The sequence below is a fragment of the Paludibacter jiangxiensis genome (assembly GCF_001618385.1).
In the GTDB taxonomy this organism is placed as follows: domain Bacteria; phylum Bacteroidota; class Bacteroidia; order Bacteroidales; family Paludibacteraceae; genus Microbacter; species Microbacter jiangxiensis.
Map to the genome: position 1 here is coordinate 57,672 of NZ_BDCR01000001.1, position 57,671 is coordinate 115,342.

42 protein-coding genes and 1 pseudogene (2 of these 43 cut by a window edge) are annotated in these 57,671 nt (G+C 43.6%); 24 read left to right on the plus strand and 19 right to left on the minus strand.

Features of this window, described 5'->3' with window-relative positions; all coding sequences use genetic code 11:
- The 3 genes from glgP to PJIAN_RS00185 form a co-directional block, all read left to right on the plus strand.
- A protein-coding gene (gene glgP, locus PJIAN_RS00175; protein ID WP_068701018.1) for an alpha-glucan family phosphorylase crosses the window boundary here: on the plus strand, positions 1–1,575 show its 3' portion. The gene continues 990 nt to the left of window position 1, outside the view; 1,575 of the gene's 2,565 nt are visible here — the last part of the coding sequence; its start codon lies off the left edge, out of view; the stop codon is at positions 1,573–1,575.
- 183 nt (positions 1,576–1,758) lie between these two features.
- Entirely contained in the window at positions 1,759–2,526 is a 768-nt protein-coding gene (locus PJIAN_RS00180) for an HNH endonuclease (RefSeq protein WP_068701019.1), read from the plus strand.
- A 309-nt stretch (positions 2,527–2,835) separates the two neighbouring features.
- Positions 2,836–3,228 carry a putative quinol monooxygenase gene (locus PJIAN_RS00185; protein WP_068701020.1) on the plus strand — a complete coding sequence of 131 codons (393 nt, stop codon included), beginning with the start codon at positions 2,836–2,838 and terminating at the stop codon, positions 3,226–3,228.
- 125 nt (positions 3,229–3,353) lie between these two features.
- Here PJIAN_RS00185 and asnS read toward each other — a convergent pair whose 3' ends face one another.
- A complete protein-coding gene (gene asnS / locus PJIAN_RS00190) occupies positions 3,354–4,763 on the minus strand; it encodes an asparagine--tRNA ligase (protein ID WP_068701021.1) in 1,410 nt (469 codons plus the stop codon).
- Positions 4,764–4,882: 119 nt separating this feature from the next.
- Positions 4,883–6,421 (minus strand): SUMF1/EgtB/PvdO family nonheme iron enzyme, encoded by a 1,539-nt coding sequence (locus PJIAN_RS00195; RefSeq protein ID WP_084252188.1) that lies wholly within the window; start codon positions 6,419–6,421, stop codon positions 4,883–4,885.
- A gap of 307 nt (positions 6,422–6,728) precedes the next feature.
- Here PJIAN_RS00195 and folP point away from each other — a divergent pair, with 307 nt between their 5' ends.
- The 8 genes from folP (at position 6,729) to PJIAN_RS00235 (ending at position 14,465) form a co-directional block, all read left to right on the plus strand.
- Positions 6,729–7,514, plus strand: a complete 786-nt coding sequence (folP, locus tag PJIAN_RS00200; RefSeq protein WP_439951386.1) for a dihydropteroate synthase — start codon at positions 6,729–6,731, stop codon at positions 7,512–7,514.
- A gap of 24 nt (positions 7,515–7,538) precedes the next feature.
- Positions 7,539–8,315 (plus strand): diadenylate cyclase CdaA, encoded by a 777-nt coding sequence (cdaA, locus tag PJIAN_RS00205; protein WP_068701024.1) that lies wholly within the window; start codon positions 7,539–7,541, stop codon positions 8,313–8,315.
- Positions 8,316–8,345: 30 nt separating this feature from the next.
- The gene (locus tag PJIAN_RS00210; protein ID WP_236714349.1) at positions 8,346–9,422 is read left to right on the plus strand and encodes a DUF2027 domain-containing protein; all 1,077 of its coding nucleotides are present in this window, start codon (positions 8,346–8,348) and stop codon (positions 9,420–9,422) included.
- The gene (gene lipA / locus PJIAN_RS00215) at positions 9,423–10,268 is read left to right on the plus strand and encodes a lipoyl synthase (RefSeq protein WP_068701026.1); all 846 of its coding nucleotides are present in this window, start codon (positions 9,423–9,425) and stop codon (positions 10,266–10,268) included.
- 117 nt (positions 10,269–10,385) lie between these two features.
- Complete coding sequence (locus tag PJIAN_RS00220) at positions 10,386–11,423, plus strand: asparaginase (RefSeq protein ID WP_068701027.1); 1,038 nt, start codon at positions 10,386–10,388, stop codon at positions 11,421–11,423.
- 54 nt (positions 11,424–11,477) lie between these two features.
- On the plus strand, positions 11,478–12,395 hold the full coding sequence (locus tag PJIAN_RS00225; RefSeq protein ID WP_068701028.1) for a ComEA family DNA-binding protein: 918 nt from the start codon (positions 11,478–11,480) through the stop codon (positions 12,393–12,395).
- Positions 12,396–12,971: 576 nt separating this feature from the next.
- Positions 12,972–13,739 carry a helix-turn-helix domain-containing protein gene (locus PJIAN_RS00230; protein ID WP_068701029.1) on the plus strand — a complete coding sequence of 256 codons (768 nt, stop codon included), beginning with the start codon at positions 12,972–12,974 and terminating at the stop codon, positions 13,737–13,739.
- A gap of 3 nt (positions 13,740–13,742) precedes the next feature.
- Complete coding sequence (locus PJIAN_RS00235) at positions 13,743–14,465, plus strand: response regulator transcription factor (RefSeq protein ID WP_084252189.1); 723 nt, start codon at positions 13,743–13,745, stop codon at positions 14,463–14,465.
- A gap of 449 nt (positions 14,466–14,914) precedes the next feature.
- Here the strand turns inward: PJIAN_RS00235 and PJIAN_RS00240 are convergent, their stop codons facing one another.
- The 3 genes from PJIAN_RS00240 to PJIAN_RS00250 all read right to left on the minus strand — a co-directional run bounded on the left by PJIAN_RS00240 (position 14,915) and on the right by PJIAN_RS00250 (position 18,845).
- Entirely contained in the window at positions 14,915–16,393 is a 1,479-nt protein-coding gene (locus PJIAN_RS00240; RefSeq protein WP_068701031.1) for a rhamnulokinase, read from the minus strand.
- A gap of 39 nt (positions 16,394–16,432) precedes the next feature.
- Positions 16,433–17,461: an L-rhamnose/proton symporter RhaT gene (rhaT, locus tag PJIAN_RS00245; RefSeq protein ID WP_068701032.1), complete on the minus strand. Its 1,029-nt coding sequence runs from the start codon at positions 17,459–17,461 to the stop codon at positions 16,433–16,435.
- A gap of 127 nt (positions 17,462–17,588) precedes the next feature.
- On the minus strand, positions 17,589–18,845 hold the full coding sequence (locus PJIAN_RS00250; RefSeq protein ID WP_068701033.1) for an L-rhamnose isomerase: 1,257 nt from the start codon (positions 18,843–18,845) through the stop codon (positions 17,589–17,591).
- A gap of 344 nt (positions 18,846–19,189) precedes the next feature.
- Between PJIAN_RS00250 and PJIAN_RS00255 the strand changes: the two genes are divergently transcribed.
- On the plus strand, positions 19,190–20,086 hold the full coding sequence (locus PJIAN_RS00255; protein WP_236714350.1) for an AraC family transcriptional regulator: 897 nt from the start codon (positions 19,190–19,192) through the stop codon (positions 20,084–20,086).
- Here the strand turns inward: PJIAN_RS00255 and PJIAN_RS00260 are convergent.
- The 11 genes and pseudogenes from PJIAN_RS00260 to PJIAN_RS00310 form a co-directional block, all read right to left on the minus strand.
- Positions 20,081–21,031: pseudogene (locus PJIAN_RS00260) on the minus strand (glycoside hydrolase family 43 protein); the annotation flags it as partial. The gene PJIAN_RS00255 and the pseudogene PJIAN_RS00260 sit on opposite strands and share 6 nt — an antisense overlap.
- Before the next feature lie 56 nt (positions 21,032–21,087).
- Complete coding sequence (locus tag PJIAN_RS00265; RefSeq protein ID WP_084252190.1) at positions 21,088–22,740, minus strand: rhamnogalacturonan acetylesterase; 1,653 nt, start codon at positions 22,738–22,740, stop codon at positions 21,088–21,090.
- Positions 22,741–22,796: 56 nt separating this feature from the next.
- A complete protein-coding gene (locus PJIAN_RS00270) occupies positions 22,797–24,206 on the minus strand; it encodes a glycoside hydrolase family 88/105 protein (protein WP_068701036.1) in 1,410 nt (469 codons plus the stop codon).
- A 29-nt stretch (positions 24,207–24,235) separates the two neighbouring features.
- Positions 24,236–25,387, minus strand: a complete 1,152-nt coding sequence (locus tag PJIAN_RS00275) for a glycoside hydrolase family 88/105 protein (protein WP_068701037.1) — start codon at positions 25,385–25,387, stop codon at positions 24,236–24,238.
- Positions 25,388–25,410: 23 nt separating this feature from the next.
- Positions 25,411–26,934, minus strand: coding sequence for a rhamnogalacturonidase (locus tag PJIAN_RS00280; RefSeq protein ID WP_084252191.1), 1,524 nt, complete (start codon positions 26,932–26,934; stop codon positions 25,411–25,413).
- 79 nt (positions 26,935–27,013) lie between these two features.
- Positions 27,014–30,664: a DUF4450 domain-containing protein gene (locus PJIAN_RS00285; RefSeq protein ID WP_439951392.1), complete on the minus strand. Its 3,651-nt coding sequence runs from the start codon at positions 30,662–30,664 to the stop codon at positions 27,014–27,016.
- 99 nt (positions 30,665–30,763) lie between these two features.
- Positions 30,764–33,493 carry an alpha-L-rhamnosidase gene (locus tag PJIAN_RS00290; RefSeq protein WP_236714365.1) on the minus strand — a complete coding sequence of 910 codons (2,730 nt, stop codon included), beginning with the start codon at positions 33,491–33,493 and terminating at the stop codon, positions 30,764–30,766.
- Between the two features lie 137 nt (positions 33,494–33,630).
- Complete coding sequence (locus tag PJIAN_RS00295; RefSeq protein ID WP_172795541.1) at positions 33,631–34,398, minus strand: DUF4450 domain-containing protein; 768 nt, start codon at positions 34,396–34,398, stop codon at positions 33,631–33,633.
- Between the two features lie 2 nt (positions 34,399–34,400).
- Entirely contained in the window at positions 34,401–35,819 is a 1,419-nt protein-coding gene (locus tag PJIAN_RS00300) for a glycoside hydrolase family 28 protein (protein WP_068702630.1), read from the minus strand.
- A gap of 107 nt (positions 35,820–35,926) precedes the next feature.
- Positions 35,927–37,243, minus strand: a complete 1,317-nt coding sequence (locus PJIAN_RS00305; protein WP_068701041.1) for a rhamnogalacturonan acetylesterase — start codon at positions 37,241–37,243, stop codon at positions 35,927–35,929.
- A gap of 117 nt (positions 37,244–37,360) precedes the next feature.
- Positions 37,361–39,490, minus strand: coding sequence for a hypothetical protein (locus tag PJIAN_RS00310; RefSeq protein ID WP_068701042.1), 2,130 nt, complete (start codon positions 39,488–39,490; stop codon positions 37,361–37,363).
- 726 nt (positions 39,491–40,216) lie between these two features.
- Here PJIAN_RS00310 and era point away from each other — a divergent pair.
- From era to PJIAN_RS00360, 10 genes are all read left to right on the plus strand, one after another.
- Positions 40,217–41,107 carry a GTPase Era gene (gene era / locus PJIAN_RS00315; protein WP_068702632.1) on the plus strand — a complete coding sequence of 297 codons (891 nt, stop codon included), beginning with the start codon at positions 40,217–40,219 and terminating at the stop codon, positions 41,105–41,107.
- Positions 41,108–41,360: 253 nt separating this feature from the next.
- Positions 41,361–43,637 carry a PKD domain-containing protein gene (locus tag PJIAN_RS00320; RefSeq protein ID WP_068701043.1) on the plus strand — a complete coding sequence of 759 codons (2,277 nt, stop codon included), beginning with the start codon at positions 41,361–41,363 and terminating at the stop codon, positions 43,635–43,637.
- A gap of 159 nt (positions 43,638–43,796) precedes the next feature.
- The gene (locus PJIAN_RS00325; RefSeq protein ID WP_172795543.1) at positions 43,797–45,893 is read left to right on the plus strand and encodes a PKD domain-containing protein; all 2,097 of its coding nucleotides are present in this window, start codon (positions 43,797–43,799) and stop codon (positions 45,891–45,893) included.
- A 218-nt stretch (positions 45,894–46,111) separates the two neighbouring features.
- A complete protein-coding gene (locus PJIAN_RS00330; protein ID WP_068701045.1) occupies positions 46,112–48,343 on the plus strand; it encodes a T9SS type B sorting domain-containing protein in 2,232 nt (743 codons plus the stop codon).
- 6 nt (positions 48,344–48,349) lie between these two features.
- Positions 48,350–49,315, plus strand: coding sequence for a PorP/SprF family type IX secretion system membrane protein (locus tag PJIAN_RS00335; protein ID WP_084252192.1), 966 nt, complete (start codon positions 48,350–48,352; stop codon positions 49,313–49,315).
- A gap of 121 nt (positions 49,316–49,436) precedes the next feature.
- Positions 49,437–49,892, plus strand: coding sequence for a thioredoxin-dependent thiol peroxidase (bcp, locus tag PJIAN_RS00340; protein ID WP_068701047.1), 456 nt, complete (start codon positions 49,437–49,439; stop codon positions 49,890–49,892).
- Between the two features lie 46 nt (positions 49,893–49,938).
- A complete protein-coding gene (locus PJIAN_RS00345; protein WP_068701048.1) occupies positions 49,939–50,760 on the plus strand; it encodes a helix-turn-helix domain-containing protein in 822 nt (273 codons plus the stop codon).
- 93 nt (positions 50,761–50,853) lie between these two features.
- On the plus strand, positions 50,854–51,444 hold the full coding sequence (locus tag PJIAN_RS00350) for a DUF6249 domain-containing protein (RefSeq protein ID WP_068701049.1): 591 nt from the start codon (positions 50,854–50,856) through the stop codon (positions 51,442–51,444).
- Positions 51,437–51,961: a sigma-70 family RNA polymerase sigma factor gene (locus PJIAN_RS00355; protein WP_068701050.1), complete on the plus strand. Its 525-nt coding sequence runs from the start codon at positions 51,437–51,439 to the stop codon at positions 51,959–51,961. The genes PJIAN_RS00350 and PJIAN_RS00355 overlap by 8 nt, the downstream gene beginning before the upstream one ends.
- A 23-nt stretch (positions 51,962–51,984) precedes the next feature.
- Complete coding sequence (locus PJIAN_RS00360) at positions 51,985–52,293, plus strand: DUF5056 domain-containing protein (RefSeq protein WP_172795544.1); 309 nt, start codon at positions 51,985–51,987, stop codon at positions 52,291–52,293.
- Between the two features lie 108 nt (positions 52,294–52,401).
- Here the strand turns inward: PJIAN_RS00360 and sufD are convergent, their stop codons facing one another.
- Both sufD and sufC read right to left on the minus strand, forming a co-directional pair.
- Entirely contained in the window at positions 52,402–53,730 is a 1,329-nt protein-coding gene (gene sufD / locus PJIAN_RS00365; RefSeq protein WP_068701052.1) for a Fe-S cluster assembly protein SufD, read from the minus strand.
- Positions 53,731–53,829: 99 nt separating this feature from the next.
- Positions 53,830–54,585 carry a Fe-S cluster assembly ATPase SufC gene (sufC, locus tag PJIAN_RS00370; RefSeq protein ID WP_068701053.1) on the minus strand — a complete coding sequence of 252 codons (756 nt, stop codon included), beginning with the start codon at positions 54,583–54,585 and terminating at the stop codon, positions 53,830–53,832.
- 270 nt (positions 54,586–54,855) lie between these two features.
- Between sufC and PJIAN_RS00375 the strand changes: the two genes are divergently transcribed.
- The gene (locus PJIAN_RS00375; protein ID WP_068701054.1) at positions 54,856–55,734 is read left to right on the plus strand and encodes a 4-hydroxy-3-methylbut-2-enyl diphosphate reductase; all 879 of its coding nucleotides are present in this window, start codon (positions 54,856–54,858) and stop codon (positions 55,732–55,734) included.
- Between the two features lie 12 nt (positions 55,735–55,746).
- The gene (gene pfkA / locus PJIAN_RS00380; RefSeq protein ID WP_068701055.1) at positions 55,747–56,730 is read left to right on the plus strand and encodes a 6-phosphofructokinase; all 984 of its coding nucleotides are present in this window, start codon (positions 55,747–55,749) and stop codon (positions 56,728–56,730) included.
- Positions 56,731–57,245: 515 nt separating this feature from the next.
- Here pfkA and PJIAN_RS00385 read toward each other — a convergent pair.
- Positions 57,246–57,671, minus strand: partial view of a helix-turn-helix domain-containing protein gene (locus PJIAN_RS00385; protein ID WP_068701056.1) — the end only. Its footprint extends 678 nt past the window's final position; 426 of the gene's 1,104 nt are visible here — the last part of the coding sequence; its start codon lies off the right edge, out of view — the gene reads right to left on this strand; the stop codon is at positions 57,246–57,248.

Below are 57,671 nucleotides of genomic sequence, written 5' to 3' on the forward strand. Positions count from 1 at the left end.
TTCGGCAAATACATGGGCGAATTCCCCGGACGCTTAGGCATCAGCTGGGATGAATTTATCGACCTCGGCCGTGAAAACCCCGGCGACAGGAACGAAAAGTTCAGCATGAGTACTTTTGCCTGCAACACCTGTCAGGAAGTTAACGGTGTAAGCTGGCTACACGGAAAAGTTTCGCAGGATATGTTCCAGAACATCTGGAAAGGCTACCTGCCGGAAGAACTCCATGTAAGTTATGTCACTAACGGAGTCCATTTTGAGACATGGACAGCTTCCGAATGGCAACGCCTTTACGACAAGACATTCGGCCCTGAGTTCCGCGAGGACGAGTCGAACCTGCAAATATGGGATAAGATTCACACCGTCAGCGACGAAGAGATCTGGAAAACCCGTACCGCGCTTAAAAACAAGCTTATCAATTATATCAAAGGACAGTTTACCGAAACATGGCTAAAAAACCAGGGCGATCCCTCTTTGATTGTTTCTATTCTGGAAAAAATCAATCCGAACGCGCTCATCATCGGTTTCGGACGTCGTTTCGCGACATACAAACGTGCGCAGCTACTGTTTACCGACCTCGACCGTCTGGCCAAGATCGTAAACAACCCGCACTATCCCGTACAGTTCCTTTACACCGGTAAGGCTCACCCTGCCGACGGAGCAGGCCAGGGATTGATCAAGCGTATCGTTGAAATTTCACGTATGCCCGAATTTCAGGGTAAGATTATCTTCCTCGAAAATTATGACATGCGCCTTGCCAAACGCCTGATTGCAGGTGTGGATATCTGGTTGAACACCCCTACCCGCCCGCTGGAAGCTTCCGGTACTTCGGGACAGAAAGCCGAAATGAACGGGGTTCTGAACTTCTCGGTTCTCGACGGATGGTGGCTCGAAGGTTACGTGAAAGGTGCCGGTTGGGCGCTGACCGAAAAACGCACTTACGAAAACCAGGATTACCAAAATCAGCTGGATGCCGCAACGATCTACACCATACTCGAAAACGAGATTATCCCGTTGTATTTTGCAAAAAACAGCAAGGGTTACTCTCCCGAGTGGATTCAATACATCAAAAACTCGATTGCGAAAATTGCACCGCGATTCACCACCAAGCGCATGTTGGACGACTATATCGAACGCTTCTACAACAAACTGAGCGCTCGCCACGAAAAGCTGATTGCCAACCATTTCGAAAAAGCGAAGAGCATTGTGGCCTGGAAAGAAAAGATGGCTGCCGGATGGGATCGCATCGAACTGATAGAGCTTTCGGTACCGGAGCAACTCCGTATGTCGCCAACCGTCAACTCCGAATACGACCTGAAAGCCGTAGTGGATGTAAAGACACCCGACTGCAAAAACATCGGTCTGGAACTGGTGATGACTTACAGAGACGCCAAAAACACGGAACACATTCTGGATACCGAGGAATTCAATCTGGTAAAAACAGAAGATACCCGACTGACATTCGTATTGAACTACCGCTTAACCAAAGCGGGAACCTTCAAAATCGGATTCCGTCTCTTCCCCAAAAACGAAGAACTGCCACACCGTCAGGATCTCAACTTCGTGAAGTGGCTGTAAACCTCTGACGTAAAAGCAAAAAGGCTGATTCGACCCTGCGTTGAATCAGCCTTTTTTGGTTTTGCCAGGAAGTTTATCCATTTGAAAAATAATTTATTCTCGTTTTAATTTTCATATTTATAAATGTTGTAAATTTACGAGGAGAATTATACGTTAGCTGTAACATAAAAGACGATAGACACAATGGCGATAAAAGTAAAGACGAGAAAAATATTATGGTCTAAATCAGGGAATAGATGTGCGATCTGTAAAAGACAATTAGTTCAAAGATTAACTAATCTAAAAAGTAATTTTATTATTGGAGAAGAATGTCATATTATTTCGTCTAAATCAGATGGACCACGAGGGAAATATAAATTATTAAGCGATTATGACACTTATGATAATCTTGTTCTTTTATGTGCGAATGACCATAAACTTATTGATGAGTTTCCAGAAACATTTACTGTTGAAATTGTTGAAAACCTTAAATCAAATCATGAAAATTGGATTGAAACCGCAATTGAAAAAGACTTAGAAGAATATCTCAAAACAACGAATAATATTGAACTTCTTGATGAAATAAAAATCACAAGCAATATTGATAATGTTGTACAAGGTTCTCATTTTTATTTCTACGACTTAACATCAATTTCTGATGATGATGTATCAATTGAGGTAAGTGAACTATTTGATAACTTAAGAGATTATGGAGATATTTATTCTGACATAGAAATTTCGTCAAGAACTAGATGCTTAATTGACTATTTAAGTACTATAAAACAACTCAATAATAAAGGGATTAGATTTTTCGGAAAGAGTATCGTTCGCGAGTATTCTATTCTAAATATTCCAAAATCTGAATATAAAATAGCAATGATTATTGCTTTCGAGGTGAATTCAAATCCGAAGTCGATTCAAAATGGAAAACTAATGATACAATTACCACAAAACTTTACACCGACAATATGAAATGGCTACAGAGAACAAAAACTATTGCCAATTGTCGTTTCCCCCGTTCATCATAGCGTATAAAGCAGATTGGCGTTCGGCGTATGGCTCCGACCTACGTCGGATAAAAAGCAAGGCTCCAGCCTTGCAGCTTCAAAAGCAGGAGCCTTTTTTCTAAACAGGACGTAGTCGCAGACTACGCCCAACAATCTGCACTGATAGACGGATTTCCCTAAGCAGAAGCGCGTATTTACAATCAATGCCAGCGGCGGAAAAACTTTTGGCCTTATAAGAGACCAATAATGCTTAATCCTGAAACAGAACAATCGTATGAAAAATATTCTTTGTGCTTTATTATTTCTAACATCGATCACTATGTCAGCACAGACAAACAAAATGATGATCCGCATCGCGGAAATTGAAATTGAATCAGGTTATCTTCAAGAATATAAGCATATTCTACAAATTGAATCGAGAGCATCAGTAAGCAAAGAGCCCGGAGTTATTGCCATTTTTCCAATGTATCAACAAGAAAATCCTAATCAGATTCGCATATTAGAAATATACGCGAATAAAGAGGCGTATGAAAATCATATTAAATCTCCCCAGTTTCTAAAATACAAGACCGAAACAAGCAACATGGTGAAATCATTAAAACTCATTGACATGAAAAGTATTGATCCAGAAACCATGAATGAAATATTTCGAAAGTTACACCAATAAAACTCCGCTGCCGCGCGAACCTAAAATCGTTCAGTGCAGAGGTTATCACATTCTTCAACAACAAACGAGGCTGACTCAATTTTACTATTGAATCAGCCTCGTTTTTATTATCTATCGCTTTCGGATTAGAACTCTGCGTTTTTAGGAGTACGCGGGAAAGGAATCACGTCGCGGATATTGGTCATGCCGGTAACGAAGAGCAACAAGCGCTCAAAGCCCAGACCGAAGCCGGAGTGCGGTGCTGTACCGAAACGGCGGGTATCGAGGTACCACCAGATATCTTTTTCGGGAACGCCCATTTCCTGCGCTCTGCGCGTAAGTTTTTCGTACGACTCTTCTCGCTGCGATCCACCGATAATCTCTCCGATTTTCGGAAAAAGAACGTCCATAGCGCGCACTGTTTTGCCGTCATCGTTCTGTTTCATGTAGAACGATTTGATCTCTTTCGGATAGTCGGTCAGAATTACCGGTTTTTTGAAGTGTTCTTCCACCAGGTAACGTTCGTGTTCGGAAGCAAGGTCGGCACCCCAGAAGATCGGGAATTCGAATTTACGACCCTTGGCTACTGCCGCTTCAAGGATTTCGATACCCTGAGTATAAGGCAGACGCACAAATTCATTACCTATCACAAAGTTCAGGCGTTCCAACAGCTCCTTGTCGTACATGGAAGCGAGGAAGTTCAAATCGTCCTGGCAATTGTCAAGCGCCCACTGAATACAGTATTTGATAAAGTCTTCGGCAAGTTGCATGTTCTCTTCAATTTCGTTGAAGGCAACTTCCGGCTCAATCATCCAGAATTCGGCCAGGTGACGCGGTGTATTTGAGTTTTCTGCTCTGAAAGTAGGACCGAAAGTATAAATAGAACCCAATGCCATAGCAGCCAATTCGCCTTCCAACTGACCGGAAACGGTCAGGCTTGCCTGTTTGCCGAAAAAGTCGTTAGAATAGTCGATAGAACCGCTTTCGTCCTTTTTCAGGTCGTAAAGGTTCATGGTAGTCACCTGAAACATCTGTCCTGCACCTTCGCAGTCAGAAGCGGTAACAATCGGCGTATGGAAATAGAAGAAGCCACGTTCGTGGAAGAACTGGTGAATAGCGATCGCCATGTTGTGACGAATACGGAATACAGCGCCAAACGTATTGGTACGGGGACGCAGGTGAGCAATCTCGCGCAAATACTCCAGCGAGTGACCTTTCTTTTGAAGAGGATATACATCCGGATCGGCAGTGCCGTACACTTCCACTTCTTTGGCAATCAGTTCAACCGTCTGACCTTTTCCCTGCGATTCCACCAACTGACCGATCACGCTGATGCAGGCGCCGGTAGTTACCGGTTTCAGAGTCTCTTCTGAGAAAACAGACAAATCAACCACGATTTGCAGGTTATTAATAGTCGAACCGTCATTTAATGCTATAAAGCTAACATTTTTATTACCTCTGCGGCTTCTTACCCAGCCTTTTACGTTAATCTCCTGCGACACCAGAGACGGTGTTGCCATAACATCCACTACTTTGATTCTTTGTAACTTTGCCATGTTATATTCTTAATAAAAAAGCACTTATCTCGTGTAAGTGCTTTTCTTATTTATAAAATTATTTCTTTGCGTGAAAGTAATTCCAATGATCTTCTCATGACTTTCACCCTGCAATCCATTTATCTTCCTTTAAGAGGTGTTCCCAAACGTGTCATTGCACAACGGAAACCGATGTCGTTGGCCGATTTGCCCTGATCGAGGTAACGGCGTGTGGAAGGATTCAGCCAGTAAGGTCGGTCTTTCCATGATCCGCCTTTGTAAACTCTTGAGTAATCCGAAACTTTTGATGCCAGAATATCCAGCTGATCGCTTTCGGGATTATACATTTGCTTGGTGGACATGTTCCGTTTTGCAGCTGTAGAATCTTTCCAGAGATCAGGATTATTGGAAGCCTGCAACGAACCATCCTTAAAGTTCTTCACATCATTCACGTAGTTTTCAATATCTTTTCCTTCGCGAACAATTTTATGACGCAAGCGGCCAAGACTGTCGACACGGTATTGTACTACTGTTTTATCAGGAGCGTCTTCTGTTTGGCGATAGAAATGAATCGGCTCATAAGCATTTCCACGGAACGGGTTGTATTCTTCCACATCCAGGTCGTTCAACGGACGATAAACATCAAGCACCCATTCGTTGACGTTTCCGGCCATGTTGTACAAGCCATAATCATTCGGATAAAACGAATTAACCGGACCAGGAATAATGTTCTTGTCTGAGTTACCTCTTACACCCATCAGGTCACCACGACCACGGGCGAAGTTGGCCATCATAGCACCCTGATGCTTTTTGGAACTGCTACGCATCTGGGTAGATTCCCAAGGATACATGTGTCCGTTTTCAGCTTCACCGAATTTCTGATCGGCAATTACGCCATAAGCTGCATATTCCCACTCAGCTTCGGTCGGGAGACGGAAATACGGGAACAAAATACCATCAGCCATCTCTACTTTCGTCGTATCCTTCATTTTCGGATTACGGTTATTGTAACCGGTGTAGTAGTATTTCTTTGTGCTAAACACATATTTCGCAGCAACTTCAGTCGGGTCGGTCGATTTCTTAATAGCAGCCAAATCAGGAGCCTGAATTTTTCTGTTATCCATCAAAATCTTTTCATTGACACGGTCGGTACGCCATTCGCAATAATCCATTGCCTGTTCCCAGGTAACACCTACCACAGGATAATGACGATAAGCAACGTGTTCAAAGTAATTTTCCACGTAAGGCTCGTTGTAAGCCAGTTTTTCGCGCCAAACAGCCACATTGGGTTTCGCTTTTTCAATGATTGCCGGAGAGTTATGCAGCACCTGTTTGGTCCATTCGAGGTATTCACGCCAGTTTTCATTTGTGATTTCATACTGGTCCATGAAGAATGAATTGACAGTAACGCGGCGTTGGAAGCTGTTAGCGGTCTGAGCACCCTGTTCTGCATTTCTACCCATTGTAAAGGTTCCACCTTCAATCAACACCATATTCGGCGGAATACGTTCGTGATATCTGTTATTTATCTTCAGCCCACCTTTCTTACCATTTAAGGCCCAGCCTGTTGTGTTAGAAAAAGCAGTCGAAATTTTATTACTACTACCACCGCCACACGATACCAGAACAGCCACTGAAGCCATTATGATTCCGATAGTTGACATGCTACGAATGTTCATGCGAAAGAAGTTTGAGTTATATTATTATTTTGAAATCAGACGAAATAAGTATGCTATCATTCTGACAGCCTGACATCTCTAGAAACGGTTAAAATTGCAAAATTTCACGTTTTCAGGGTGCAAATATAGCTTTTTTTATCCAAGCTATGATTCATTTTATTTAATTTTTTCTCAACCGCCAAAAATTAGAACTACAAATATATTTTCCTATTTTTGTACTAACAAACAGTATAACGTAATCATGGTTCAAAATAGTATCTCGATCCGACTAAAAAATCAATTATATCCACTCTCAAATCCTGTAGTAATGGGAATACTAAATGTAACTCCCGATTCGTTTTACAGCAAGAGCAGGATTCAGTCGGAAGAAGAAATTCTGGCCAGATGCGAAGCCATACTGTCGGAAGGCGGCGCAATAATTGACCTTGGAGGTTATTCGACGCGGCCTACCGCCGTCGCAGTAAGCGAAAGCGAAGAGCAGGAACGTCTGTTTTGGGCGCTTGAAATCATCAAAAAACAGTTTCCGGAGGCAATTCTGTCGGTCGACACCTTCAGAGCTGCGATTGCCGAGGCTGTTATTAAAGATTTCGGGGTCGACATCATCAACGACGTATCAGGGGGCACACTGGATGCCAATATGTTTAATGTCATTGCAAAATACAATGTCCCTTACATCCTGATGCACATGCGCGGAACTCCTCAAACCATGCAGTCGTTAACCGAATACGACAATTTCATGGAGGATATTATGCGTTTTTTTGCTGAAAAAATCCGTACTCTTACCGCAATGGGAGTCAGCGATATTATTTTAGACCCCGGTTTTGGATTTGCCAAAACAATAGAACAAAATTTTGAACTGCTCAGAGATTTGTCGAACTTCCGGATTTTCGACCGTCCGGTTTTGGCTGGACTATCCAGAAAATCGATGCTATATAAAAGTCTGAATACAGATGCTGAACATTCGCTGACGGCCACTATTGCCGCAAACACGTTGGCGCTTGCAGGCGGAGCTTCTATATTAAGAGTTCACGATGTAAAGGAAGCCGTGGAAACAATCGACATTTTCATGCATACTTATCCGAGAACAGAATAACAAAAATACTCATTCACTATAACAATGGGATTAGAATTCGGAATTAAAGATATTATTGACATCCTTTTGGTGGCAATCCTCTTCCATCAACTTTATAAGTTGTTCAGAGGCACCGGAGTGAACAATATTTTCATAGGGATTCTCTCCTTGATTGTTGTGTGGTTCTTTGTTGTGTACATTTTTCAGCTGGAGCTTTTGGGCTCGATTTTGAACCAGCTGATGAATGTCGGGATTGTTGCACTTATCGTTATATTCCAAAATGAAATTCGCCGCTTTTTCTTTATGGTCGGTTCGCGAAACAAATGGAGGTTTATCAACAAGGTTGCACAGATTTTTGGAAACAAAAAGGAAGAAGAAACCGACAACATGAGCGTCACCCAGCTGGTAATTGCATGCAGCCACATGGCTAAAAGCAAAACCGGTGCCCTCATCGTGCTGGTTCACAAAAGCGAACTCGAGGAATTTCTTCACATTGGCGAACGAATAGATGCAAATATCAATGCCTCGCTTATCGAAAACATCTTTTTCAAAAACAGTCCGCTACACGATGGTGCAATGGTCATTTCCAATAAAAAAATCGTATCGGTAGCCTCAATCTTACCCATTTCGGAAAACCAGCATATTCCTAAACACTTAGGACTACGTCACAGAGCTGCATTGGGAATCACCGAGCGATCTGATGCTTCCGCCATTGTTGTTTCGGAAGAGAAAGGAACTATTTCGTATGCCGTGGATGGCAAGATTTCAATTAACATTTCTCCCGAAGAACTACAAAAGACATTGTCCGCAGGGGCGATTTAGAATTTTTACTTAGCAAGCAAGATTATAATTATGATAAAAACAGGAGATCGTGTTCGTTTCCTCAATGCCGTTGGCGGTGGAGTTGTGACACGCTTTATAAAGAAAGATTTAGTCGGCGTTTTGGATGATGACGGTTTTGAGATTCCGGTATTGACCAAAGAATGCGTGGTGGTTGCCGAAGTAAATAAGATGAACTTTCCGGTTCAAAAACCCACCGTACAGACCGAAACAAAAACAGAACCAGTAACCATCAAGGCACCCGTCGCTCCCGAACCGGAAGAATGGGATGAATCTGAAGAGACCGACTATGGCAATGAAATCAACCTGTACCTTGCATTTGTTCCCACTCAAATCAAAAGCCTTTTTAATTCCGCTATCGACGTGTTTTTAATCAACGACAGTAACTATACCCTCGGGTACTGCTATGCTACCGTCAACCATAAAAGCGAGCATTCGTGCAGAGATAACGGCACGATGCATCCTAACACCAAACTTTTTCTGGAAACGCTGGAAAAAGAAGAGCTGAATAAAATCAGACAAGTGACGGTACAGGCAATTGCATTCAAAAAAAGCGGTACCTATACTCCAAAACCTACTCTTGATTTTGCTGTTAAGCTCCCGATATCCGATTTCAACAAGCTGCATTGCTTTTCCGAAAATGATTTCTTTGACGAACAAGCCATGATCATTCCCCTGATGGAAAAGGATCTGCCTGCCGCGTTTATCAAACCTGATCCCGAAGAGATAAAGAAGGCCATGCTTCAGAAAGAGACGCCTGCAGTCCCGAAAAAAGCAGCTCCCGAAAAGAAAAGAGAACGCATCTCTCCCATTGTAGAAGTGGATCTCCATATCCACAAATTACTTGACTCTACAGCCGGAATGGACAACGCAGCCATTCTCAGCTATCAAATGGATAAGTTCAGGGAAACGTTGGAACAACACAAGAACAAAAAGGGTCAGAAAATTGTATTTATACACGGCAAAGGAGAAGGCGTTCTGCGCAAGGAAATACTGAAAGAGCTCAAACTTAAATATCCGACTTACTACTTTCAGGACGCATCATTCCGTGAATATGGTTTTGGAGCCACAATGATAACTATCCGATAAATGACAAACAGAGTAAAGAAACCAGATTGGCTGAAAGTATCATTGGCTTCGACCGGAAATTTTGCCGAAGTAAAAAAGATCGTACAGCAGCATCATCTGCACACTATATGTACTTCCGGTAAGTGCCCCAATATTTGTGATTGCTGGGCACGGGGAACTGCCACCTTTATGATACTTGGTGAAATCTGCACCCGCAGTTGTAAATTTTGCAACACATTAACAGGGAAACCCTTACCCGTAGACCCGAACGAGCCGGCTAACGTGGCCGAATCAATCCGGCTAATGAAGCTGAAACACGCCGTTATCACCTCGGTCGACAGGGATGATCTCGATGATTTGGGAGCTTCACACTGGGCTGCAACCATCACGGAAATTAAGAAAGTAAATCCGGGCACTACACTCGAAACTCTGATCCCCGATTTTCAGGGAAAGGACGAGCTCATTGATCTGGTCATCAACGCACGCCCCGAAATTATTTCCCACAACATTGAAACTGTGAAACGGTTAACACCACTGGTGCGCAGCGCTGCCAGATACGATGTCAGCCTGCATGTTTTGGCACGTATTGCCCAAAGCGGCATTACTGCAAAATCCGGATTAATGGTGGGGCTTGGTGAAACAGAAGCCGAAGTTCTTGAAACCATGGATGATCTTCTGAAAGCCGGATGTACCGTACTGACTATCGGGCAATACCTGCAACCATCGCGAAAGAATATTCCGGTAACAGAATATGTTATACCGGAACAATTCGCCCGTTACAAAACCATTGGCTTAGAAAAAGGATTCAGACAGGTAGAAAGCGCACCGCTGGTTCGCTCGTCCTATCACGCAGAAAACCATCTATAGAAATAAAATATATCAGAGGAAAGATTATCTTTGCACTGTTCTTCGGAGAAATTAAATTCAAATCCGGCACATTAACGTAATTTTCAATCACATTGATCTTTACGCCATATTTTCATCATGAACATAGAGACATCCGTTTTACTTATTTTCACAGGGGGGACCATTAGCATGGCGGAAAATCCGCAAACAGGAGCATTGCGTCCACTCGATTTTAACCGAATGAAAGAGTATATTCCTGAACTCAAACAGCTGAATATCACTCTGGATTCCGTCGCCTTCGACCCTTTGATTGACTCTTCGGATGTCCAGCCCTTCCACTGGGCTAAAATAGCAGCTCTGATTCAGGAAAACTACGACAATTACAATGGATTTGTCATTCTTCACGGCACCGACACTATGGCTTATTCGGCATCAGCTCTGAGCTTTATGCTGGAAAACCTCAGTAAACCGGTTATTTTCACGGGAGCCCAGCTTCCTATTGGCATGTTGCGTACCGATGCAAAAGAAAACTTACTCTCGGCCATAGAAATTGCCGCAAACGTTGACAGTACCGGCGAATCAACGGTACATGAGGTATGTATCTACTTTGAGAACTCGCTTTTCAGAGGCAACAGAACCACCAAAAAGAACGCTGAATTATTCAATGCGTTCGGATCGTACAACTACCCTGCATTAGTAAAGGTAGGTGTACACTTCAACTTTTCAAGCTCGTTTATTCACAAGAACGAAACAAACAAACCACTGAAGGTTTCTACCGCATTTAATCCGAACATTACCATAATAAAATTGTTTCCCGGTTTAACACCCGAAATTCTGACGGCCATTTTACATTCCGAAGGACTGAAAGGAGTTGTTTTGGAAACTTATGGAGCCGGTAATGCTCCCCGTCACGATTGGTTTTACGAAAGCTTGCACGAAGCGGTTCAACGAGGAATTATCATTGTCAATGTATCGCAATGCGATGCCGGTTCGGTACAAATGGGACGATACGAAACCAGCCTGAACCTGCTCAAAGCCGGAGTTATCAGCGGTTACGACCTGACCACCGAAGCGGCGGTTACAAAGCTAATGTTCCTGCTTGGACAAAATTTGAGCCATGCAGAGATCAAAGAACTGATGCAAACTCCTCTTTGCGGTGAGCTTACATTGGGATAAATCGAGCATCTCAGGATAAAAACGCCAACTTTCAACGTCAAACACTCATTGCCTATGTGGAAAGATTGGTTCTTCTTTTCAAGAAGCCAACAAATTGGACTTATCGTTTTAATCGTTATCATTTTAGCGCTTTTAGCGGCCAGAATGATACTCCCGTCATTGACCACCCACACAGTCAAAAAAGACAATTTTGAGACAGAGGCCAACATATTCCTCGACTCTCTCAAAAGCACCCCTCATGGCAATTATCCACAAAGTTACCGCTATAATAATTATGCCGAAAACAAGCATGAGTGGAGCTCCGAGAAATTACCCAAACCGATCTTATCCCGCTTCAATCCCAACACCGCAGATTCATTACAATTTGTACGATTAGGCATCAAGCCCAAAATCGCATCCAACATCTTAAAGTACAGAAAAAAGGGAGGTAAATTCAGAAAAGCAGAAGATTTTCAGAAAATATGGGGGATCAAGGAAGAACAAATGCAAACGTTATTGCGCTACATTGATATTCCGGCAGAAACACCACCCCCTATCGCGACTACAACCTACAATAAAACGACAAAGACTGAGGCTATCGTTGAACTCAATAGCGCTGACACCACCCAACTGAAACAAGTCAAAGGCATAGGATCGGGATTTGCGCGACGCATAGCCGGCTACAGAAAACGATTGGGAGGATTCGTGAGAATTGATCAATTACGGGAAGTATGGGGAATTACCCCTGAAATGTATGCAACGGTGGCTCCACATTTCTCTATAGACAAAAAATACGTACAAACGATCAACGTAAACAAGGCCAGTCTTGAAAGGCTAAAATACCATCCTTATCTTAATTTTTATACCGCAAAAGCGATTTATGAATTAAGACTCACCAAAGGGACTCTTAAATCAATTAACGATCTGAAATCCGTTGATATATTAGACAAAGATCTTATCAATAAAATAGAACCATACCTTTCATTTCAGTAGTGATTCTTTTTTTTGAACCCACCGATCAAGCCCACCAATTTAAAATAAAAAATGGAGCGATCTCCATCGCCCCATTTTTTCAATAATCTAAAGAGAAAAATAAAGAGTCTGTTTTACTTTCACAAGTTACGCATCTCTGTTTATTGAATAACTAAAATTTAATTCATTAGTAAGACTGTTAAGGAAACTCCAAAAAATGAACAATTCCCTACAGATTTCAGGTACAAAAATAATATGAAGATTTCAATCTCACAAATCCAGAAATGGCCAAATCATCCGTAATTACTCATTTTTCTACATATTTATATTACGAAGAGCGCCCCCATTTGTCAATGACAAAAAACACATATCTATAATATTAACATTTAGGGTGATTCTATTAGTATTTATTTTGTCATTAATTAATTTTAATATAATGTAGCAAAGAATCCAAAGTATTCAACGCCTCAGTCGAAGCTCCTCAACCTTCATTTTTTTTCTTTATAAACTACATAAAAATTCGAAACAATAGCTGATTTTCACTCATAATACTGTATTTTTGCAACGCGTCAACACCACAAAAACCTTATCGACAATATGACAAACACGCCCTTGCTATTTGATAATTTAATCAAGTTTACGAACACTCCTTCTTACGAACACTTTGACCATCGGGCAGAAAATCTGCGTTCAGTGTCATATTATTTGCAAAAGACTTTCGTATTAGCCGACCATTACAAAAAGCAACTTCGGATCTTCAACAACAATCCCATCTTAAAAAGTGTCTTTGAGGGAACTGATAACGACAAGAACATCGATGAGCACACACTAATAGAAAAGATACCTACTTCAGATCAAGGATTGCTCACACACATATTCCTAATCATTAACGACTACATCTTATCACACAAAGACGATGAATCTGATGTTTTTTATTTCTCCTTTAACATTCCGATGATCGACAACAGCTTAAACCGTCGAATCATGGTAGAATTTAAAGTTTTGCCTTATATCTATACAGATCAAACAACCTCAAAATTACCCTGGATTACCTATTATCAGTGCTCAGAAAGCAACAACTCCAATCCCGGACGGCTAACACTGCATAATCTCAAAGACAAATCCGAAACATTTTATTTATTGAATAACGAATCTTCCCATTTGCCTGATTTTATAACTCTAAAACAAAGTGATCTCGCAATTTTCGAACTTGCTTGCCAGGGGTTTTCCGAAACAGAAACAGCAAACAACTTATCTATCAGCACCGGCACCCTCAAACGAATTAAGTCATCCATCATGATGTATCTCAATACGCAGTCAACTGCCCAAACCATTACTCTTCTCTATCAACAAGGACTAATTTAAGTTATGACACCATTAAATATAGAGACCTCCTCCCTAAACGAGTACAAAAGACTTTGCGATCTATTTTCCGAAATATGGTCAACAAACATCGCTCTATTAAGTCTTTCGACACTGAATACGTTGTACATACCGAACAACTTGTCTAAGCTGATTGGAGTATCCAACGAAGACCTCACGAACAATCAAGCGGAGATATACTCCAGGGTATTACATCCCAAAGAGCTGGCCATAATCAAACAAGTACATACTAAAACATTGGAATTCTACACAAAACTATACAAAAGCAACGCACAAATTCCATACGTAGATGCCAAATATTACATAAAACTCAAAACCAAAGAAGGAAAATTCAAAAATTTTTCCGCCTTGATACACCCGATCTTTCATTCAGGATCAACGTTTCCTATTGCGTGCTTCGCTTTATTAGCTCCAAGTACCAAACTTGGATTCGAAAGATTTTCAATCTCATTTCACAATAAAGACAAGAATCTCTACTACTCATCAATTTCCAACAAATATGTCCAAAAAGAAAATCTGGAATTAAAAGAGATTGAAAATGAAATATTAAAGCTGACTGCAAAGGGATTCGGAGAAACAAAGATTGCGAAAGAGCTTGACATCAAGCTGGATTTAGTCCGCTATTACAAAAAGAGTATCTACAAGAAGTTTCATGTATCAAACATGTCGGAAGCGGTATACACAGCGCTAAACAACCACCTGATCTAAACACTGCTTTTCCGTTTAAAATAATAAAGGCGCGATTCAACATCGCGCCTTTACCCAAAATCTAAAGAGAAAATTAGTTAAGGATCGTACACTTTCACAAGCTGACAATCCAAAAAGATATATTTTGTTTTTCTTATATTCCAACACGAATATAATATATTGATTTTCAAAAATCAAGACTCCACTCCTACCAGATAGCTGCTCAGCACACCAACTCCGCCCCCAATAGCACCTAAAAACACACATAAACAACTGTACACATGAGACTTAAACAATAAAACCCCAAGAAACAATCATGTTCAGATTAATTGTATTAATAATATGTAATTTTTGTTATCCCAATAAACCATTTTTCTCCCCTACATATTGTCACTTTTAACATTCCCTCAAAAAAATAGCGGTGACAAATCTCTGATTTGTCACCGCTATTCATATAAGAAGAATACAATTTATAAACCTTTTGAGTAAGTCAAAAATTTAACATAAGCTGCGTTCCACACTTCACCATCCTGCGGAGTAAAGCTCTTCAAATCAACCGAATCACAGACAAAGTCTCTTATTTGTTGAATATCCGCAAACAAACCTGCTGCTTTTGCCTGCAACATCATATTACCGATTGCTGTTGCTTCAGCAGGGCCTGCCACAACTGTTACTCCCGTTGCATTGGCTGTCAACTGGTTGAGGAATGAATTACGAGAACCGCCACCAATCACATGTAATGTTGCAATATCATACGGAGCAAACGATTTGAGCGCTTCAAAAACCTGTTTGTAACGCAAAGCCAAACTATCGAAGATCGCACGCACAAATTGACCTACAGTTTCGGGAGCTCCCTGACCACTGGCCTTGCACACTTCTACAATCGCTTTTGTCATGCTGGCCGGATTTCCAAAAGCCTCATTATCCGGATTGAACAAAAATGCAAATGGTTTAGCTTCGAGAGCCATCGCAATCAGTTCTTCGTACGAATAGGCTTTTTCGATATCCCACTCTTTTTTGCATTGTTCCAAAATCCACATTCCGGTAATATTTTTCAGAAAACGGATGGTTCCATCCACCCCACCTTCGTTGGTTATATTCGCAATGCGTGAAGTTTCGTTGATAACAGGCTCCGGAAGTTCAAGTCCCATGAGTGACCATGTACCGGAACTTAGATAAGCAAAATGTTTGTTTGACGCAGGAACTGCCACCACAGCCGATCCTGTATCGTGACCGGCAACCGCTACCACAGGAATCTCTCCGAGCCCGGTTTCCTGAGCCAGTTCTTTCGTTAAAGTGCCAATAATCTGACCCGGCATAATAACTTTGCCCGGGAATTTTTCCCGCTCCACGCCTAGAAACTCAAGAATTTTCGGATCAAATTCTTTGGTATTGGGATCGAGCATTTCTGACGTGGATGCAATAGTGTATTCTGTCACCTTTTTACCTGTCAGCAAATAAGAGATTGCATCCGGCATAAACAAAATATCTTTTGCGGCCTTCAACTGCGAAGAATTACGTTTTTTCAGTGCATAAAGCTGAAACACTGTATTGAAATCAAGCGTCTGAATACCTGTTTTCCCATAAAGTTCCTCCAGTGGAAATTCACTAAGAAATTGTTCTGTATTTTCTTTTGTGGTATAATTTCTGTAAGCATAAGGCATCCCCATGAACGAACCATCTTCACCTAAAAACGCAATATCGACACCCCAGGTGTCAACACCGATAGAAACCGGCTTGATGCCTTTACGGGCTGCAACAGTCAAACCCTCTTTAATATGACTGTAGAGTTCAAAAAGATTCCAGTGATAGTTCCCATGAATGCTAATAATACCATTGGGAAACTTATGTAGATCATCCATTGTGAGCTTGCCATTCTCAATGGTGCCGCAAATAACGCGACCGCTTGTTGCACCGAGATCAACAGCAAGGAACGATTTATTTTCCATTTCAAAAAATTGATTTTATAGTAGATAGAAGTCCGAGATTTATAAAGAAGGATAGATACAAGAAAAAATCAAAATAAGAAGGCCAATACCTAACCATATAAAAGTCGCTTTAGCACAGCCCACCCATTCTTTCAGAATAATTCCCCAAAAGTTACTGAAAAGGATATTGAGAGACATTAGTATACTCCAGGAAAAAGCCATCATAATGCTTCCATCGGTAAAAAAGCTCTTACCCAAAGCTAGTCCGAAAAATTGTGAATACCAAAGCACGCCAGCCAGTCCGCAAAACAGGAGATTATTCACCAGCACGGAACCCGGCACAGAAAAATAATCTTTGGCTGTTTTATTTTTTACATTTTGGAACAAACAATAAACTGCGTTGGTAAAGAAACCACCCAGAGTCACCATCAGAACTGCAGGCAACCCTGCATACAGAGCTTTTGTGCCCATACCAAGAGCAGCAGCTTTGATCGGCTCAGCAGCTTCTAGCCCCAGACTAAAGCAGGCGCTCATCACACCGGCCAACAGAGCGACCAACAAGCCCTTACCAAGCGCAAAATCTTTTACAGCAGCTCTTTTTTGCTCTTCTGTCATATTTTTAGCACGAAGGCTCCCCGCATAACCGATTATGGCAATACCGGCAATTGCAATACAAACTCCCACCAGCAAAACAAACCCCTTGCCGGTAAACAAGTCAGCGCCAGCTATGATAGCCGGAATTAATGTACCAAAAGCAGAGCAGGTTCCCAATGCAATTGACTGCCCGAGAGCAACGCCGAGATAGCGCATACTGAGGCCAAACGTCAAACCGCCAACACCCCACAACATACCAAAGCCCATTGCTTTGAGCGCAGCTCCATTGCCACTGGCAAGTAACGCACCCAACGTTGAACCTTCGGGCACAGCAAGCAAAGCACCGAGATAAGGAAACAGTAGCCAGGCAAAAATACCCTGAACCAGCCAAAAACTCTCCCATGACCAGCTTTTCACCTTATTGATAGGCACATACGAGCTCGATTGACCCAAGCTGCCGATGGCGATAATGATAAGTCCGATAATCGTATTCATAAATTATGCGTGTTGATGTATTAAAATTAGGTTTATTAAAGTACTGATTTCCAAAACACAGATAAAGTTTCACCCCCAAAAATAGAAGATGAAACTTATCTCAGTTCAAGTGTTTATAAAATTAGTTTTAACGTTTGCCGGTAACTTCTTTTTCATAAGCTTCAATTTCGCTAATGAAATCAACACCAACAGCAACGTTATTTTTCAGACAGAAATAATCGAACACATCGGCCCATGGCAATGCTTTGCACTCTTCGAGCAAGGCAAGACGTTGGAAGTATTGTTCGTTTGCTTCGTATTCTCTCAACTTGGCAATCGGTTCGAGCATAGCCATCAGGAATGCTTTTTGAGTAGCACGGGCACCAACAACGTAAGCACCAATACGGTTGATGGATGCATCGAAATAGTCAAGACCGATATTAACACGGCCAAGAGCATTTGCACGAATGATTTCCTGCGCCAGCATAGTAACACTTTCGTTGAGAATTACAACGTGATCGCTATCCCAACGTACCGGACGGCTGACATGCAACAACAATTCGTCAGTATAAAGCAACAGTGAAGATATTTTGTCGTAAATTTCTTCTGTCGGGTGGAAATGTCCAAGATCAAGAGTAGCCATCAAACCATTTTGAACGGCATAGCCCATGTAGAACTCGTGAGAACCTACAGTAAAGCTTTCGAGGCCGGTACCAAACAGCTTACATTCTACTGCATCTTTTACGTTTTCAAATTTATTGGCAAAGATCTTATCCAGAGAATCTTTCAGGTTTTGACGATAAAGCAAACGATCAACAGCAACGTCTTTCATTCCGTCGTGAACCCAAAGGTTGTGGCAGGCTTTGTCGCCTTGTTGTTTACCCATCTCGTCGGCAATGCGACGACTACGGATAGTATGTTCGATCCAGAAATCGCGGATACCTTTGTCGCGGTGCGACAGTGACTGATCTCCACTTTTCGGGTGAGAGAAACTTGAACTATTGAAGTCAAGTTTCATACTATTTGCTTTCGCCCAATCGATCCAGCTCTGGAAATGTTTGGGTTCTATCTGATCGCGATCCACTTTCTGTCCACCAAAATCGCCATAAATAGCATGCAAGCTCAGACGATGATCGCCTCCCAGTAACGATTTCACTTTTTCTATATCCTGACGCACTTCTGCAATTGTACGCGCCTTACCTGGATAGTTCCCCGTAGCCTGAATACCACCGGTAAGAGATCCTCCTGCATTTTCAAAACCGGTAACGTCGTCCGTTTGCCAGCAATGAAGTGAAAGAGAGATATTTTGTAACTGGTTCAATGCTTTATCTGTGTCGACACCTACAGATGCATATTTTTCCTTGGCAACCTGATAGTTAGCTTCTATCTGAGCATCCTTTTTCATAAGTTCAATGGTTTATAGTATGGTTATTAAATAGCTTGACGTAAAACTTGATGTAAAAATAGACAATCCTGATTTTGTAGTAGCTGAAAAAAATGACACTTTAGCTTTGCTTTTTGACAAAAAGAAAAGAAAGCAAAAATAATAAAAAACCAAACATACTATCTGTTGTAATGATTTTGACTTTGCCAATAAGCATTAATGACTGGTTAAGGAATAACAAGTACATGCGCAAACCATTCAATTTCAGAAATAATACATTCATGCTAATTGTTCTGTAATTTCTTTCTAAATTTGCAGCATCAACCTATTTCTATTTCATGAACACACTAGCTAACAATTCCATAATGCTTAAATATCTTGTGACAAACGCACAAGACTTATTGTGGGGCATTACTGTGACAACGGTAGGAATGCATCAGATCAAAAAAGATTATGACGTATATCCGCCAAGAGCTGGGCATCCGGACAAATATTACTTTCAACCAACTGAAGGTCGTATACTAGATGAATTTCAGTTAGTTTACATCACCAAAGGAGAAGGAAAGTTTTATACCAGCAAAAACACATGTGTTGATGTAAAAGAAGGAGACATCATGCTCTTAATGCCTGGTCTGTGGCATTGCTATTATCCCAGTAAAAAAACAGGCTGGAACGAATATTGGATAGGATTTAAAGGTGAAGTAATGGATCTTCGGGCCCGAAACGGATTTCTAAATAACGAAAACTGCATTTACAAGGTTGGAATGCGGGACGAAATGGTAAACCTCTACCAATTTGCGATAAACGTCGCAACAACTGAAAGCACTGCATACCAACAGGTTTTAGCCGGCATTGCCAATCTACTTTTAGGGCTTTCTATGGCGTACGACAAAGAACAACAGTTCGAGAATTATACCGTTTTGCAGATGACCAAGGCAAAAATGATTATCCGCGAAAACATCTACTCAAAAATCACACCTGAAGAGATCGCCAATTTACTCAACATGAGCTATTCCTGGTTTCGAAAGACTTTCAAGGAATTTACAGGCTTATCCCCTGCTTCTTATATGCAAAAGTTAAAACTTCAAGCTGCCAAAGATTCTCTTGTGTCTACTAACCAGTCAATCAAGGAGATTGCATACAACCTGCATTACGATAATTCGGAGCACTTTTCCACCCAGTTCAAAAAACATGTTGGAGTTTCGCCCAAGGACTTTCGTAGTCAACATGGCAAATTTACCTCAAGTAAATTATCTGACTAATAACAGTGTATCCAACACAGCTGAACTTACCTGAAAAGCTGTTCCATGACGCATTCCTTTAGGAAACGAAACTTTACCGGAAACATCCTCCCATGTTGCGCCGTCTTTCGAACGTACGGCTCCATATTTGTGATCGCGGTATTTATCGAAATAGACGTATATATAACTACCCACGAACAACGGTGAAGGTCCTTCGGCCCAATATTTTCCGGTAATCGGGGGCGATACCTGAGTTACAAATCCTTTTTGCAAGTCGAATGTTGCCGTCACCCGTATGTTTTTCTGCACCGGTCGTAAGGTCTCGTTTTTCAAAAACAACATATATTCACGCCCTTTTTGCAAAATAGCTCCGTCAATCACACTAAAATCAGGATCAAAGAATAGTTTGGCAGGTGTAAACGAATGAAAGTCTTTAGTCGTAACACAATACAAACGATGGTTTAGACCCTTTTCGGTTGCCGAATCGGGAGCATCGGGATGCAGTGACGGCACTGTAGACGCCCAGAAAATATAGTAGTCTTTCGATTTCTTATCGTAAAACAGCTCGGGAGCCCAGGCATTTTTGGCAGTCGGTTCATACTCCATCACCGGCACATTCTGCTGTTCCGACCAATGCACTAAGTCTTTTGACGAAGCATATCCGATACCCCGATCCCACCACCCGGAGGTCCACACCATACGAAACACGCCATCTGGTCCCTGCACAATACTCGGATCGCGCATCAGGCGATCCTTGCCTACCGTCGGGGTGAGAAACGACTTTCCACCTTTCAACGCTTTCCACTCCAGACCATCATAACTGTAGGCCAGATGCAACCCATCTTCACCATTACCCACAAAGTAGGCAAACAAATAGGCGTTCTTTACAGGCTGTTTTGCCGAAGCCGTAAAGCTTGCAAACAACAAAGAAACAGTCACTAAAATCGAGAAACAAGATATTTTCATCCTTTATAAAGAAAAAAGCAACCAGCGAAACATTACATTTCTCAGGCACTTACAGGTTATTTCAAATAGTTATTCAACTTCAATTCTACAAGAGTTTTTACTCCCTCTATTATCGTCTTGGCATTGAGCAATGCCCCTTGAAATTTTGTATGGGTATGATCTGTCATAAAGAGTTTGGTCACCTCATCATGCCCCAGCGCATCATATTTATCGGCAACCAGTTTATTTACATCGATAAAGAACGCACCTTCCATTTCGGCTGCTTCTTTTGCCCATTTTCCATAAGAAAGTTCGTTACGTTCCACTTTTCCATCTTTCCATCGATCACGGGGCACAGGACTGATAACGATAGGCACAGCTCCTTTGAGGCGGGCATCACGGATATATTTGCGAATGTACCATCCATAGGAATACACAACCTGATTCCGCTTGGTTGTTTCCATCTTGTACACTTTCGATTCGTCACCGTTTCCGGGAATGGTTCCACGTGCTTTTTCTGTATTGATAGCAGCTCCGTCGTTATGCCCAAACTGAATAAACAGAAAATCGCCCGGTTTCAGAGCGGCACAAACAGCGTCCCAGCGTCCTTCGTCGATAAACGTGCGACTACTGCGGCCGGCCATGGCATCGTTCTCTACGTTGATTTTTTTGTCGTCGAGAAAATTTGCCAACAAAGAGCCCCATCCCCAGGAATCTTCGCTGCTTTTCTCATCCTTGTTATGCACCGTAGAATCTCCAATCACAAATACCAACGGTTTATTCCCTTTTCGTGCAGTCCCCCGAATATCCTTCGGTTTGTTTTTCAAATATTTTGCCAAAGGTAATTGTTGTGCCTGAATAGCTTCCGCTACCGAAGCGGCATTTAGCTTTGCACCTGTTTCGGAAGTATGAATACGGTCGGCATAAAACATTTCGTTCACTTTTGCCGGTCCGAAAGCATCGAACTTAGCAGCTGTGATGCTATTCAGATCCACAAAAGGAATCTTCTCTGCTTCGGCAACCTGCTTTGCCCATTTGCCGTAAGTGGTATTGGCCCGAACGATATGCCCGTTGCCATCCCATGCGTTTCGCGGTGTAAACGACAACATGATCGGGAATGCTCCTTTTGCCCTGATTTCAGCCACAAACTTACGGAGATATTCACCGTAGGAATAAACCGTTTCGTGCGCACCGGTTTCCTTGATGGTTACCTGCAACGAATCGTGACCAATGCCGGGAATAGAAGCACGGGCCCGCCCCGAATCGTAGGGCCCGCCGTCGTTATGCCCGAATTGAATCAAAACAAAATCGCCGGGTTGAATACCCCCTTTTACCGCAGCCCATTGGTTGTTATAAAAGGTTCGGCTGCTGGTGCCTCCAAGCGCGTGATTTTCAATCGTAATCTTCGTAGAATCGAACAAAGCGCCAAAGAACTCACCCCAGCCCCATTGGCCGTTACTCCCGTCAGCATCCCAACCGTTTCGCACGGTAGAATCACCGATGAGCAGAGCCACCGGATTGTTGCCTCTGCGGGTCGACCCCGACTTCAAAAGCGGCTTCCGGGTTTTGGGAGAAATCCGGTCGTTGATATTGACCTTGTTGGTATCGACAATTGCCTCGTTTTTGACAATTTTCCCTTCAGATACTGTGACCGAATCTTTGACGGTAGTTTGTGCCATTGCCAACACAACCGAACAGACACAGCCAATTGAGAAAAGTAAACGTTTCATAGTTAACTGCTAATAACCTACGCTTTATTGCGGAGATTATAATTTTGAATTTGAAATTAATAATGCACCGAGCCCTTTACATCGAAAATCGGACGATCGGTTTGGATATCCTGATCGTAATATTGAACGGCACTGTCGTTCATCTTGGGGAACCACATTTTTTGCATGCGATAAATCTCTGCTCCGGCAAGCAAAACAGGACCGTAACCATGGGCAGCAAATACGCTTACCGGACGGTAGTAATAGTATGCAGGATCAAAGCCCATGCCCGTTCCCACACAGGTACCTTCTACCTGACCCTCTGCATTTACCTTTTCGGTAACGGCATTCCATGCCAGCTGAACCACAGGGCCGTACGCAATGGCATCGATCCATTTGCTATTGATCGCCTTTGCAAAACAGTAGGCATAAATGGCGGTTGCCGAAGTTTCCAGATACGAATCGTTGCGATTGAGCAGCTGATGCCACATCCCTTGTCCGGACTGGCAAGCCGACAATCCGCGCACATGAGCCCGAAAACGTTCCAGTACAAAATCGCGGCCAGGATAATCGGATGGAAGTACATCGAGCAAAATGGTTGCCGTAAGCAAAGCCCATCCATTGGCTCTTCCCCAATAAAATGCGGGATGATCGGTACTCGATTCGATCCAGGCATGACGGTACAGACCGGTTTCGGGCACAAACATCCGCGAGGAGAACTGACGGAATTGTTTCACCGCTTCATCGTAATATTTTTTGTCGCCAGTCAGTTTCCCCATGTAAACAATGGCCGGAATGCTCATAAACATATCGTCGAGCCACATCGAGTTGTATTGCGGACGCACCCGTGCAAAAGTACCGTCGGAAAGGCGATACTCTTTGTTCATGATAAAATCGATGTAGTTATCTATGATCGGTTTCAGTTTGGTCGCCGAACCATCCAATTGCGCTTTAATCATGGAGGCACAAATGGAACCGGCATCGTCGAGTGCTTTCGGATCGAGCATCCGACGCATCAAGTCGTCGTTTACCTGTCCGTTCTTTTGCTTCAATTTTGAAAATGCCGGTGCTATCTCGGCCAGAAACCCGAATCGATCACTCACATACTTCTTATAGCGCTGGTCGCCGGTGGTTTCGGCGGCCAACAGCATACCCAGATAGGCCACACCCCACTCGTAGCTCGTCAATCGGAAAGCTCCTCTCTGCAAACGGGTCTGTTCATCTATTTTCGAAAAATCCTTGACAGGCTTCTGTGTAGCGGCATTAATCAATCCGACGGGAGTCTCTTTTTCCACGTAGCGAAACACCCGGTCGAGCACCGCCTTCACGCTGTCGGGCTTACTAACCCCGTATCTAACCGGATAGTCGGGAGCCAGCAGATGAAGCGGTGTATTTGCATCGGTTTGGGCAGGCTTCGCATTCTGAGCATTCATCATCACAAAAGCCCCCGAGACAAACGCAAGAGCAACGATAATTGATCTGAGCATGGATTGGTTATTTAGCGGATTATAGGAAACTATCTCTTTTTCGTTTTTGCAGCAGGAGCCAGTTTGTAAACTTCGCTACCGGCCAGCAGGTAACAACCCAATCCGTAATCTTCAAAATCGGGAATTTTAGTGTAACTCAACGGCTGTCCGTCTTTAGGTTCCTTGCCTGTTCCCTGCACAAAACCCAGTAAGCCATCGGCATGAACTGCCTCTTTCGCCATCGCATTCCAGGCTTTCACAATGACCGGCATATATGTTTTTTTATCGAGCCAACCGTGACGAACTCCCCATGCCATTCCATATACAAAAAGCGATGTACCGCTGGTTTCTTTTCCGCCGAAATGGGTTGCATCGTGCAGACTCACATTCCAGAAGCCATCGGGGCGTTGCAACGGGAGCAAAGCCTTCATCATGGCCATGTATGTTTTCCGATACTCCGAATAACCTACAGCATCCTTAGGCATGATGTCCATCACGCGAACCAGAGCTGCCACTACCCATCCGTTACCACGCGACCAGTAGCAATCTTCGCCATTCGGTTCTTTGTAAGGCGCCACAAAATCTTTATCTCGCCACCACAGGTTGTCTTTGGCATTAAACAAGCCACCGCCCTGTTTGAGCTTGGTATCCATGTACATGTCGTACATGCGCTGAAAATAGCGATCATCTTTATAGATCACGCCCAGTTCCGCATAAACCGGCATTGCCATCTGCAACGCATCGATCCACGACCAGTCATCCACTTTGTCGGTAGCCAGCATCTTATCGATCGAAGCCTTGATGTTCACAATCCGTTCGGCCTTCGACTTATCCAGCTTGTACAAATCGATATAGGTCTGTCCGCAACAATGATTGTCGGCATTACGAGTTTCGATACCACCGCGGAGGTTCCACTTGTGAAACTCACTCCAGTCGATAGCATATTTCAAATATTCGACCTTCGGATTCAACGCATAAAGAGCCATCAATCCTTCGTAATAGACACCGCGTGTCCAGATATTGCTGGGACGAACTCTATCTGTCACCAAAGGTTTCGACGGATCGGCATACTTGGTCATAAAGTAATGATTGGCAAGTTCCATTTTTTGCAATACCTCCTTTTTTGAAGGCAACGATTGGGCAAAGCTCAAGCTTACAAAAAAGCTTGCCAACAAAAGAGAAGCAATACATTTTTTTTTCATACAAAATAGTTATGTGAGGTTAGTTATTTTTCAACGATTTGTTTATCCGTTTTTTCAATCAAAAGATCTCTGATATTTCGACAATTGAACGTTCGAAAATCGGAAACGTTCGTCAATGAAAACGCAGCCGGCGCCTTTGGTTGATTGAAAATAACATTGTTAAACGAGATATTATGCACATCATCGAGGCACACCGAAGGGCGTTCATCCGGACGCATAATCGTTGCCTCTACGTTGTTAATCTGAATATTATTCGCGTGACGAATATAGAACACGGCTGCCGGAAGCGGGCCAAACATGGTCTGTTCGGGATACTTTTTTTCATTTTCCGGAATCACTCGGGTAGCCAGCTCTTTGGCTCCTCCACCTTGTTGGTAGAGATAAATATTGCTCAGTTTCACATCCTCGATTGAGTGACCGGGGATACCGGTAATCAGGCAAACATACATCGAATCGGAGTTGTAGACCCGAACATTGTCGATACTTACCCTGCGCAGATGGCCTACCGGAGTACCCTGAGGACTGCGTTGGCGCGCTCCGAGACGCAGAAAAATGGGAGCCGCGTTAATATCTCGCAGCACCAGATTGGAAACGGTAATATCTTCCAAATCGCCGCCATCGACCGTTTCGAGAGCCAGTCCGCGACTACGTTCGAACACGCAGTTGCTGATGGTGATATTTTTAAATCCTCCGCTCGACTCGGTTCCCAGCTTGATACGTCCACACGGGAAACACTGGTCGGGAGCCTGCGGAATCAACCGTTGAAAAGTACCGTCGAGCACCGTTCCCATATCATACCCACTCACAAAACAGTTGGTAATGGTATTGTTTTCTGTGTTCCGGAAAAACCCAAGTCCGTAGCTGGCTTTCAGCACAATGGCATCGTCATTCGGCGAATTGACCGTACAATTGGAGACCCGCACGTTGCGGCAGCAGTCGATGTCGAGTCCGTCGCGATTGGTATCGATCAGCAGGTTATCGATCGTCAGATTATCCACGCCGGTAGCCAGCAGGGCAAAGTGTCCACAGCGGTACATGCGGATATCTTTCAGGTTGACATTGCGGCACAACTTCAGGGCAATGGCTTTGTTCCCAACACCTCTGATCCGACTCTCTTCGCGGGTCAGCCCCATGCCATCGATCATTCCATTACCACATATCGTCACATTATCGAGACCGATTCCCCAAATCAGACTGTTTTGCCAGTGGCTGTGTCCGAAATCCTGAAACATATTGAACGCGTTCGGTTCGGCTATGTCAAAGCCCTCCGTTTCGGTAGGATATGCGGCTATCAGCGTTGCACCGTTATCAAGAAAGAGAGTAATATTGCTTTGCAACCGGATAGAATAAGACGCATACTTCCCGGCAGGAAACCAAACCGTGCCCCCACCCTCTTTGGCCGCAGCCTCAATCGCTTTATTAATGGCGGGCGAATCGATGGTTTTTCCATCCCCTTTTGCCCCAAAATCCCTCACATTAAAAAACGTTGCTGCCTGCATTGCTGTTGCCAATAGCGACATTACAACAAAAAAGAAGTATTTCTTCATGACATTCTATAGAATTTCAAATTATTATTACCGCAAAGTGCACAAAGATGGCGTAAGATCCGCAAAGGCTGAGTATTTTTCATCGCATCAGTGTCACGCCCATCAAACCGATTACCACCTCGTTGGCACGGGTTTCGAGCGTCAGTTGTTTCAACTGCTTCGACCTGTTCAACGGCAGGTCAAGAATCACCGCTGCTCCACCATCAATTTCGCGTCCCGAGGCCGGTGATACCGGCGTTTCGGTATAGTCGCCACCATTCCGTTTGGTTGCATCGGTTGCCTGTTTCTCTTTCGTTGCCATCATTTCGCGACTGACGGCTCCGGTTTTCAGGAATACCCGGTAGGGACGCGGAGCTTGCATATTAAACGCAAATCCGTCTTCGTAGTAATCCTGCTCGATGGGGCACCACGTTTGCGGATTGACCAGCAACAGAGAATCGGAAGTACCATCTGTGTACCAAACCTTCACCACTCCGTTCGTAAAACGGCTTTGCATGTGGTTGGTCGATCCTGCCATCAGCAGATAAGCATGAGACGCTTTCCCCGTTAACGGAAAAGTGACCGAAGCCGGATAGTTGTTCCAAAGCGAGGTAAACGCAATATTTTTTGTTTCGGGCAATGATGCCGTGCGGAACGGAACGCCCATCGGCGTGTTGAAAACGCCGTTTTGCGAGGCTTTCCGCAACCCACTATCGTCGATGGAGGCCGTTGTGAGCGGATGCGTCCACTCGCCGATACCCTGCGTAGGCGTTTGCAGCGTGGTATAGGGTGAACGCGGAGCAAGGTATTCGTTTTTGAAAATCTGAGTCACTTTATCGTTCAGTTGATTGTCAATATTGACCACTTCTTTTCTCTCTTTGGTATTGACGGGTAACGTCCAATCAACCAATGTGAGCTCATCCTGCTGACCATTGTCTTGCACAAACGAGATGCAGTTGGTTCCGAAAACCGCAATATCATCAGAAATTTCGATCTGTTCCGAAACCGAGGCGGCAGCGATAGTCTGTTTGGCTTTGATTTGCTCGCCATTCACCAACAGCTTACCAGTTACAGCGACAACGCGATTGTTGCGCAAAAAGAAAGAGAGATGACCGGAACCCGGATTTACCGGCTGCACCTCCAACGGTTCTTTCACCCAAAGTCCGACCGGCATCCACCACGTCAGATCGCCCTGTGTCGCACGAACAAAAAAAGTGCGGTGACCAACTTCACCCTTAATTGTTCCGGAGATTATATCTTCTTCAATATTCTTATTCTTCAATACCAATTGTGGATCATAGATTTTATCAACAAGAACACCAATAGTCTGCATGTATGACTCGCCACGTGCTACTGTAATCTCTTCCGGCGTTTTAACAGTCTTTCCTCCCCACTCAATTTCAATACTATTTTCCTGATTTTTATCACACATTACCCAAATGGCCGGAGTTCCTACAGCAGTCGTATCGACACGCCAGGCAGCCGGTTTTCCATTGACCGAAACGCTTGTAATTTTATCAGAATACGCCTTCAAGTGCAATTCCAGATTGAGCAACTTCGGCAGATGCTGACCTATATTATAACGTTCTACATTGCCATTGCGCTTGTAGTCGATCGAAATATCGGGCGTGGAGAACGAAGCGAACTGCCAGTCGGCAGGCATTCCCGGACGAATCACCAACCGGTCGTTCAACGCATCGGGCAAAATACCGAACAATCCCTGTACCAATGCCCGTGAGAACATCCCGATCGGATCGCCGAAATCGCGGTAACACTCGCCACGCGCGGCATCGTAAAAGCTGATCTGTCCCAAATTGCCGGGACTTGCCCCCAGATACATTCCGTCGAGTACCGAACTTTTGAACAACTTAAAAGCGGCGTCACTGCGACCGCTTTGCCAGTAAGAGAGTGCGGTATGCCACACTTCGGCAAAGGCCACGTTGTTCGTCGACCAGCAATAGGGCATCCAGTTGGAGGTAGAAATCGTCTCCCAGCCCTCATCCTTCAATCCTTTTGCCCGGACCGGAATATGAGGAATCTGCGTATCGACATAGCGCGTTGCCTGATAAAACTGAAACGGGTCACCGGCTTCCGAATCGACGGTATGATACACCGACCAAACTGCCGCGCTCCCATGAACCTGTTTATTGCCCATAAAATCTTTGTACTCGGCCCACACACCCTTGCCGGACATCCACAGCTGCTTATTCAGAGCATTCCATATTTTTGCGGACTCTTGTTCATATGGAGTCGGATCTTCGCCTATTTTACGGGCAATGTCGGCCGCCATTTTATTGGCGCGGTAATTATAGGCAGTGGAGTGAGTTGCCGCTCCGCTGTTGTATTGCAAGCCGTCGCTGGCCCAAATGGCAGCATAACCGTCGTAAAGTCCGTCATCGTTAGGATCGAAATTGCGTTTTTCCCACGCAAGGCTCAGTTTCAGCACCGGCCACATCTTTTTTACATAGTCGAGATCACCCGTCCAATTGAAATGCCACAACAACTCGTCAATGTAGCAAAGATTCATATCATAATGATGCATCTCGTTATTTTTTTGCGGATTGCGACAAATATAACCGTTACTGTACATGGGCGTTCCCCACTGCTTCAACGCACGTGCCAAATGCAGCGCGCTGTCCTGCGCCGGATGCGGAATCGTATTCGGCACATCCGTCACCTGCGAAGCCGCATAATCGTTAAAATGAAGTCGAGCCCGGTCGTGCCAGCCCAGCACATCGCCGGTGTAAGCGCCCCGCCAACCGGCCAAGCGCATCCGCCAACCTATAGCACCGTGCAGATAGGAGTTCGGTTCCCAAATGGCATCGGCTGCCATAGACAATGTGCCTCCCAGGGTATTGATAAACGGATCAGGAGTGATTATTTTGACGCGTGAAGCCAATTGCTGACGCGCAGCTTCCGCCTGCACAAATTTTGCTTCAAGCTTTTTATACGATAAGAAGCTATCCTTGTTATCCTTAACAACAGACACATAAAAAGGCAGTTGCCGCATCACGTCAAAACGCGCCATCACCACCGGCTGGTCGTTAGCCACCGAGCTGTTCCATTGGGCAAACGGAGACGAAACAACTGTCGAATTACCTGCTTTGATGACAGACGCCTCCGGAAAGATTCCGGTCAGCGTTATCGCCGCACTCTTTTTCGTCGGAGGAAGCGTCAGTTGAAAATCATTCTTACCGAACAGGTATTTATTGCCGGTACAATATTCCGGCTTCAGATCAAAACAGTCGGCCGCATCGACACCCAGATCGCCTTCGCGCGAAAACCGTTTACCGGTAGCTCCACCAAAAATGGCCAATAGTTCGACCTTTTTATAGCAATTCTTCAGCTCTCCTTTCAAGACAAACCCTTCGACATCGGCCATTGCCAAAGCCACAAGGTGCAGTTCCCCGCTCCCCAGCAACGGATCTTTGATGGTGTAGAGGCGGGAACCGGCCCGGTAGCGTGCTTCAACAAACTGTGCGTCGTTCAGCCATTTGGTCTCTCCATCCACCACCAGTCCGAAATGGAGATTGCCTCCCATTCCCGGCAGGTAAAAGGCAAATTCGGGAACATCTCCCGTTTCTGCACGAAACGCAGTATTCGTCCCGTACAATGCCCGGTTGTACTTCACCTTGCCGTTGACAATCACAAAATCGTCACCATCGGGCGTGTAACGCAATGTCCGTTCTTTGCCGTGCCAAAGACCGTTGTCGGCATTCGCAGATACCGCCAGGCAAAGCAACAGCGTGATATATATTATTCGTTTTAGCACCTTAAACTATTTACAATTGAAAATTTACGATGTACAATTGCAATCTGCTTCTACCAATTACATTTTCAAATCTTCCGATCAGAATTTCTTGTCTTTCAACGGCGTCAACGTTACCGGACCGAGCAAACCGGAAGGAACAGTGCCCCAGTCGGCATAGGTTCCGGGTTTGTAAAAGAGGTTCACCATGTTGATTTCGTTAAATATGCGCCAGTTCACACCCCGACGATCATAATCGGCAATGCGGTTGGCCGGAAGATTGGTTACCTCCACTTCGAGCCTGTTTTTACCCGGATGAACCAGTTTGCCGACATTTGCAACAAAAGGCACAGCCCAAAGCGTTCCGGCATCCTGCCCATTGATGCGAACACGCGCACTCTCGCGCACGTCGCCCAAATTCAATTGCCAATCGGCAGCCGCTGCTGCAGGCAATTCAAATTCCACGCTGTAACAGGCGGTTCCCTTATTGATTTTCGCATTCGGTTCATTCAACATTGTCCACGAACTAAGCGTATCGATGGCGAAGGTGCCGGAAATGGCAGGATCGCTTTCGGTAAATTGCATTGACCAACCTTTGGAAATGGCCAAAGAACTCTTTTCCGGTTCGGTATAGTGCCATGCGGCAGCTTGCACATCTGTTGTTTCAAAGGTTTTCAGAATCACCGATCCTCCAGATTTCAGTTGCAAATAAACCTCTGTCTTTCCATTGTTGCGGCGAATTTTCGCTTTGCCCGAATTGCCATTCATCGGATCGAACAGCACGGCCGATTGGGCATTCACAGCCAGAGGCACCCAACCGTCAACACCTTTATCCTGCAAGGAGGAGATGAAATAGTGGTGACCGGTTTCGTTTGACCGGCGAATACAGGAGAGACCAAGATCGGTGCGCATGTTCTCTTTTTGTACTTTACAGGCTGCAAGTGCCGACGCGTAATCGGGAGCAATCACAATATTACCTTTTCCGAAAGGCATTACTTCGGTTTTAGTTTCAGAAGTAATTTTTGGCAATGCTAATAATAACTTATCCAGCAACGTTTTCCGTTGATTCAAATTACCTAATCCAGGAACATCCTGCGGGTATCCTCCCACAAAAACGACTGTCGCACCCTCTTTGGCAAGCGACAAGAGATGAGCCATCACATCGTCGGGAATGGTTTTGACATCCGGCAGAAGAATTGCCTTGTAATCCGCACCGCCAATCGTTTGTAGTTTTCCCTGATTCACCGTTGTACTGCGCACAAATTGATCGGAAATATAGTCTACATCGTATCCGTTTTTGATTATGGCATGGATAGCCTCGATAAACTTTGGCGCCTTTTCGGCCATTTCATGAATAGTGAAGGCCTGATATGGTTTTTTCAGATCGGCTTTCCGCATGTCGTAAATGGGCAGGTAGACCAAAAAGTCGATATCGGGTTTTCCCTCCTGCAAAAACGATTGACAACGGGCGATATAGCTGAATAAAGGAGCCGCATCGCGCCAGATGGTATTGGTCGGCGACATATCCACCGTTGCATAGAATTTCCACCCCGGCCAGGCAGCCTCTTTGGGTGAATAGGTGGTGCCATGAAAATAGACATGGTTGACGCCCGAAATAAAGAACAGGTCGAGATCGGGTTTGCATTGCGAAAGCGAAGTACGAAAATGGTCGGTCAACCAGGTAAACGTTTCGGACGAAGTCAACGGTTTGCCCGAAATATGTGCCGCCGAAGAAGCATACTTGAGCATGGAGATATCCGAATCATTCGTTTTACGGATGGAATCAACACGCAATCCCTTGATGTGAAAATCGGAGATACCGAACGATTCGCATTCAGGAATATCGACCGTTGCGTAGAGATCGATCAGGTTCCCCGGCGAACCGTGAGCCTGATTACGGGTAGTGCTGCCATGCGAATGCGCCCAATCGGTCCACGTTTTGGTAAAATTTTCCTGCAACAGATCGGATAGCGTTTCGCGGTAATCGGACACGACACGCGCTACAACATCCGCATTGCCCTGCCCTCTGAACTCAGGCAGATACTCTTCGAGCTTATACCCGCGACGAAGCTGAAACTGTTCAAACAGATCGGGAGTCCAATCGGCGTTGAACACCTCATAAGAGTCGTTGAAAAAAGAGTGCGGATAGGCTGTTTTATTTTGAGCGAACGCCCGATCGAAGCGCCCGAGATAGTTCGTGACCGCCTGTTTGGAAAAATGGTTCATTACCCAACCTTCGCCTCCGGGAGCGGCACGTTTTACTTTCTGCAACGTTTTACCCACAAAAACAGCCGTTAAATGCCATTCTCCCCGAGGAGCTTTCCATTGAAGCCTGCCCGTTTTATCAAGCCTTGTTGTCAGATCGAGTTTCTTTCCGTCAGCAGAAAAAGCCATCAAGCGCGACAGTTTTGCCACTCCCTGCTGTTTGGTATCGCTTATTGTCACTGGTTCCTTCAGTGTCTCGCCTGCTTTGAGTATATAATCCTGAAAAACAACCTTGCAGGCCGCATCTTCAATGGTAACTTCGGGACTACCGAACGGCCAGCCGGTGCCTGTATTCATATCGATCTTCATCCCCAAACGGGCAGCCTCATTTTCGGTGTGGGTGAGCATCTCCATCCACTTGGGCGAGAGGTAGCTGATATTGTTGGCATCGTTGCCCTGCACTCCGTAAATCGGGGTAATCTCCAATCCGCCCATCCCCTTGGCGGCATATTCCGACATGTTGTAGGTAAGATTTGCCTTATCGACAGCGCTGCCCAGCCACCACCAACGCGCCCACGGTTTGGCTTCGGCTTTCACTGCTGGCCACGAGGTTGTTTGAGCCGACATATTCAATGTTATTGCAAGCAAACAGATTGCAACAGACCCGAGTTTATTGAGTTTATTCATTGTTTAGGTGAAGATTTACGATAAAAAACAGTTTGCTATTCAAATGCAGATGACTCATTTTCAAATTTTCAAATCAATCAATGGTCTTGCGGTTTTCCCGCTTTGGTCTCCTCGAACACAGACGACAGACGATAGTAATTCACGTCGTAGTTGGAGGCTGGCTTGTAAAAACTGCAATAGTAATTTTGCCCGTTTTTGATGGGAAACATCCCGCTCAAAGCCTGCGCATCGGTTTTATGTCCGGAATTAAACAGCTCCAATGGCGAATTTTGTTTGTGAGCATCCGACAAAACGGCCGAGGTCTCTATGGGGAACATGGTGTAAAAGACCGAAAAATCGTGCAGTCCGCCTTTGGGATAATAGAGAATCACGCCATTTCGCTCCACCACAAATACATTGTTTTTGCAATCGGAAGGGTTCAATCCGCTCTGCACCTCCTTCTGTGTTTTGCCACACGCAGCACCAAAAGCCCAGAATAACGAAAGGCTGTCGGGCATATTTTCTCCGTTGACACGAATAATTACGCCGTCGGTCTGATAAAGCGGCAATACCTCGAATGTCAGTTTTCCTTTCTCCAAAAACTTACCTGTGAGAGTATATTTCAATCCTTTGCCTTCGGGTTTGCACACTGCTTTCAATGCACTGAACCAGATACTTTGGTTTCCTTTTACCAAACCAAATCGGGCAGCAGAGGCTTTATCGGGCACATAAAAGGTAAATTCGGGGACTTCGCCGGCGGTAATCACCGAGCCCTGGTTTTTGGGAGTAATCGTTCGCGATTGCACCTGAGCCCCGGCGGCAAGCCACAACAGCGAGAGCCCCAAAACCGATATTATTTTCAACATTCTCATTGAACTATTTTTACATTCACATCGTTTGTTATCGTCAATCCTTTGCCATCTTTCGTGTTAAATCGAACGTTTTTCAACGTCCAGTTTTTACCGAAATCGATGTCACCGGCTTTTTCCACATTAAAAGTACAATTTTCCAAGGTGAAATTATCGAGCGTCGACTTTGCAATTCCCACGGCAGTAATACCTATCGGGGTGTCATTTACAGTAACGTCCGAAATATGCACATCGCGGAAAGTCGGAATGCCTTTTTCCTCAGGCACCACTTCCAACATCTTCTTCCAATGCTCGGGCAGCTCCTTGCCTTCGTATGCTTCGGGCAACTTTGAATAACTGTATGACGGATTCCAGTTGAGCGAAATTGCCAGAGCCGCTTTCGCATTGCGGGCATCGACATTGTAGACTGCCACATCCTCTACTACGCCGCCCCGGTTGTAGGCCGATTTCAGCCGAACTGCCGCCGAAGTACCGTTGGTTTTCAGGTTGTAGGCCACCACATGGCGGATACTACCGGCCGTCTCGCTGCCGAATACCACCAAACCGCCGCCCCGTGCCGACACGCAATCGTGAATAGAAACATATTCGGTCGGACGGTTCACCCGTTGTCCATCGGCATCACGACCGGCTTTCAAACAAATGTTGTCGTCGTTGCAATCGATGTCGCAATGAGCCACCTCAATCCGTTTGGAAGAGTCAATATCGATGCCGTCGGTGCTCGGTCCATGACCGCCAATATTGTTACGTACCAACACATTTTTTACCGTACAATTTTCGGAATAAAGCACTTGAACCGTCCAAAAACCAGCACGTTGAAACTGTATTCCGTCAATGGTAACGTTTTTTGAGTTGTCAACCACCAACGTGCGTGGCCGCTGACAATCGTAATCGACAATCCAACGCAATCCTCGGACATCGTAGTCCTTTCGCATCGTCCAGTACAAATCCCAGAAGTACTTGCCCTGTCCGTCAATAATTCCTTTGCCGGTAATGGCCACATTTTCCTGATCTTTCACGTTGACCAACGCTGCCGGCCAGTTCATTTCAATGCCCGCCACCCGGGTACGGATAACCGGATAATCTTTTATATTTTGGGAACCTAACAAAGTTACACCTTTATCGACCCGCAAGCAAACCCCTTTTTTTACGAAAATCGAACCCGACAAATATCTTCCCGGCTTGAAAGCCACGATTCCACCACCTTTTGCAGCGCAAGCATCAATCGCCTTCTGAATGGCTTTGGTATTGAGGGTAACGCTGTCTCCGATTGCACCGTAATTATTCACCCAATAGAGTTTTGTGCCAGTTGGAACCACTTTTGCGCCCACCTCTTTCAGCCACGCCGGATTTTTTTCAATCGCAAATCCAACTGCGATAGTGCACAAGAAAACTGATAAAATTAATATTCGTCTGTTCATGTTTCTATTTTTAGATGCATCAGGCATCAATTTGAATAGCAGCGTTGCAACATCTTTGTTCCCAGATTTAATTCCCAAATTTCCACATCTTCAAATTTGCAAATCGGTTAGTTTCCGTCCGGTTTTTCCACCGTAGTAAACGGGCTCAGCGGGAACGAAACCGACTCGAAAGCATCGGGATGCGCCGGATCAAAGCGGCTGTACTCCGGTCGCAGGTACTTTATAAAATCGAGTTTATTGGCAATGCAACCCTCTACGATACATTTGGAGAGTTCGTAGCCGCCATACGCATTGAAGTGGGTGTTATCCGCAAGGTCGCTGGCCTGACCAGCAAAAGTTCCGGCTTTGTAGTGCACAAAAGCCTTAACCGATTGTTCGGCCCCCCAAGCTTCATACAAAATTTTACTCATCGCGTTCAGATCGATTAACGGCACCTGGTTCTTCTGTGCCAACTGACGAGCAGCCTCCGGATATTCACCCAAGGTATTGATTACCTTGCCGGCGGCATCAAAATTGCGACGGTGCATCGAAGTAACGATCACCGGATAAGCACCTCGCTTGCGCGCCTCATCGATATATTTCTGCAACGACTGCTGATAAGAACTCCAGGGACCGATACCATCGCCTTTCTGTTTCTGGTCGTTATGACCAAATTCCATAAAGAGGAAATCGCCCTTTTTCATTTGTGTCAACAACTTTTCGAGGCGACGAGCCGAGATAAAGGTGTTGGCAGCTTCGCCCGATTCGGCATAGTTGGCAATGGCTACTCCTTTTTTGAAGAACGAAGGGAACATCTGCCCCCAACCGCACCACGGATCGTTATCCTGATCGACTACCGTTGAGTTTCCACAAAGAAAAATGGTCGGTGCTGTCGTGTTCGGCGTAATTTCGATGGCAGTGACCGCCGCATTTTTGTCACCAAACTCCAGAGTCAGCTTATTATCCCAGTTAAGTTTTGCCTTTTCGCGGGGTTTAATCTTCACCGAAACCGAGTCATTGATTCGTGTATTCCGAATATTGACGGTAAACGATTGTGTCGTTGTTTTCCCCTCTGCGGTAGCGATATGGGCCAGCATCAACCGGCGCGACTCGGCTCGAACAGTTGTCATTGATGGTTCCGACGTTCCGCCCAAAATCAGTTTCACATCGTAATTTCCCTCCGGCAATTTCACCGAAAAATAGAACGGTTTATCGCTACGACAACCCGTAAGCATCTTTTTTCCATTCGTTGCGGTAAATTCCTGCGGATGCGTTCCAAAGTCGAAGCCATACCCCAATGCGTAAGAATACACAGTCGTTACCGGAACAACTTTCGTGCCTTTTTCCGCTTTCGAGCTTCCGAAACTAAATTTCCATCCCCCATTTTGGGCAAAAGTAAAGAGTGAAAAACCGGCAAAGAGAATACACAGGGAAAAACGCTTCATCTGAGATATGATTTAATATTTACGATTAACAATTGAAAGAAGAAATATGGATAATAAAAATGTGTCGTTTCAAATTCCATTTTCAAATTTCCACATTCTCAAATTTTCAAATTCTGGTTACGGCATTTTTTTCAACCCTTCCCACACCACGTTCCAGTTGCCGTCTTTCGGGAAGCCCGGATTATTGCCTTTGCTTCCATCCCAACCGGCACACATCATGGCAACGGCAGTCAACAAACCACCGTTTCCGGGAAGATAGATACGCAAGCGTTCGTCCTGATAATTATGCCCATTCACCAGATAGGTATTGGTGCGTTTGTTCATCAACAGCGCACCCACGGCCTTTTCACCATCGCCCAAACGAGCGGCATCCATGGCCGTCATCGGGTAATCCCATCCCCAGGTCTTGTCCCAATTCCAGTTTTTCCACACCCAATTCAAGGTATTTTTCATTGTAGCCGGATTCACCAGGCGGCTCTGTGGGAAAATGCCCAACGCACCCAATACCGCCATATGGTCGGAAGTAAACCGAACATCGTGATAGGTCTCGGGTGCCGTTTCTGCTGCCAGATACAGTCCATCCTTCTGTGCCAAAGGAGACAACAGTTTCAATATTTTATTCCATTCTTTATTTTCGGGCAAACCGGCACGCACTCTCCACTGCTGAGCCACGCTCAGAGCATAATGCCAGTAGGCTAGTTCAAAAGGCGGATTGGTAGTTTCGGCTGCACGCAGGGTCTCCTGAGCCGGAATGGCACCTTTCAGCACATAACGGTTTTTTGCCTTGTCGTACGTTGCAAACGAAGCCATAAAATCGGCCGTTTCAAACACCAGTTTTTTGTATTTTTCAATCACCACTTTCGAAGGATGATCGCGGTAAATCAGTTCGGCCATGTAGATAAAATGAGGTTGCTGCCAGATTAGGAAAGAACCCACTTTGGAGGGCGCCTCAATAGAAGAAGGATCCGTCATTTTCATCCAGCGAACGCCTTTAAACCCTTGACGTTCGGCAATTTTTTTAGCATTATTGTATGCCACATTATACCAGTCCATGCTCTTTTCAAGCAGATCGATACGATTCCACAATGCAAAATGGACAGCATGCCACCAGTGCATTTCGAGGTGAAATTTTCCAAACCAACTGTTGTAGGTAAGCCCAGTTTCCTGCGGAGGCACATTGCCGGCACACTGTATGGCCATCAGGTATTGCGACAGCACCACGCGGCGTTCCATCTCCTTGGCACGGGCATCTTTACATTGCGAAAAATCGGCAGCAGCTCCTTTTATCCAAAAATTATTCCAATACGATACAGATGCCTCTTGTGTTTCAGCAAAGTCTTTCAAACTCAATTGGGGTCTTTCTTTCGTGAACGCACACGAGAATGAAAATTTATCAGTGCCTTCGGGAGCAAGCACATAGTAGTGACTCTTCGTTTCGGACAAGGATGCAGCTCCTTGCCATTGAAGCTTTACGTAGTAGGTTGTTGCGTCCAACCGACAGCAAATGATCGCATAACCGGCTCCGGATTCCACAATAGAGGTCGCAAAAGCCTCCGGTTTCGACCAATTGCAGGCATCGTCGGTATGTTTACCCGAGGGGTAAGGAAATCGCAAATTAAACTTCAGATTGCCCGAACGAATCAGGGCAGAGTTGACGGATACCGCAATCATATCTTCTGCCGGATGACAAACAGTCTGAACTGCGACCGGCTTACCAAACAACAAATAGGAGCTGTTTAGTTTTCCGTTCCACAAATCGAGGGTTTGATTGATATTCGTAAAATCAGAAACAGTTGCTTTCTGTCCTTGAATATTTTGCAACTCCAACCCTACGACACCCAAATGCAGGCGATGCGGGTTTTCACGAAACCATTCGGAAGCCTCTTTCTGACGCCCTTCCTTAAATTCGGTCGAATACGGTTCGTTCCAACCGTGAAAGTCATAGTCTTTCAGTGTCTCTTCAAAGCGGTAGTTGTTCGGATTGGCAAAACTATGCCAGCCCCATTGCGACTGAGTGCCCAGAGGAACTCCATTTTTATACAACTCAGGGAAGGTTTGAAGTCCTGAAGCATCGGCCGTGAAGGCAAAATTACCATTACCTACCGACAACGAAGAGAGAGAATCGAAGGAATGAACAACCGGATTATTCCGTTCAACAAGAGCTTGCCTGTTCATAGCCGCCCATAGACAACTCGGAACTATCCACAGGGTGAATAATAAACATTTGGAATTCAGTAATAATTTCATGAGTATTTGCATAAGTTTCAGGGAATACAAAAGTAAAGATTAAGCCTGTGGCTGAAATGATTTTTTTGATATTTTGACTTTGCATTTTGACACAAAACAGCCCTACTATCAAGCTTTTCAATCTGAGCATGCGAAAGACCTTCTGCTTGCAATATTTTGAATTGACGAAAGAATCATCGAATACAGAGCCAAAAGGCATAGTCAACCTGACGGTCAAATAAACGTTGGAAAAAACTTAAAGTTCCACGACAAAATCACCTCCCAAAGCCATACGCAATGTTCATTTGAGGTCAAATTCCACATTATTTAGACCAAACCAAAATGTTTAATTATTGTTTATTTTCCCGCCTTTTTTATTAATTTTTATTTTTGTTTATGTAGCCATTTTTGACTATTACTTATTTCGTATTGCTTCGAACAGAGGTTTATGTAATTTTTAAAATATAGACAAATCATAGTCAAAATCAAAAAATAGGCATTTTTTTAATATTATATGTGAATAATAAATCGAATATAGCAAATAAAAACAACATTTTGTATATTATAATTAATTACGCCCTATACCCAAACGCTCACTTAAATTAAAAATCAGCCTGTTATGTTTTATTTGCTAATTTAACATTTAGTTGTACTACATTTTTATTTCCTCAAAAAGGTACTATATTTGCAACCCATTTCCTTTTTTTAAAGGAGGTGTTTGAAACACGTCATTTGATCCAAAAAATTATGCATAAAGCAGGCTTTGTAAATATTGTAGGGAACCCCAATGTAGGCAAATCAACATTAATGAATGCACTGGTGGGAGAACGCATCTCTATCATCACCTCCAAAGCACAGACAACCCGCCATCGCATAATGGGAATTGTAAATGGCGAAGATTTTCAAATTGTATATTCTGACACCCCTGGTGTTTTAAAACCGCACTACAAACTTCAAAAATCAATGCTGGGATTTTCCCAGTCAGCATTGACTGATGCTGATATACTGCTTTACGTCACAGACGTAATAGACTCGAGTGATAAAAATGCTGATTTTATCGAGATGGTAAAGCAGCATGCAGGCGATTATAAGATCATTTTGGTAGTCAACAAAATTGACTTGGTAGACGAAACTAAGCTTATTGAGATTGTTGACAGCTGGCATACAATTTTACCTGAAGCAGAAGTAATTCCAATTTCTGCCACTCAGAAGTTCAACATCGATCCGTTGTTAAAACGCATCAAAGAATTATTGCCAGATTCGCCTCCATTTTTTGATAAAGACGCTTTAACGGACAAACCGGAGCGCTTTTTTGTAACAGAAATAATCCGAGAGAAAATCCTTTTGAACTACGACAAAGAAATTCCTTACTCTGTCGAAGTCGTAGTCGAACAATTTAAAGAGGAAACCAAATTAATTCGTATCAATGCTGTAATTTATGCCGAAAGAGATTCGCAAAAGGGAATTCTGATTGGACATCAGGGAAAATCCCTCCGCAAAGTCGGCATGGAGGCCAGAAAAGATATCGAAGCTTTTTTTGGTAAGCAAGTATATCTTGAACTATTTATTAAAGTAGAAAAAGACTGGAGAAACCGTGAAACTAAATTACGGAATTTCGGATACCATATCTCCGATTGATCTTTTTCTTTCATCAACGATGACATCCTAAGAACAGGATGTTCTTTCTCTGTCGATCTGACAATGTTGTGCATGCTCGCAACCACTTCCAGGTCAATTTCAATCTAAAGAGGACTTTACACCAACTCTGAACGAGAGCGTTTATTCTACGCCCTGTTTCGAGCCGTGTATGGTCTTGTAGGAATCATACACTCTTACGAGATCTGCACTTTACACTTAATCAACTGTAAGGCTGTAACTTAACTCTATATAGATGAACAAATTCATTTGTTCCATTGTCATTGTTCTGTTGTGTTTTCTGAATCAAAACTTGTTCGCAAAAACTAATAATTGCGACAATCTTAGTTTTGAGAGAGGAGATTTCACAAACTGGACAGGGAAGACCTGGCTCCATTTCTACACAGAAATTCTCAATCCGGCAACCGGGATTGAGCCAGGACGACATACAATCATGTCTGATACTACAGCTTACGACAAAAATACTGGAGGAAAACTCAAACTGATTCCCCCGGGATATAAATATGCTGCACGCTTGGGCGATTCGATCAGCGGATGCCTTTCTCAGAGTCTTTCCTACACACTGACAGTCGATTCTACCAACGCACTTTTTATCTGGAAATTTGCAGTGGTGCTACAAGATCCGCTACATGACCACCTATCCGACGAACAACCCCGCTTCAAAATAACGCTGGAAGATCAGGACGGAAATATCATATCGTCCTGCAGTCAGTATGACGTCAATGCGGCTGAACACATCCCCGGATTTCAGACCTATTATCCTGAAGGATTTTCACGCGATTCTGACAATGTCACGATGATTGTCTGGCGAGACTGGACTACAGCAGCCGCAAACCTCATGCCATTTTACGGCAAGAAGGTAACCCTCACTTTCACCTCTGAAGACTGCACCAAACAAGGACATTTTGGTTATGCCTATTTCGTAGCCGAATGCCACCCTATGATAATATCCGTCAATTATTGCAAAGACGACACGGATGCCCGCCTCGAAGCTCCGGAAGGGTTTTCCGATTATGTATGGACACCGGGCAACATAAAAGGCCGGGTTCTCACAGTAAATAATGCCACACTTGGAAATCAATACAACTGTTCTTTCAACTCCGTTATGGGTTGTCAGGTTGAGCTTTCCGCCTCAATAGTCAGGACAACACCAAACGCATCCTTCAAATGTTCATTGCTTGATGCTCAAAAAAGAACATACAAATTCATCAACACCTCTACTACGAGTAACGGAACGATCTCTGACTTCTCTTGGAATTTTGGAGACGGAACTTCATCAACAGAGCTGAGTCCCACCCATACATACATATCTTCAGGCATACACCATGTGACGTTAGAAATCGTATCATCGCCTTCCGGATGCAGAAGCAGCCAAAGTATAGAGATCGACGACAAAGAATCTGTCCCACTTTCCATTAACGGAGATCCATCGTTTTGCCACGGTCAAAATGCAACCCTAACCGCTAGCGGCAGAATCCGGTATCATTGGAGTACAGGCGAAACAACTCCAACAGTTCACATATCCAGAAGCGGATCTTTTTTCGTAGTTGGGTGGAAAGAAAACGGATCTCAAGACACGGCATTTGTAAAAGTCAAAGAAAAAGCATTGCCTACAGTTACTATTTCCGGATCAAAAACATTATGCCACGGTTATTCCACGACTCTAACCGCAAAAGGGGCAGAGACTTACACCTGGAACACAAACGAAACATCTGAATCCATAAGCATTTCTGCTGCAGGCATTTACTCTGTCTCTGGAATTACCACCGAAGGTTGCAAATCTGATGTCGTTTATGCTGAAGTAACGCAGGATACTGACTGGAAACCAGCCATCACCGGAGATTCTTTATTTTGCACAAACGCAAACACCACTCTTACGGCGTCAGGGGCAGCAGCTTATCAATGGAACAATGGAAGCACATCACAATCAATCACAATAAACACGGAAGGCACCTATATAGTTACCGGAACAAATAAAAACGGATGCAAAGCTCAATCTTCTATGCATGTTTCCAAAATTCCATTGCCGGATGTAAATTTCAAACTGTCACCTGACAAGTTGGACTTACGGAATCCTGTCATATCAGGCGACATTGCCACTAACAAAGAGATTAATTACGAATGGCAACTTGGCGATGGTACGATTACCAACAGCCCCACCTTTACTCATAAATACAATGTTTCCAATTCCGGCACCGGATATACCATTACTTTAAATGCAGTTGATCAGTATGGCTGTGCCAACTCGCTGACAAAGAACATAATTCTTGACTTGAAAGTTCCCAACGTTTTCACTCCTAATAACGACGGGCACAATGATACCTTTATGCCTGACTACGACCTTCAGATCTACGATCGCAACGGAATCCTTCTATACAATGGCAATCAGGGATGGAATGGCACTTACAAAGGTGCAAAAATGGATCCCGATGCTTATTTCTACCTCTTACGATATGTTGATGCCAACAACATAGCACAAGTCAAAAAAGGCAGTGTCATGCTGGTAAGGTAGACCTCATTTTGCTGACAATAAAAAAGACATTCTCTTGTTGATTTGTCGAATCTAACAAAAAACTTAACTTTGTGCATCTATTTATATGCACGGTTCATGATTCTGCCAAGATCGACAACGAGAAAAATCCTGTTTTTATTTTTACTTTTATCCAACTTTGTGTCTGCTACAAATCCAAACTTAAAAAATATTGGCTTTGAAAACGGATTTACAGGATGGATAGGTAAAACCTGGATTTATTATACTTCTAATGGAGGTGTAAAAACGACTCCGACTATAGTGACATTACCCTATGACCCCAGTATTGTCCTCATGTCAGACCAAACCGCCTACGACCTTTACACAAACAGCCAATTAAAAACTATTCCTTCTGGTTACAAATACAGTGCCCGACTTGGTTCTTACAAGAATGGAAGCCCAAATGGGAGAGATCAAAGTCTCGAATATACGCTTAATGTCAACCCTTCGAACGAATTACTTACCATTAAATTTGCAGTTGTGCTTGAAATGCCGAAACCAACGCAATCGACACACACTGAAGAACAAATGCCTCGCTTCATCATTTCTATTTTAGATAAAAACGGGAATGAAATTCCAAATTTTTGCAACAAATTTGACGAAAACACATTGACACTTGACAACATGCAACAAGTTACGCTACCCACAACACAACAAATTGTCAGATGGCGTGACTGGAAAGCAATATCTGCCAATCTAAAAGAGAAGGAAGGGCAAGACGTCACGATTAAATTCACCACAATGGATTGCACCCCGGGAGGACATTTCGGCTATGCATACATTGTGGTGGATTCTCAGCCATTATATATAACTACAAAATTCTGTGGAAACAACGAAGATGCCACCTTGACAGCACCAGATGGATTTAAGTCTTACACATGGAAACACAATGGCTCCATAATCGGATCAAACTATGAATGCAAAGTCCCCAACGCCAAAGAAGGGGAAATATACTCCTGCATTTTCACAACCGAAGCCGGATGCAACGACAGCTTATCCACCACCATAAAAAGAATACAACCAATTGCCGATTTCAAATTCACAACAACCGGCTGCACAAACCAAACCAACACTGTTAAATTCACTAACAATTCGATAGCCGACGCGCTACATCCTTCCGACGCATCCGCATCCCTTTCATATCAATGGAATTTTGGAGATGGAAAGACTTCGGCTGCAGCTGACACTACTTACACCTTTTCCACCTCCGGCATGCAAAAGGTAAACCTCAAGGTCACCAGCTATCCATCTACCTGCACAGCATCCAAAGACACAATGATTGAGGTTTTTTATCCACCATTAATCGGGATAAAAGGAGACACTACCTATTGTCCGAACCAGGTCACCAACCTTAAAGGCTATGGCGCGGATCATTACAAATGGATTCAGATAGATGGCTCTCAGACAGGCTTACAAGATTCTCTGTTGGTAGGAAGCCCCGGAGGAAAAGTCGGATTAATCGGATACTCAAAAAATGACGCTTGCTACACAACAAAATATCTTAACATCAGTGAAGAACCAATCTGGAATTTAGATGTATGTGGAGATCCGTTCTTCTGCACAGGCGACAGCACCACTTTAGTGGCTTCGGGCGAGGGAATCAGCTATCTATGGAATTCTCAAAATCTGCACAGCCCAGCAATCACAATCAGCAAACAAGGCACTTATGAAGTTGTTGCAACCAACAAAAGAGGATGTCAGCTTTCGTGGTCAGATAATGTAAAAGAAATACCGCTTCCAAGCACATCATTCAGCGTTGATCCAACAGTAATAAATACCAAACATAATCAGGTGGTCTGTTCCATTACTCCGGAAAACGATGATATGACTTATGAGTGGGACATGGGGGACAAAACTACTGAAAAGGGAGTTCTATTTACTCACTATTACTCGGGGAATAGTGGAATAGGCAAGTACGATATTATGCTCACGGCCATCAACAATGTTTATGGATGCAGGAGCAAAGCAAGCCAAAGCATCATCATGGAACCTTTTATCCCAAATGTGTTTACTCCCAATGGAGATTCCATGAATGATTATTTTATGCCAAATTATGACCTTGAAGTATTTGACCGGCAAGGCATTTTAGTATATAAAGGGAACAAGGATAGTGAAGGTTGGGACGGCAAATACAAAGGCATCAAAGCCGACCCCGATACTTATTTTTATATTCTACACTATATTGATTATACAAACACACAACGCACAGCCAAAGGTTTTGTAATGTTAGTGAGATAATAAAAATTTGTTTTTTACACATAAACGAACAATAACATAGCGCTCTGGTGAGTTTTAAACTATCAGTGAATAGTTTGCGGACAAACAAACTGTAAATGTGCCCTCTTTACAGTTAACAACAATACTAACCTGTTCAATTTAGTTATTTACCTTGTAACACGGGCAGATTCATAATACAAACGCAATCTGCTTTCATTGGACCAAAGACTCCCAATATTATGAACAAACGGCACAATCTCATAATTGGACTTATAATCTGCTTAACAATTATCTCGTTAGGTTTATTCGGTGCAAATCCCAATCTGATTAACCTGGGATTTGAGAACGGAAATTTTAACGGATGGACCGGATATACAAGAGTTTATAGCACTGACGTACCGACTTACAACACCCCGTGGATTCAGGTCTTATTACCCAACAGTCGCAGACAGGTAATCATGACGGATACGACAGCATATGATCCAACGGTAGGCAATTTGCTAAAGATCATCCCTAAAGGCTATAAATATTCAGCCAGATTAGGTGATGTTATTAGATCTGCTGATGTCACGCAAGGTAATAATATGGGATTTAGATGCTGGCAACAAAAATTACAATACAAATTAGCTGTTGATTCGACTAATTCTCTTCTGATAATGAAATTTGCCTGTGTATTGCAATATGCATCCGACCACTCAACTTTAGTGGAACCCCGCTTCAAACTCACCCTCTACGATTCATCTGGCAATGAGATCAACACTTGCACCAACTATGACGTGTATTCTTCAAGCAATTCGGTTAAAGGGTTTCAGACCTACAATTCAACCAACTCCCTCTATTCAATCGCGCCACAAATCCAATGGAGAGACTGGACAACAGTAGGTGCTGATCTGTCCGCATACAAAGGACAGACTATCACTCTCGAATTCATGTCTACCGACTGTACCGGAAGATTTCACTTTGGTTACGCCTATTTTGTAGCCGATTACCAACCGATGAAAATTTCCACCGATTTTTGTGGTTCTTCCGATACGGCGAAGTTGACTGCCCCGACCGGATTTGAAAGCTATCGGTGGCGTGATGTAAACACTCACAAAATAGTAAACACGGACACAACTCTGTCAACGCTAGCGGTACCAATGATTGGGAAAGACAGTGTCATCTATCATTGCATTATGCGGTCGGCCACCGGCTGTATAGACTCCCTTTCCACAACTATTCTGAAATACAAACCAGTCGCTTCTTTCACCGCAAAAATGGTTGGGTCTTGTACTGCCGACAGCGTTCAATTCTCGAATCTTGCAACCACAAACCGAGGGAAACTTACTTACCTTTGGGACTACGGAGATGGCACAACAGACACTATTTCCAGCAAAGTCCACTTGCATCATTACAACACATCAGGACATCATAAGGTTACCCTGACGGTGTATAATCCACCGTCTACCTGCTCTATAGATACGGTTAAAGACGTTGAATCCATTGACGTTGATTTAGTAGGCTTAAAAGCAGACCAAGATTCAATCTGCATCGGAAGTTCAACTGGAAAATTACGCGCAAACGGTGCTTGGACGTATGAATGGAGTACTAATCCCGGCACGTTTAATCTTGACAGTATCAAATCGGGCTTATCGGCAGGAACCTACTGGGTAAAGGGATACGACTCTACGCATAATTGCACCTCCAACAAACATTACACCACCATTTCTGAAGAAAGCGAATGGATGGATTCAATTCAGGGACACAACTGGTTTTGCTCGGGCGATAGCACTAAACTATACGCCTCCGGTTGGTATGTAAACATGAACAAACAGACAGGCATTGCAAAAACACCACTAACGTATCAATGGAGCAATGGAGCTTTAACTGACACCATCAACACCAACAAAGCTGGAACCTATACCGTTATCGCGACAGACAAATGGGGCTGTTCCCGAACCTCTTCGTACAATGTCAAAGAAAAAGTATTACCTTTGATAAATTTCACAGTCTCACCAAACACCATAAATTCTAAGAGAAACTTAGTCTCGTGCTCCATCAATCAGGAGCCAAGCGTATTATACAACTGGACTTTTGGAGACAACACTGGTGTATCGACGGGCAATTCAGTTATTCACTACTATAGCCAGAATCTACCGTCAGCTCTTTATACAATAGCGCTCAAAGACAGTGACACCGTCTACGGTTGCACAAATTCAGGAACAACGTCAATCCTTTTAGAACCGTTCGTTCCGAATGTATTTACGCCAAACGGAGACGAACACAACGATTATTTTATGCCCAATTACGAAATGGACGTTTATGATCGTTACGGCATTTTGCTTTATTCAGGAACAAAGGAAAGCAACGGTTGGGATGGTTCCTACAAAGGGCAGAGATTGGAACCGGACACTTATTTTTATATTATACATTACACTGATTATAACAATCAGAAACAAACTATCAAAGGGTACATCACCTTAATCCGATAAGAGAACATGAAGAGATTTTTACTGGTTACGTCAATTTCCCTTATGGCTGTATTTTATAGCAGTAGTGCACTTGCCCAGGCTGACATTAGCATGACTACTCATTGGAATAACCGAGCCAACTACAATCCGGCTTCTATTGCCAAAACGGAATACATATACCTTTTCAGCAATGTTCGCCATCAATGGACAGGCATCAGTGGGGCTCCAACGGTCATTAACGTACAAGCTTCGGAATACATTCATGACCTTCGTTCCGCTTTTGGAATTTCCATCATCAACGATAACATAGGATTAACCAACGTACTCAATCCCACGATTACTTACGCATACCGCATGTCACCCAACGAAGATCTCGACTCTTGGTCTATTTCTCTGGGCCTATCGGCAGGACTTTTTGCCCGAACTATCAACGGATCCAAATATGATCCGACGGACACTACCGACCCGACATTAGTTTATTCAGACCTGACAACTTACAAACCGGATGCCAACTTCGGGATAGAAGTCCAAACCAAAAATTTTATAGTGGGATTATCGACCACGCACCTTTTTGCCATTTCAAAAAACAGCGATTTATTTCAAAACACCAACCATCGCTACTTATATGCAATTTACAAAAACACCAGCTCTGATTATTTTAATTTCAGTCTTGGCTCCGAAATTGTAAACAGAAACAACCTGACCGTTGTTGAAGCTAACTCCATGATACGCTTTAAGCATCCCACCGGTCTTTCTGACGGCCCCCGTGAACTTTTCGACTTTGGCCTAAGCTACCGGACAACCAAACAATTATCGTTACTGTTAGGCGTAAATATCACGAGTAATTTCAGGGTTGGATATTCATATGATTATGATTTCAAGCTGAATACCAATCAATCCGGAACTCATGAATTTATGCTGGAATACCGCATTCCGAACAAGGCCAGTTCTATTTGCGGAAGTTGTGACTATCAACGCGATTGGTATTTCTAACCAACCCACCCAACATTTTTGCTTAATTATTGTTGTAAAACCTGTTTCCGAAATAGTATATTTGTAACCGTTTGCGGTAAAATCCGGAACGGTTATTTTTTAACTTATAAATGCTACGATTATGCTACAAAAAGGAGATAAATTACCTGTTGTAACAGTACAGGATCAAAACGGGAACCCATTCAGCACGAGTTCATTGATTGGCAAAAAAACCATCTTATACTTTTACCCCAAAGACAATACTTCGGGATGTACTGCCGAAGCATGCAGTCTTAATAATGGCTTGGACGAATGGGCCAAACAAGGCTATCAAATCGTGGGAGTGAGCCCCGACAGCCCATCATCACATCAAAAATTCATTGCCAAATACAGTCTGAACTTTACACTTTTAGCAGATACAGAAAAAGAATTGGCTTCTGCATTTGGCGTATGGGCTGAAAAAAGCATGTATGGACGAAAATATATGGGCATTGTCCGCACCACATTCGTGATTAACGAACAAGGAATCATTTCGCATGTTATTGAAAAAGTAAACACAAAAGAGCATTCGGAACAATTAAAGACAGTTTTGTCATAAACACAAATCCGGCATCTGAACAGGTGCCGGATTTTACTATATTCTTATGGACAAACCATTTCTGATATACAAGCTTGATGCCGCAACCATCGGTGAGATAGTACAAGATCCTCCGGCCCCACACCGCCACGAATACGAGGAACTGATCGTTTTACTGGATGGAACGCCCGAACATTTTATTGATTTCAGGAAACAGACGATTCAGTCGCCCGCTATCATCTACGTTTCGAAAGGAAAAATTCATCAGTTTATGCCAGACCTGCAAACCCGCGGCTGGCTCATACAATATCAGAATGAATTTGCGCCTCAAAGCAGCTTTCATTTTTATTCCAATTTTGCCGACACCATTCATTACTCACTTTCTCAGCACACTTGTCATAATCGGCTTGACACCTTATGCTCGCTAATTTATGAGGATTTCACTGCCAATCCTCCGCGCTATCAGGTAATAAAACACCTTTTACTGGCTCTGTTGACCCAAATAGATTCTGATCATACACTACAAATAGCAGAGTCTAAAACGGTCAGTAACAGTTACACTTCCACTTTCGACAAATTTCTCAAGCTGGTTGAAACTAATTACAAACAAGACGAGAGTGTTCAGTTTTATGCAGATCAACTCAACACCTCAGCTCGTAATCTTAACCTGATATGTCGCTCAGTTTTCGACAAAAGTGTGTCCGAAATCATAGAGGACAGAAAATTAATAGAGGCCAAGCAATTAATAGTCAGTAGCGACAAAACCATATCCGAAATTGGTTTTGAAGTCGGCTACAACGAAAAATCATATTTCACCCGCGTATTTTCTAAACGGGAAGGAATTACTCCTACGGAATTCAAGAAAAAAGCGGTTGCTCTATTGCAATAAAATTATTTTCTAAAAAAAATCACCTCTGCTCATCCAAACCGACATTGAATTACGTCTAATGAGTAAAAGTTACATTCTCAAAAGATTACTATTATGAAAAAACTTGGATTTCTATTATTATTCACCTTATTGGCTGTATTCAGCATCAATGCTACTCCGGTTTCCACAAGCACCGATGCAGCAATTAAAGACAGTATATATCAGGCCAATAAAAGCGGTCAGGCGATCAATGAAGAACAACGTCAGGAACAAGCATCTGAACAGTTTTATGAAAATGAAAAAAGACAGTCGTACGACGATCATGAGCCAAAACTAACAAGTGCTGGAATTGTATTAATTTCTTTAATGCCCTTTATCACAGCCATTCTTATCGTATTCTTCGTCGTTCGCAACAAACGCATGAAAGAGTTACGCATGATTCAGCTGTATGAAAAAGCACTTGAAGCAGGCAAAGACCTCCCCGAAAGCTTCTTCCGCCGTCCTGACGAAGAACCTAAAAGTCACTTTCTGAAAGGCGCGATTTGGATAGGTACCGGATTGGGAGTCTCCATAGGTGCACTTTATCTGATGGGAGAACATTCTCCCTGGGGCTTCGGGCTAATCCCTTTATTCATAGGAATTGCCTACATGATCAGTTACTTTGTAGAAAAGAAAGACAAAGCGAACTCAGCTAAAGATGAGTAATGCGGATGACCTGAAGTGGATCATGCAAGTCACATTGCTTGGCAACAAAGATGCTTTCGATCCGCTTGTCAGAAAATATCAATCGCCTATTCGCCGGTTCTTCCTGAACCTGACGATGGGCGATTCATCTCTGAGTGACGATCTGGCGCAGGAAACATTTATCAAAGCATATTTACAGTTGAAGTCGTTTCAAGGGCTTTCTGGTTTTTCCACCTGGTTGTTTCGCATTGCTTACAACGTATTTTATGATTCGGTACGGGCTCAAAAGCATCTAAACGAGACTTCTCTGGACGAAGTAGACCGGTGGCATTCGGTTGATAATGATTTTTCGGCTGAAAAAAGCGATCTTTACGATGCTTTGCGTAAATTGCGTCAGGAAGAACGAACGGCCATTCTCCTCTGCTACATGGAAGGAATGAGCCACTCCCAGGCAGCAAAAGTAATGAAATGCCCACTGGGAACTCTCAAATCATATGTTTCTGCCGGCAAAACCAAACTGGCACACCATTTGCAATAATAAGACAGACAAAAATGACGAACATGAACGACAAACAATTGCAACAGTTTTTTGCAGAACACAAGATGGATGTTGCCGACAAAGGATTTTCCGACAAGGTAATCCATCGTCTGCCGGAAAAACAACGCGTTCCGGGCTTAGTCTGGATATTTGGAATCATCAGTACGCTGGTGGTAATCTTCTCCGGCAACTATTATCGGGTATTCCGCGTTTTCATGGCAATATTGGATACTTTAGGATGGTGGATCTTACCGGTTGTCAGTTGTACTATCGCTGCCGCCATTGTATTTGCGGTGGCATCTTACGAACGACGACAAGCCATATTCAGATAATTCAATTTCCAGTGGCAGATTAGTATTCTATTACAATAAAAGAGCCCGTGATTACAGGAGATAATCCTGTTGTCACGGGCTTTTGTTGTGAGGGAAATATCGGATGTCTTATTGGCAAATAACGCAACCGGCACATTTGGAAAGTTCTCCCCTGAAGCGCTTTTCAACCAGCAAGTGAATCCGGTCTTTCAACGCATCGATGCGAATATTTTCAATTACATCGGCCGCAAACGCAAACTTGAGCAACAATTTGGCCTCTTTGACCGAAATACCCCGCGAACGCATGTAGAAGAGAGCTGCTTCATCCAATTGCCCTACCGTGGCGCCATGAGAACATTTCACATCGTCGGCATAAATTTCCAGTTGTGGTTTGGCCTTCATTTTAGCCGTAGGCGTAGCACACAAATTCTTATTGGTCATCAACGCTTCTGTCTTCTGAGCGCCCGGAGCAACATAGATCTTTCCGGCAAAAGCTCCGACAGCAGAGTCATCCAACACATATTTAAACAACTCGTGACTGCGACAATGCGGTGTGTTGTGATTAATCAGCGTAAAATTATCAACCTGCTGATTTTTATCTCCGATGGCCATTCCGCAAAGCATCACTTCAGCATTTTCGCCATCCAAATCCACTTGTACATTATTACGGGTTAATCCGTTATGAAGTGTAACCGCATTAATCAAAACATTGGAAGAGGCTTCCTGCTTCACCAGCAACGAACTGATATTGGTCGTTTTGTTATGCGTATTTTCTAACGAATAATATTCAAACGAAGCATTTTCGCCCACGAAGACTTCGGTAACGCGATTACAAAGAAATTGTACAGGATCCTGCGTATGAGCACATTCGAGGAGTTGAGCTTTTGCACCTTCTTCAATAATGACGAGATTGCGGCTGTTAGCCATAAAATCAACATCGGCACGCATAATATCCACCAACTGAACAGGCTTGGGCAATACTACACCTTTCGGCACGTACATAAAAAAGCCATCCTGAACAAAAGCTTCATTAAACGCCATTGTAGCCGTTTTTGACTTCCCGGCCTGACGATTGTAATATTTAGCTACCAGTTCGGGATATTTCTGAGCAGCCTCATTCAGTCCGCAGATAATAACCCCTTCGGGCAACGCCGGTTGCGGCTGAGTCGCATAAAAGCTATCATTGACAACATAATAGAGGTAGCCATTGATACTTGGCACGTCACAACGAAACGCCACCGGGATATACAGACGATTCAGATTCAAACCGTAATCGACTGAAAAGGACTTACTCAAATCTGTGTACAAATAATCTTCGTTGCGTGTGGTTGGAAACCCCAGGCTCTCGAAACGGTTAAACGCCTCATCACGACCGGCATTCAGCACATCGGCGCAAGGCTTTTTAAGGTCGGCATGGTGTTCCTTGTATAATTCTATATAGGATTGTTCTATCGACATAAGTTCAATTTGAAAATTTAGAAACTCGACAATTTGGCAATAAGGCCCGATTCGCAAACCAACCTAATCGCAAATTGTAAATGGTTAAATTGTCAATGACTACTGGGCATCAATTTCCTGCTTAATCCAGTCGTAACCTCTGTCCTCAAGTTCAAGAGCCAGTTCCGGACCTGCTGTTTTCACAATCTGCCCTTTGTACAAAACGTGCACAATATCAGGCTTAATATAGTCGAGTAACCGCTGATAGTGAGTAATCACGATGCAGGCATTGTGATCCGTCTTCAATTTATTGACACCGCTTGCCACAATACGCAACGCATCGATATCCAGTCCGCTATCGGTTTCGTCAAGGATCGAGAGTTTTGGGTCAAGCATTGCCATCTGGAAAATTTCGTTCCGTTTCTTTTCTCCGCCAGAAAATCCTTCGTTTACCGAACGGTTGGCCAGTTTACTATCCAATTCCACAAACTCTTTCTTTTCGCGCATCAGTTTGAGAAAGTCTGAAGCTGAAATAGGATCCATCCCCTTGTATTTGCGATGCTCATTGATAGCTGCACGCATAAAGTTGGTCATGCTGACACCCGGAATTTCGACCGGATACTGAAAACTAAGAAAAATTCCTTCACGTGAACGATCCTCCGGAGCCATTTCCAATAGGTTTTTCCCATTAAAAATCACTTCACCTTCGGTAACAGTAAAAAGGGGATTACCCGTTAGTACGGCAGACAGGGTGCTTTTTCCTGAACCATTGGGCCCCATGATAGCATGAACCTCACCTTCGTTAACTTGCAGGTTAATTCCTCTCAAAATCTCTTTTCCGTTTATATTGGCATGTAAATTCTTTATTGTAAGCATAATGAATGATTTGTTGTTTGAACCGTCAGTATCAACGCACTGACTGATTTTACAAAATATTAAAAAGCTACGCAAAGATAATCAATAAAATGAGGATGTGTATGCTCATTTTTGTGCGTTGTGTGTTAATTTTGCACAAGTTTAGAGTGCAAAAGCGCTCATTCCAAACTGTATGGGAACAAGTTCTCTCCTGAAATTCGATTGCCTGAAAAGGCAAAATCATTAAAGTAAGAGACGGTTCCCGATTTATTTACTAAAAGAAAAAACGCAATGATAAAGATAGAAATGGATTCCGGATCCGGATTTTGCTTTGGTGTTGTCAATGCCATTACCAAAGCCGAACAGGAACTGGACAAAGACGACTCCCTCTTTTGCCTGGGAGATATCGTACACAATGGCAGCGAAGTAGAACGCCTTAGCAAAAGGGGATTACGGACTATTGAACACGAAGAATTCTCCAAATTAAAGAATGCCCGAATTCTTTTTCGTGCACATGGTGAACCCCCGGCTACCTACCTGGCTGCAAAAGCCAATAATATTCAGGTGATTGACGCCACCTGCCCGGTAGTACTAAAATTGCAGCAACGCATCAAGAATGCTTATAAATCCCATCCCAAAGAGGATTGGCAAATTGTTATTTATGGAAAAATCGGACATGCAGAGGTAAACGGCCTGGTTGGACAAACAGAAAACAGCGCTATCGTGGTAGAACACATTGAAGACCTCGATCGAGTTGATTTGAACAAAAACATTTGCCTTTTCTCTCAAACCACAAAATCAATCGCAGGGTTCAACAAACTGGTAGAAACTATCAAAAAGAAAATTAATCCGACCGTTTCGTTTGAATTTTACGATACAATTTGCCGTCAGGTATCAAATCGTATTCCAAATATTCGTACCTTTGCCGTACGACACGATATAGTCTTTTTCGTGAGCGGCAAAAAAAGTTCAAACGGCAAAGCTCTGTTTGACGAATGCAAAGCTGTTAACCCCAACTCACATCTAATATCTACCCCTGAAGATATCACTCCGTCTTTATTAAAGGGCGTAACCACAGTAGGAATCTGTGGGGCCACTTCCACACCCAAATGGCTGATGGAAGAAGTTGCCAAAGAATTAGAAAAGATTGCAAGTGTAACAAACGATTAAATCAAAACGGTCATGTATCAACTAAAATGTATCGGGGTACTTACCTCGGGAGGCGATGCCCCTGGCATGAATGCTGCACTCAGAGCAGTAACTCGTAAAGCCATCTATCATGGCATTCGTGTAAAAGCAATTTATCGCGGTTATAAAGGTCTGATTTCAGGAGAGATAAAAGAGTTCCAGACTCAGGATGTAAGTAACATTGTACAGCAAGGTGGCACCATTATCAAATCGGCACGTAGCATGGAGTTCAAAACCGATGAAGGAATGCAGACCGCTTACGAAACTCTGAAACGTGAAGAAATTGATGCTTTAGTAGTGATTGGTGGTGACGGTACATTTACCGGAGCCCGCATCTTTGGACAGATATATAACGATATACCCATCGTTGGTATTCCCGGCACAATCGACAACGACTTGTACGGAACCGACTACACCATCGGCTACGACACGGCACTGAACACCATTGTAGAAGCGGTCGATAAGATTCGCGACACGGCCAGCTCACACGAACGCCTCTTCTTTATAGAAGTAATGGGACGTGATGCCGGATTTTTGGCTCTCCACGGAGCAATCGCTTCTGGCGCCGAAGCGGCCATCATTCCCGAGATTTCCACCAGCATGGATCAGTTAACCCAATTGATCGAACAGGGCTTCCGGAAATCGAAAAACAGTAGCATTGTGTTGGTTGCCGAAAGCGACATTACCGGTGGGGCTATGGGCGTTGCCGAAAAGCTAAAAAAAGCGCATCCCGAATTCGATTGTCGCGTCACCATTCTGGGACACATCCAGCGCGGAGGTTCGCCTACTGCCAACGACCGCATACTGGCAAGCCGCATGGGCACGGCAGCTATAGACGCTCTGTTGGCCGACCAACGTAACGTAATGATCGGCATCGTAAACGACGAGATCGTTTACGTTCCTTTTGTCAAAGCTATTAAAGACGAGAAACCTGTCAACTCGGCACTGATGGAAGTATTGCATATTTTATCGATCTAATTTTCTTTGGAATATCATACAATAAAAAAGTTGACCTCACAAGGGTTAACTTTTTTATTGTGCTGCATTTATCATTGAGCGAAGATTTAACTCCTGACATAATCCGCCTAGTTAAGGACAGGCAGGCAATATCCATGCAAGAAAAAGAGTCTATGTCTTGCAAGAAGAATTACAAAGTCATTTATCTCCGAAACATCTTTCCAACCAAAATGGTTCAGATTTCCATCTATATTGATCGAATCATTTCATAAAAAAGCCAGCCTCACGGACTCATTCCGGAGGCTGGCAGCTCTCTTACTTTTCTCTTTAGATTCAAAAATTCCAACTTCACAAAAGACATCTGGTTCTAATGCCTCTTTGAAATGTTTGTTCAATTTTCGACAACAAAAGTACGCCTTTTGCACATATGCTCACTTATCAATTCATACAAAACTACTATCAAAATTGATAAGTTTACATAAAAACACAAAAAACAGAATTTTATCACCAAACTATAGAATTCTGATTTACAGAGGTTATTGTTTTTGGCGATACCATTCGGAAGGGGAAACGCCGGTTATAGTTTTAAATTGCCGGCTAAAATTAGACGGTTCGCTGTAGCCTACCATTTCAGACACCTGAGCTATGGAAAACTGAGGATTTTCGCGAAAAATCCGCATTGATTCTTCTATTCTCAGCAACCCTACCCATGCATTGAAAGTCACCCCTTCTTCTTTATTTATAAATCCGGACAACGTTGCCCGGCCTATTTTCAGAAACTGCGACATTTCTTCTATGCTAACGCCAGGGGTCAAATAATATTTCTGATCCAACACCTGTTTTTTTAGCGTTACCCAAGAATGTCGTTGTTTTGGAGCCTGACCACTTTCCGGCGTCAATAGATGAAACACCTGTTCAATCTGCACGTATGTGCGGGGATATTGGATATAGCATACACCAAA

Excerpts from the sequence above, each read along its gene's own strand:
- PJIAN_RS00320 (WP_068701043.1), top strand. The coding sequence starts at position 41,361 with ATGAACAAATTCATTTGTTCCATTGTCATTGTTCTGTTGTGTTTTCTG.
- folP (WP_439951386.1), top strand. The coding sequence starts at position 6,729 with ATGGGAATACTAAATGTAACTCCCGATTCGTTTTACAGCAAGAGCAGG.
- PJIAN_RS00240 (WP_068701031.1), bottom strand. The coding sequence starts at position 16,393 with ATGGAAAATAAATCGTTCCTTGCTGTTGATCTCGGTGCAACAAGCGGT.
- sufD (WP_068701052.1), bottom strand. The coding sequence starts at position 53,730 with ATGTCGATAGAACAATCCTATATAGAATTATACAAGGAACACCATGCC.
- PJIAN_RS00185 (WP_068701020.1), top strand. The coding sequence starts at position 2,836 with ATGAAAAATATTCTTTGTGCTTTATTATTTCTAACATCGATCACTATG.
- PJIAN_RS00210 (WP_236714349.1), top strand. The coding sequence starts at position 8,346 with ATGATAAAAACAGGAGATCGTGTTCGTTTCCTCAATGCCGTTGGCGGT.
- PJIAN_RS00255 (WP_236714350.1), top strand. The coding sequence starts at position 19,190 with ATGCTTAAATATCTTGTGACAAACGCACAAGACTTATTGTGGGGCATT.
- PJIAN_RS00275 (WP_068701037.1), bottom strand. The coding sequence starts at position 25,387 with ATGAAAAAAAAATGTATTGCTTCTCTTTTGTTGGCAAGCTTTTTTGTA.
- PJIAN_RS00335 (WP_084252192.1), top strand. The coding sequence starts at position 48,350 with ATGAAGAGATTTTTACTGGTTACGTCAATTTCCCTTATGGCTGTATTT.
- PJIAN_RS00195 (WP_084252188.1), bottom strand. The coding sequence starts at position 6,421 with ATGAACATTCGTAGCATGTCAACTATCGGAATCATAATGGCTTCAGTG.
- asnS (WP_068701021.1), bottom strand. The coding sequence starts at position 4,763 with ATGGCAAAGTTACAAAGAATCAAAGTAGTGGATGTTATGGCAACACCG.
- PJIAN_RS00360 (WP_172795544.1), top strand. The coding sequence starts at position 51,985 with ATGAACGACAAACAATTGCAACAGTTTTTTGCAGAACACAAGATGGAT.
- PJIAN_RS00235 (WP_084252189.1), top strand. The coding sequence starts at position 13,743 with ATGACACCATTAAATATAGAGACCTCCTCCCTAAACGAGTACAAAAGA.
- PJIAN_RS00290 (WP_236714365.1), bottom strand. The coding sequence starts at position 33,493 with ATGTCGGCTCAAACAACCTCGTGGCCAGCAGTGAAAGCCGAAGCCAAA.
- sufC (WP_068701053.1), bottom strand. The coding sequence starts at position 54,585 with ATGCTTACAATAAAGAATTTACATGCCAATATAAACGGAAAAGAGATT.
- PJIAN_RS00310 (WP_068701042.1), bottom strand. The coding sequence starts at position 39,490 with ATGAAATTATTACTGAATTCCAAATGTTTATTATTCACCCTGTGGATA.
- cdaA (WP_068701024.1), top strand. The coding sequence starts at position 7,539 with ATGGGATTAGAATTCGGAATTAAAGATATTATTGACATCCTTTTGGTG.
- PJIAN_RS00230 (WP_068701029.1), top strand. The coding sequence starts at position 12,972 with ATGACAAACACGCCCTTGCTATTTGATAATTTAATCAAGTTTACGAAC.
- PJIAN_RS00220 (WP_068701027.1), top strand. The coding sequence starts at position 10,386 with ATGAACATAGAGACATCCGTTTTACTTATTTTCACAGGGGGGACCATT.
- PJIAN_RS00345 (WP_068701048.1), top strand. The coding sequence starts at position 49,939 with ATGGACAAACCATTTCTGATATACAAGCTTGATGCCGCAACCATCGGT.
- PJIAN_RS00225 (WP_068701028.1), top strand. The coding sequence starts at position 11,478 with ATGTGGAAAGATTGGTTCTTCTTTTCAAGAAGCCAACAAATTGGACTT.
- era (WP_068702632.1), top strand. The coding sequence starts at position 40,217 with ATGCATAAAGCAGGCTTTGTAAATATTGTAGGGAACCCCAATGTAGGC.
- PJIAN_RS00265 (WP_084252190.1), bottom strand. The coding sequence starts at position 22,740 with ATGAAACGTTTACTTTTCTCAATTGGCTGTGTCTGTTCGGTTGTGTTG.
- PJIAN_RS00305 (WP_068701041.1), bottom strand. The coding sequence starts at position 37,243 with ATGAAGCGTTTTTCCCTGTGTATTCTCTTTGCCGGTTTTTCACTCTTT.
- PJIAN_RS00330 (WP_068701045.1), top strand. The coding sequence starts at position 46,112 with ATGAACAAACGGCACAATCTCATAATTGGACTTATAATCTGCTTAACA.
- PJIAN_RS00375 (WP_068701054.1), top strand. The coding sequence starts at position 54,856 with ATGATAAAGATAGAAATGGATTCCGGATCCGGATTTTGCTTTGGTGTT.
- bcp (WP_068701047.1), top strand. The coding sequence starts at position 49,437 with ATGCTACAAAAAGGAGATAAATTACCTGTTGTAACAGTACAGGATCAA.
- pfkA (WP_068701055.1), top strand. The coding sequence starts at position 55,747 with ATGTATCAACTAAAATGTATCGGGGTACTTACCTCGGGAGGCGATGCC.
- lipA (WP_068701026.1), top strand. The coding sequence starts at position 9,423 with ATGACAAACAGAGTAAAGAAACCAGATTGGCTGAAAGTATCATTGGCT.
- PJIAN_RS00270 (WP_068701036.1), bottom strand. The coding sequence starts at position 24,206 with ATGCTCAGATCAATTATCGTTGCTCTTGCGTTTGTCTCGGGGGCTTTT.
- PJIAN_RS00350 (WP_068701049.1), top strand. The coding sequence starts at position 50,854 with ATGAAAAAACTTGGATTTCTATTATTATTCACCTTATTGGCTGTATTC.
- PJIAN_RS00280 (WP_084252191.1), bottom strand. The coding sequence starts at position 26,934 with ATGAAGAAATACTTCTTTTTTGTTGTAATGTCGCTATTGGCAACAGCA.
- PJIAN_RS00300 (WP_068702630.1), bottom strand. The coding sequence starts at position 35,819 with ATGAACAGACGAATATTAATTTTATCAGTTTTCTTGTGCACTATCGCA.
- PJIAN_RS00355 (WP_068701050.1), top strand. The coding sequence starts at position 51,437 with ATGAGTAATGCGGATGACCTGAAGTGGATCATGCAAGTCACATTGCTT.
- PJIAN_RS00250 (WP_068701033.1), bottom strand. The coding sequence starts at position 18,845 with ATGAAAAAGGATGCTCAGATAGAAGCTAACTATCAGGTTGCCAAGGAA.
- PJIAN_RS00295 (WP_172795541.1), bottom strand. The coding sequence starts at position 34,398 with ATGTTGAAAATAATATCGGTTTTGGGGCTCTCGCTGTTGTGGCTTGCC.
- rhaT (WP_068701032.1), bottom strand. The coding sequence starts at position 17,461 with ATGAATACGATTATCGGACTTATCATTATCGCCATCGGCAGCTTGGGT.
- PJIAN_RS00180 (WP_068701019.1), top strand. The coding sequence starts at position 1,759 with ATGGCGATAAAAGTAAAGACGAGAAAAATATTATGGTCTAAATCAGGG.